At 40.0% G+C, this 55,695-nt stretch carries 69 protein-coding genes, 1 rRNA gene and 2 other annotated features (1 of these 72 only partly in view); all 70 genes read left to right on the forward strand.

Features of this window, described 5'->3' with window-relative positions; all coding sequences use genetic code 11:
- Positions 1-91 (forward strand): 5S ribosomal RNA (rrf, locus tag ACI48O_RS20700); the annotation flags it as partial.
- A gap of 245 nt (positions 92-336) precedes the next feature.
- On the forward strand, positions 337-1,089 hold the full coding sequence (locus ACI48O_RS20705; RefSeq protein ID WP_435563730.1) for a glucose 1-dehydrogenase: 753 nt from the start codon (positions 337-339) through the stop codon (positions 1,087-1,089).
- Positions 1,090-1,276: 187 nt separating this feature from the next.
- Positions 1,277-1,738, forward strand: a complete 462-nt coding sequence (locus ACI48O_RS20710) for a CtsR family transcriptional regulator (protein WP_435563731.1) — start codon at positions 1,277-1,279, stop codon at positions 1,736-1,738.
- A 22-nt stretch (positions 1,739-1,760) separates the two neighbouring features.
- Positions 1,761-2,309 (forward strand): UvrB/UvrC motif-containing protein, encoded by a 549-nt coding sequence (locus ACI48O_RS20715; protein WP_435563732.1) that lies wholly within the window; start codon positions 1,761-1,763, stop codon positions 2,307-2,309.
- The gene (locus ACI48O_RS20720) at positions 2,293-3,384 is read left to right on the forward strand and encodes a protein arginine kinase (protein ID WP_435563794.1); all 1,092 of its coding nucleotides are present in this window, start codon (positions 2,293-2,295) and stop codon (positions 3,382-3,384) included. Before ACI48O_RS20715 ends, ACI48O_RS20720 begins: the two co-directional genes overlap by 17 nt.
- Before the next feature lie 11 nt (positions 3,385-3,395).
- Positions 3,396-5,840: an ATP-dependent protease ATP-binding subunit ClpC gene (gene clpC / locus ACI48O_RS20725; RefSeq protein ID WP_435563733.1), complete on the forward strand. Its 2,445-nt coding sequence runs from the start codon at positions 3,396-3,398 to the stop codon at positions 5,838-5,840.
- Between the two features lie 164 nt (positions 5,841-6,004).
- Positions 6,005-7,384, forward strand: coding sequence for a DNA repair protein RadA (radA, locus tag ACI48O_RS20730; RefSeq protein ID WP_435563734.1), 1,380 nt, complete (start codon positions 6,005-6,007; stop codon positions 7,382-7,384).
- 276 nt (positions 7,385-7,660) lie between these two features.
- A complete protein-coding gene (locus ACI48O_RS20735; protein WP_435563735.1) occupies positions 7,661-8,743 on the forward strand; it encodes a PIN/TRAM domain-containing protein in 1,083 nt (360 codons plus the stop codon).
- 17 nt (positions 8,744-8,760) lie between these two features.
- Complete coding sequence (gene ispD / locus ACI48O_RS20740; protein WP_435563736.1) at positions 8,761-9,453, forward strand: 2-C-methyl-D-erythritol 4-phosphate cytidylyltransferase; 693 nt, start codon at positions 8,761-8,763, stop codon at positions 9,451-9,453.
- A 3-nt stretch (positions 9,454-9,456) separates the two neighbouring features.
- Positions 9,457-9,936, forward strand: coding sequence for a 2-C-methyl-D-erythritol 2,4-cyclodiphosphate synthase (ispF, locus tag ACI48O_RS20745; RefSeq protein WP_435563737.1), 480 nt, complete (start codon positions 9,457-9,459; stop codon positions 9,934-9,936).
- 112 nt (positions 9,937-10,048) lie between these two features.
- A complete protein-coding gene (gltX, locus tag ACI48O_RS20750; protein ID WP_435563738.1) occupies positions 10,049-11,509 on the forward strand; it encodes a glutamate--tRNA ligase in 1,461 nt (486 codons plus the stop codon).
- A 56-nt stretch (positions 11,510-11,565) separates the two neighbouring features.
- Positions 11,566-11,827 (forward strand) — a binding site (T-box leader).
- Between the two features lie 116 nt (positions 11,828-11,943).
- Complete coding sequence (cysE, locus tag ACI48O_RS20755) at positions 11,944-12,591, forward strand: serine O-acetyltransferase (RefSeq protein ID WP_435563739.1); 648 nt, start codon at positions 11,944-11,946, stop codon at positions 12,589-12,591.
- Positions 12,592-12,594: 3 nt separating this feature from the next.
- Positions 12,595-13,992, forward strand: a complete 1,398-nt coding sequence (gene cysS / locus ACI48O_RS20760) for a cysteine--tRNA ligase (protein WP_435563740.1) — start codon at positions 12,595-12,597, stop codon at positions 13,990-13,992.
- A gap of 3 nt (positions 13,993-13,995) precedes the next feature.
- Entirely contained in the window at positions 13,996-14,418 is a 423-nt protein-coding gene (locus ACI48O_RS20765) for a Mini-ribonuclease 3 (RefSeq protein ID WP_435563741.1), read from the forward strand.
- Positions 14,418-15,161 (forward strand): 23S rRNA (guanosine(2251)-2'-O)-methyltransferase RlmB, encoded by a 744-nt coding sequence (rlmB, locus tag ACI48O_RS20770; protein WP_435563795.1) that lies wholly within the window; start codon positions 14,418-14,420, stop codon positions 15,159-15,161. The genes ACI48O_RS20765 and rlmB overlap by 1 nt, the downstream gene beginning before the upstream one ends.
- A 2-nt stretch (positions 15,162-15,163) precedes the next feature.
- The gene (locus ACI48O_RS20775; RefSeq protein ID WP_435563742.1) at positions 15,164-15,670 is read left to right on the forward strand and encodes an NYN domain-containing protein; all 507 of its coding nucleotides are present in this window, start codon (positions 15,164-15,166) and stop codon (positions 15,668-15,670) included.
- A 73-nt stretch (positions 15,671-15,743) separates the two neighbouring features.
- A complete protein-coding gene (sigH, locus tag ACI48O_RS20780; protein ID WP_435563743.1) occupies positions 15,744-16,394 on the forward strand; it encodes an RNA polymerase sporulation sigma factor SigH in 651 nt (216 codons plus the stop codon).
- Positions 16,395-16,518: 124 nt separating this feature from the next.
- Entirely contained in the window at positions 16,519-16,665 is a 147-nt protein-coding gene (rpmG, locus tag ACI48O_RS20785) for a 50S ribosomal protein L33 (protein ID WP_435563744.1), read from the forward strand.
- Between the two features lie 42 nt (positions 16,666-16,707).
- Positions 16,708-16,890, forward strand: coding sequence for a preprotein translocase subunit SecE (gene secE / locus ACI48O_RS20790; RefSeq protein WP_435563745.1), 183 nt, complete (start codon positions 16,708-16,710; stop codon positions 16,888-16,890).
- A 142-nt stretch (positions 16,891-17,032) separates the two neighbouring features.
- Positions 17,033-17,566: a transcription termination/antitermination protein NusG gene (gene nusG / locus ACI48O_RS20795; RefSeq protein WP_435563746.1), complete on the forward strand. Its 534-nt coding sequence runs from the start codon at positions 17,033-17,035 to the stop codon at positions 17,564-17,566.
- A gap of 171 nt (positions 17,567-17,737) precedes the next feature.
- A complete protein-coding gene (gene rplK / locus ACI48O_RS20800) occupies positions 17,738-18,163 on the forward strand; it encodes a 50S ribosomal protein L11 (RefSeq protein WP_147535699.1) in 426 nt (141 codons plus the stop codon).
- 111 nt (positions 18,164-18,274) lie between these two features.
- Positions 18,275-18,973, forward strand: coding sequence for a 50S ribosomal protein L1 (gene rplA / locus ACI48O_RS20805; RefSeq protein ID WP_435563747.1), 699 nt, complete (start codon positions 18,275-18,277; stop codon positions 18,971-18,973).
- 50 nt (positions 18,974-19,023) lie between these two features.
- Positions 19,024-19,169 (forward strand) — a sequence feature (ribosomal protein L10 leader region).
- 32 nt (positions 19,170-19,201) lie between these two features.
- Entirely contained in the window at positions 19,202-19,702 is a 501-nt protein-coding gene (gene rplJ / locus ACI48O_RS20810) for a 50S ribosomal protein L10 (protein ID WP_435563748.1), read from the forward strand.
- Between the two features lie 56 nt (positions 19,703-19,758).
- Complete coding sequence (gene rplL / locus ACI48O_RS20815; protein WP_435563749.1) at positions 19,759-20,121, forward strand: 50S ribosomal protein L7/L12; 363 nt, start codon at positions 19,759-19,761, stop codon at positions 20,119-20,121.
- Positions 20,122-20,257: 136 nt separating this feature from the next.
- Positions 20,258-20,860, forward strand: a complete 603-nt coding sequence (locus ACI48O_RS20820; RefSeq protein ID WP_435563750.1) for a class I SAM-dependent methyltransferase — start codon at positions 20,258-20,260, stop codon at positions 20,858-20,860.
- 360 nt (positions 20,861-21,220) lie between these two features.
- Positions 21,221-24,790, forward strand: coding sequence for a DNA-directed RNA polymerase subunit beta (gene rpoB, locus ACI48O_RS20825; RefSeq protein WP_472850892.1), 3,570 nt, complete (start codon positions 21,221-21,223; stop codon positions 24,788-24,790).
- Positions 24,791-24,937: 147 nt separating this feature from the next.
- Positions 24,938-28,537: a DNA-directed RNA polymerase subunit beta' gene (rpoC, locus tag ACI48O_RS20830; protein WP_435563752.1), complete on the forward strand. Its 3,600-nt coding sequence runs from the start codon at positions 24,938-24,940 to the stop codon at positions 28,535-28,537.
- 153 nt (positions 28,538-28,690) lie between these two features.
- Positions 28,691-28,939: a 50S ribosomal protein L7ae-like protein gene (locus tag ACI48O_RS20835; RefSeq protein ID WP_435563753.1), complete on the forward strand. Its 249-nt coding sequence runs from the start codon at positions 28,691-28,693 to the stop codon at positions 28,937-28,939.
- Between the two features lie 102 nt (positions 28,940-29,041).
- The gene (rpsL, locus tag ACI48O_RS20840; protein WP_088084980.1) at positions 29,042-29,464 is read left to right on the forward strand and encodes a 30S ribosomal protein S12; all 423 of its coding nucleotides are present in this window, start codon (positions 29,042-29,044) and stop codon (positions 29,462-29,464) included.
- Positions 29,465-29,503: 39 nt separating this feature from the next.
- Positions 29,504-29,974 carry a 30S ribosomal protein S7 gene (gene rpsG, locus ACI48O_RS20845; protein WP_435563754.1) on the forward strand — a complete coding sequence of 157 codons (471 nt, stop codon included), beginning with the start codon at positions 29,504-29,506 and terminating at the stop codon, positions 29,972-29,974.
- A gap of 48 nt (positions 29,975-30,022) precedes the next feature.
- A complete protein-coding gene (fusA, locus tag ACI48O_RS20850; RefSeq protein ID WP_435563755.1) occupies positions 30,023-32,101 on the forward strand; it encodes an elongation factor G in 2,079 nt (692 codons plus the stop codon).
- Positions 32,102-32,231: 130 nt separating this feature from the next.
- Positions 32,232-33,419, forward strand: coding sequence for an elongation factor Tu (gene tuf, locus ACI48O_RS20855; protein WP_435563756.1), 1,188 nt, complete (start codon positions 32,232-32,234; stop codon positions 33,417-33,419).
- Between the two features lie 393 nt (positions 33,420-33,812).
- Positions 33,813-34,121, forward strand: a complete 309-nt coding sequence (gene rpsJ / locus ACI48O_RS20860; RefSeq protein WP_003348621.1) for a 30S ribosomal protein S10 — start codon at positions 33,813-33,815, stop codon at positions 34,119-34,121.
- A gap of 37 nt (positions 34,122-34,158) precedes the next feature.
- On the forward strand, positions 34,159-34,785 hold the full coding sequence (rplC, locus tag ACI48O_RS20865; protein WP_435563757.1) for a 50S ribosomal protein L3: 627 nt from the start codon (positions 34,159-34,161) through the stop codon (positions 34,783-34,785).
- A gap of 27 nt (positions 34,786-34,812) precedes the next feature.
- Positions 34,813-35,436, forward strand: a complete 624-nt coding sequence (gene rplD, locus ACI48O_RS20870; protein ID WP_435563758.1) for a 50S ribosomal protein L4 — start codon at positions 34,813-34,815, stop codon at positions 35,434-35,436.
- Positions 35,436-35,720 (forward strand): 50S ribosomal protein L23, encoded by a 285-nt coding sequence (gene rplW, locus ACI48O_RS20875; RefSeq protein WP_435563759.1) that lies wholly within the window; start codon positions 35,436-35,438, stop codon positions 35,718-35,720. Before rplD ends, rplW begins: the two co-directional genes overlap by 1 nt.
- Positions 35,721-35,753: 33 nt before the next feature.
- Entirely contained in the window at positions 35,754-36,584 is an 831-nt protein-coding gene (gene rplB / locus ACI48O_RS20880; protein WP_435563760.1) for a 50S ribosomal protein L2, read from the forward strand.
- Positions 36,585-36,644: 60 nt separating this feature from the next.
- Positions 36,645-36,923, forward strand: coding sequence for a 30S ribosomal protein S19 (gene rpsS, locus ACI48O_RS20885; protein WP_435563761.1), 279 nt, complete (start codon positions 36,645-36,647; stop codon positions 36,921-36,923).
- An 18-nt stretch (positions 36,924-36,941) separates the two neighbouring features.
- Entirely contained in the window at positions 36,942-37,283 is a 342-nt protein-coding gene (rplV, locus tag ACI48O_RS20890; RefSeq protein ID WP_435563762.1) for a 50S ribosomal protein L22, read from the forward strand.
- Between the two features lie 3 nt (positions 37,284-37,286).
- Positions 37,287-37,943 carry a 30S ribosomal protein S3 gene (gene rpsC, locus ACI48O_RS20895; protein WP_435563763.1) on the forward strand — a complete coding sequence of 219 codons (657 nt, stop codon included), beginning with the start codon at positions 37,287-37,289 and terminating at the stop codon, positions 37,941-37,943.
- Between the two features lies 1 nt (position 37,944).
- Positions 37,945-38,379 carry a 50S ribosomal protein L16 gene (gene rplP, locus ACI48O_RS20900; protein WP_147535681.1) on the forward strand — a complete coding sequence of 145 codons (435 nt, stop codon included), beginning with the start codon at positions 37,945-37,947 and terminating at the stop codon, positions 38,377-38,379.
- A complete protein-coding gene (rpmC, locus tag ACI48O_RS20905; RefSeq protein ID WP_335872170.1) occupies positions 38,369-38,572 on the forward strand; it encodes a 50S ribosomal protein L29 in 204 nt (67 codons plus the stop codon). Before rplP ends, rpmC begins: the two co-directional genes overlap by 11 nt.
- A 20-nt stretch (positions 38,573-38,592) precedes the next feature.
- Positions 38,593-38,856, forward strand: coding sequence for a 30S ribosomal protein S17 (gene rpsQ, locus ACI48O_RS20910; protein ID WP_163241640.1), 264 nt, complete (start codon positions 38,593-38,595; stop codon positions 38,854-38,856).
- A 40-nt stretch (positions 38,857-38,896) separates the two neighbouring features.
- Positions 38,897-39,265, forward strand: coding sequence for a 50S ribosomal protein L14 (gene rplN, locus ACI48O_RS20915; RefSeq protein ID WP_435563764.1), 369 nt, complete (start codon positions 38,897-38,899; stop codon positions 39,263-39,265).
- A 35-nt stretch (positions 39,266-39,300) separates the two neighbouring features.
- A complete protein-coding gene (gene rplX, locus ACI48O_RS20920; RefSeq protein ID WP_435563765.1) occupies positions 39,301-39,612 on the forward strand; it encodes a 50S ribosomal protein L24 in 312 nt (103 codons plus the stop codon).
- Positions 39,613-39,638: 26 nt separating this feature from the next.
- Entirely contained in the window at positions 39,639-40,178 is a 540-nt protein-coding gene (rplE, locus tag ACI48O_RS20925; protein WP_435563766.1) for a 50S ribosomal protein L5, read from the forward strand.
- A gap of 24 nt (positions 40,179-40,202) precedes the next feature.
- Entirely contained in the window at positions 40,203-40,388 is a 186-nt protein-coding gene (gene rpsN / locus ACI48O_RS20930; protein WP_009336593.1) for a 30S ribosomal protein S14, read from the forward strand.
- Positions 40,389-40,418: 30 nt separating this feature from the next.
- Positions 40,419-40,817 carry a 30S ribosomal protein S8 gene (gene rpsH, locus ACI48O_RS20935; RefSeq protein ID WP_435563767.1) on the forward strand — a complete coding sequence of 133 codons (399 nt, stop codon included), beginning with the start codon at positions 40,419-40,421 and terminating at the stop codon, positions 40,815-40,817.
- Between the two features lie 31 nt (positions 40,818-40,848).
- Positions 40,849-41,385 (forward strand): 50S ribosomal protein L6, encoded by a 537-nt coding sequence (rplF, locus tag ACI48O_RS20940; protein WP_435563768.1) that lies wholly within the window; start codon positions 40,849-40,851, stop codon positions 41,383-41,385.
- Positions 41,386-41,419: 34 nt separating this feature from the next.
- Positions 41,420-41,782 (forward strand): 50S ribosomal protein L18, encoded by a 363-nt coding sequence (gene rplR / locus ACI48O_RS20945; protein WP_435563769.1) that lies wholly within the window; start codon positions 41,420-41,422, stop codon positions 41,780-41,782.
- A 24-nt stretch (positions 41,783-41,806) separates the two neighbouring features.
- Positions 41,807-42,307: a 30S ribosomal protein S5 gene (gene rpsE, locus ACI48O_RS20950; protein WP_435563770.1), complete on the forward strand. Its 501-nt coding sequence runs from the start codon at positions 41,807-41,809 to the stop codon at positions 42,305-42,307.
- A 14-nt stretch (positions 42,308-42,321) separates the two neighbouring features.
- A complete protein-coding gene (gene rpmD, locus ACI48O_RS20955) occupies positions 42,322-42,504 on the forward strand; it encodes a 50S ribosomal protein L30 (RefSeq protein WP_435563771.1) in 183 nt (60 codons plus the stop codon).
- Positions 42,505-42,537: 33 nt separating this feature from the next.
- Entirely contained in the window at positions 42,538-42,978 is a 441-nt protein-coding gene (rplO, locus tag ACI48O_RS20960; RefSeq protein WP_435563772.1) for a 50S ribosomal protein L15, read from the forward strand.
- Positions 42,978-44,267 (forward strand): preprotein translocase subunit SecY, encoded by a 1,290-nt coding sequence (gene secY / locus ACI48O_RS20965; RefSeq protein WP_435563773.1) that lies wholly within the window; start codon positions 42,978-42,980, stop codon positions 44,265-44,267. Before rplO ends, secY begins: the two co-directional genes overlap by 1 nt.
- Before the next feature lie 54 nt (positions 44,268-44,321).
- On the forward strand, positions 44,322-44,972 hold the full coding sequence (locus tag ACI48O_RS20970; RefSeq protein ID WP_435563774.1) for an adenylate kinase: 651 nt from the start codon (positions 44,322-44,324) through the stop codon (positions 44,970-44,972).
- Entirely contained in the window at positions 44,972-45,718 is a 747-nt protein-coding gene (gene map / locus ACI48O_RS20975) for a type I methionyl aminopeptidase (protein WP_435563775.1), read from the forward strand. Before ACI48O_RS20970 ends, map begins: the two co-directional genes overlap by 1 nt.
- Positions 45,719-45,826: 108 nt before the next feature.
- The gene (infA, locus tag ACI48O_RS20980; protein WP_096155951.1) at positions 45,827-46,045 is read left to right on the forward strand and encodes a translation initiation factor IF-1; all 219 of its coding nucleotides are present in this window, start codon (positions 45,827-45,829) and stop codon (positions 46,043-46,045) included.
- 36 nt (positions 46,046-46,081) lie between these two features.
- Complete coding sequence (gene rpmJ, locus ACI48O_RS20985) at positions 46,082-46,195, forward strand: 50S ribosomal protein L36 (RefSeq protein ID WP_000868344.1); 114 nt, start codon at positions 46,082-46,084, stop codon at positions 46,193-46,195.
- 23 nt (positions 46,196-46,218) lie between these two features.
- A complete protein-coding gene (gene rpsM, locus ACI48O_RS20990; protein ID WP_435563776.1) occupies positions 46,219-46,584 on the forward strand; it encodes a 30S ribosomal protein S13 in 366 nt (121 codons plus the stop codon).
- A gap of 24 nt (positions 46,585-46,608) precedes the next feature.
- Entirely contained in the window at positions 46,609-46,998 is a 390-nt protein-coding gene (gene rpsK, locus ACI48O_RS20995; protein WP_435563777.1) for a 30S ribosomal protein S11, read from the forward strand.
- Positions 46,999-47,172: 174 nt separating this feature from the next.
- Entirely contained in the window at positions 47,173-48,117 is a 945-nt protein-coding gene (locus ACI48O_RS21000; RefSeq protein ID WP_147535665.1) for a DNA-directed RNA polymerase subunit alpha, read from the forward strand.
- 80 nt (positions 48,118-48,197) lie between these two features.
- Entirely contained in the window at positions 48,198-48,560 is a 363-nt protein-coding gene (gene rplQ, locus ACI48O_RS21005; protein ID WP_435563778.1) for a 50S ribosomal protein L17, read from the forward strand.
- Positions 48,561-49,013: 453 nt separating this feature from the next.
- A complete protein-coding gene (locus tag ACI48O_RS21010; RefSeq protein ID WP_435563779.1) occupies positions 49,014-49,853 on the forward strand; it encodes an energy-coupling factor ABC transporter ATP-binding protein in 840 nt (279 codons plus the stop codon).
- Positions 49,829-50,698 carry an energy-coupling factor ABC transporter ATP-binding protein gene (locus tag ACI48O_RS21015; RefSeq protein WP_435563780.1) on the forward strand — a complete coding sequence of 290 codons (870 nt, stop codon included), beginning with the start codon at positions 49,829-49,831 and terminating at the stop codon, positions 50,696-50,698. The genes ACI48O_RS21010 and ACI48O_RS21015 overlap by 25 nt, the downstream gene beginning before the upstream one ends.
- Positions 50,695-51,492 (forward strand): energy-coupling factor transporter transmembrane component T family protein, encoded by a 798-nt coding sequence (locus tag ACI48O_RS21020; RefSeq protein WP_435563781.1) that lies wholly within the window; start codon positions 50,695-50,697, stop codon positions 51,490-51,492. The genes ACI48O_RS21015 and ACI48O_RS21020 overlap by 4 nt, the downstream gene beginning before the upstream one ends.
- A gap of 12 nt (positions 51,493-51,504) precedes the next feature.
- On the forward strand, positions 51,505-52,242 hold the full coding sequence (truA, locus tag ACI48O_RS21025; RefSeq protein ID WP_435563782.1) for a tRNA pseudouridine(38-40) synthase TruA: 738 nt from the start codon (positions 51,505-51,507) through the stop codon (positions 52,240-52,242).
- A gap of 188 nt (positions 52,243-52,430) precedes the next feature.
- Positions 52,431-52,868, forward strand: a complete 438-nt coding sequence (rplM, locus tag ACI48O_RS21030) for a 50S ribosomal protein L13 (protein WP_435563783.1) — start codon at positions 52,431-52,433, stop codon at positions 52,866-52,868.
- A 21-nt stretch (positions 52,869-52,889) separates the two neighbouring features.
- The gene (gene rpsI / locus ACI48O_RS21035; protein ID WP_435563784.1) at positions 52,890-53,282 is read left to right on the forward strand and encodes a 30S ribosomal protein S9; all 393 of its coding nucleotides are present in this window, start codon (positions 52,890-52,892) and stop codon (positions 53,280-53,282) included.
- A gap of 213 nt (positions 53,283-53,495) precedes the next feature.
- Positions 53,496-54,953, forward strand: coding sequence for a hypothetical protein (locus tag ACI48O_RS21040; RefSeq protein ID WP_435563785.1), 1,458 nt, complete (start codon positions 53,496-53,498; stop codon positions 54,951-54,953).
- Between the two features lie 30 nt (positions 54,954-54,983).
- Positions 54,984-55,695 carry the 5' portion of a glycosyltransferase gene (locus tag ACI48O_RS21045; RefSeq protein WP_435563786.1) on the forward strand. The gene runs 368 nt beyond the window's last position, so only the first 712 of its 1,080 coding nucleotides appear in the window; its start codon is at positions 54,984-54,986; its stop codon lies off the right edge, out of view.

A 55,695-nucleotide genomic window follows, 5' to 3' on the forward strand; every position in this document is an offset into this window, starting at 1 on the left:
ACCCGTTCCCATACCGAACACGGAAGTTAAGCTTCTCAGCGCCGATGGTAGTTGGGGGCTCTCCCCCTGTGAGAGTAGGACGTTGCCGGGCAAACAAAAAAACAGCTGATAAGGCTGTTTTTTTGTTTTTCTCCATCTTAAACGTAACACTTCTATCAACTCCTTCTGTTCATTTCACTAACTATCTTTTAGGAAAGCATTCCAAAAATATAACAAAATCCTCGAATCAACATTTTTTAAGTAGTATATTCTAGATGTAACAGAAAAGAGTTTCCTACCTCCACCAACGAAAATCAAACTCCAATTTAAAAATTAATAATGAAAGGGGTAATCCTGATGAGTTTCACTAATAAAGTGGTGATTGTAACAGGTGCTGCCAATGGTATTGGTCGAGGAATTGCTTCCCTTTATGCTGTTGAAGGTGCAAAAGTAGTTCTAGCAGATATGGATGAAATAAGAGGGAGAGAACTAGAACATCAAATTAAAAAACTTGGTGGCGATAGTCTTTTTATACAAACAGATGTAAGAAAAGAAGAAGATCTCATTCATTTAATAGAAAAAGCGAAAAGCACTTATGGGGAAATACATATTTTAATTAATAATGCCGGTAAAGGAGGAGCGTTTAAAAATACTTACGAACTAACAATAAATGAATGGGATGATATCATCAATACGAACTTAAGAAGTGTTTTCATTGCTTCGAGGGAGGCGGCAAAGTATATTCGAAAGAACAAACTTGGTGGTGCTATTATCAATATCGCTTCCACACGTGCATTTATGTCGGAACCTAACTCGGAAGCTTATGCTGCCTCTAAGGGTGGAATTGTCGCTATTACCCATGCATTAGCCGCATCATTTAGTAATGATAAGATCACCGTAAATTCGATTTCTCCGGGGTGGATTGAAAAAGGAGATTATTCATTATTACGAGATGTAGATCATCAGCAGCATTTATCAAAACGAGTTGGAAGGCCGGATGATATTGCACGGGCTTGTCTCTTTTTATCAAGTGAGGAAAATAATTTTGTAACAGGAACAAATCTGGTAGTTGATGGCGGGATGACGAGAAAAATGATTTATGTTGAATAATATGTAAGGGCTCAGCTTATTGTTTCGTGAACGGTAATAAAAAACTAAGACATTCCTCTTAGCCTTTGTTTGAGAAAAGGTAAAATGGTAAGAATAGATTAGTGGTTCAATTAATTGCACAAACATAGGTGAATCATGTATAATCAAAGTCAAATATAGTCAAAGTCAGAAGATTGGGGGAGGTTTGATGAGGAATATCTCCGACATAATTGAAGATTATTTAAAGACGGTATTGGAGTTGAGTGAAGAAGAAATTGTTGAGATTAAAAGAAACGAAATTGCCGACAAATTTCAATGTGTTCCTTCCCAAATTAATTATGTAATCAATACTCGTTTTACAGTAGAAAGAGGTTATCTTGTTGAAAGTAAACGGGGTGGCGGCGGATATATTCGAATCATTAAGGTTCAAACGAATGATCATGTCCATTTAATTGATCATTTGATATCTCTGATAAAGTCTAATATTTCTCAAAGCAGTGCAGAAGATTTAATCTATCGATTAGTAGAAGAGGATATTATTACTAATCGTGAAGCAAAAATTATGTTAAGCGTAATTGATCGTTCCGTGTTGTATATTGATCTTCCTTATCGGGATGAATTACGAGCAAGAATGGTAAAGGCAATGTTAACAACTTTAAAATATAAATAAAGTGAGCTGGAGAGGTGAAAAAATGATTTGCCCAGAATGTAATCAAAGACCAGCGACGCTCCACTTTACTAAAATCATAAACGGCGAAAAAACCGAATTTCACTTATGTGAAAAATGTGCTCATGAAAAGGGTGAGATGTTTTTACTGAATGGAGCACCTGGCTTTTCAATAAATAATTTAATTGCAGGCCTATTAAACATAGAGCCGAAGTTTACTCCATCTCCCCAAGATGCATTTAAACCTCAAGAAATTGTTCAGTGTAAGCAATGTTCAATGACCTTTCCACAATTCGTCAAAATAGGGAGATTTGGGTGTGCAAATTGCTACGAAGCATTTCAAGAACAGCTTATCCCTCTATTAAAAAAGGTTCATAGTGGTAATACAGATCACCGCGGGAAAATCCCAAAAAGAATTGGTGGAGGCATTCAAATTCGTAAAACAGTTGCAGACTTAAAGGAAAAGATAAAACAGTTAATAGCAGATGAGGAATTTGAGAAAGCCGCCCAAGTTAGAGATGAAATACGCTCATTAGAAAGCAAAATGATTGAAAGTCATGAGGGAGGGGAGTAGCTTGGGATTAGAAAGATTTATGAATCAAGCTGTCAGCTCATGGATGAGTGCTGAAGGTCCAGATTCTGATATAGTTATGAGTTCACGAATCCGGCTAGCACGAAATTTTAATGAGTTTACTTTTCCTATTCTTTTTTCCAATGATGAAGCGAATTCAGTCATCTCTACTATTGAAGAAATAACTGTACAAAGTCCATTAACAGAGCTTGGCCAATATGAATTATTAAAAATGGATCAATTACAGCCTCTACAGAAACAAGTTTTAGTTGAAAAGCATTTAATCAGTCCTCAATTAGCTAATGATGCTTCCCATGGAGCATGTTTACTATCGGAAAATGAAGAGATTAGCATCATGATTAATGAAGAAGATCATATTAGAATCCAATGTCTATTTCCAGGACTGCAGCTTACAGAGGCACTTTCAATAGCAAATGTTGTAGATGATTGGATTGAAGCAAATGTTACCTACGCTTTTGATGAGCAATATGGCTATTTAACCAGTTGTCCTACTAATGTCGGAACTGGCTTAAGGGCTTCGGTTATGATGCATTTACCAGGTCTCATCTTAACGCAACAGATAAATAGAATTATTCCGGCAATCAATCAATTAGGATTAGTCGTAAGAGGAATTTATGGTGAAGGTAGCGAAGCATTAGGTAATATCTTTCAAATTTCTAATCAAATTACTCTTGGAAAATCTGAGGAAGAAATTGTCGAGGATTTAAAAAGCGTAGTAAAACAATTGATTTCCCAGGAAAGAAATGCCCGGGACGCATTAGTAAAAACTTTAAACATAGAATTAGAAGATAGGGTATTTCGTTCGCTTGGTGTTTTGGAGAATAGCAGGATTTTAGAATCAAAGGAAGCCGCACGCTGCTTGTCCGATGTTAGGCTAGGAATCGATATGGGTTTTATAAAAAATATCCCTAATACAATATTAAATGAATTAATGATTTTAACTCAACCAGGTTTCTTACAGCAGTATGCCGGAGGCCCCTTAAGACCTAATGAAAGAGATATTCGGCGGGCTGCTTTAATAAGAGAAAGATTAAAATTAGATACAATGAAGAGTTAGGAGGAAGAGACATGATGTTTGGACGCTTTACAGAAAGAGCACAGAAGGTGTTGGCCCTAGCGCAAGAGGAAGCTATACGATTAAGTCATAATAATATTGGAACTGAACATATATTATTGGGACTTGTGAGAGAAGGAGAAGGGATTGCTGCTAAAGCGCTGTATGCACTCGGGCTTGGGGCAGAAAAGATTCAAAAGGAAGTAGAAAACCTTATCGGTCGTGGTCAAGAGGCATCCCAAACGATTCACTATACTCCGCGGGCTAAAAAAGTAATAGAGTTGTCTATGGATGAAGCCCGTAAATTGGGACATTCCTATGTTGGAACAGAGCATATTTTACTTGGTTTAATTCGCGAGGGGGAAGGCGTTGCCGCCCGTGTATTAAATAACCTTGGTGTAAGTCTCAATAAAGCTCGTCAACAAGTACTGCAATTATTGGGCAGCAATGAAGCAGGAGGAGGACAAGGTGGTGCTGCAGCAAATGCAAATACACCTACCTTAGATAGTCTTGCTCGCGACTTAACTGCGATTGCCCGTGAAGGCAGCCTTGATCCTGTCATTGGTCGTAGCAAGGAAATTCAACGGGTTATCGAAGTTCTAAGTAGACGAACTAAGAATAATCCAGTATTAATCGGAGAACCTGGCGTTGGTAAAACCGCCATTGCTGAAGGACTGGCTCAACAAATTGTTCACAATGAGGTGCCAGAGATTCTTCGTGATAAACGAGTAATGACACTTGATATGGGAACTGTTGTTGCCGGAACTAAGTACAGAGGTGAATTTGAAGATCGCCTTAAAAAGGTTATGGACGAGATTCGCCAAGCTGGAAATATTATTCTCTTTATTGATGAGCTGCATACACTTATCGGTGCCGGTGGAGCAGAAGGTGCGATTGATGCATCAAATATCTTAAAACCATCCTTGGCTCGAGGAGAATTGCAGTGTATTGGAGCAACTACTTTAGATGAATATCGAAAATATATCGAAAAAGATGCTGCGCTCGAACGTCGCTTCCAGCCAATTCGAGTTGATGAACCTACTGCTGAAGAGTCAATTCAAATTTTAAAAGGATTAAGAGATCGATATGAGGCACACCATCGTGTTTCGATTTCAGATGAGGCGATTGAGGCTGCGGTTACCCTATCAGACCGATATATTTCCGATCGGTTCTTACCGGATAAAGCAATAGACTTAATCGATGAGGCTGGTTCAAAGGTACGTCTTCGTTCTTATACAACCCCACCTAATTTAAAAGAATTAGAGGTTAAGTTAGAAGAGGTTCGTAAGGAGAAGGATGCAGCTGTTCAAAGCCAGGAGTTTGAAAAAGCAGCATCGTTACGAGACTCGGAGCAACGCCTTCGTGAACAATTAGAGGAAACAAAGAAAACATGGAAAGAAAAGCAAGGTCAAGAAAATAGCGAAGTAACGGTTGAGGATATTGCCACAGTAGTTGCAAACTGGACTGGTATTCCGGTATCAAAACTTGCGCAAACTGAGACAGAAAAATTATTACGTCTCGAAGAAATTCTTCATTCTCGTGTAATTGGGCAAGAGGAAGCAGTAATTGCTGTTTCGAAAGCTGTCAGACGTGCCAGAGCGGGATTAAAGGATCCAAAACGTCCAATTGGCTCTTTCATCTTCCTTGGTCCAACAGGTGTTGGTAAAACAGAGCTTGCGCGCGCACTAGCTGAGGCGATGTTTGGTGATGAGGATGCAATGATTCGCATTGATATGTCAGAATACATGGAAAAGCACTCAACATCAAGATTAGTAGGATCACCTCCTGGGTATGTAGGCTATGAGGAAGGTGGACAATTGACAGAAAAGGTTCGTAGAAAACCATATTCTGTTATCTTATTAGATGAAATTGAAAAGGCTCATCCTGATGTATTTAATATTTTATTACAAGTACTTGAAGATGGCCGTCTAACAGATTCTAAGGGAAGAACCGTAGATTTCCGTAATACAATCTTGATTATGACATCGAACGTGGGTGCACAAGCGTTAAAACGTAATAAATACGTAGGCTTTAACATCCAAGATGGTGCTCAAGACTACAAGGATATGAAAGGGAAAGTTATGGAGGAATTGAAAAAAGCATTCCGTCCGGAATTCCTGAACAGAATCGATGAAATTATCGTATTCCATGCCCTTGAGAGAGCACAATTAAAACAAATTGTAACGTTGATGTCTGAACAATTAGTGAAACGACTAAAAGAGCAGCATATCGAATTAGAATTAACTGAAGCTGCAAAAGATAGAATTTCGGATGAAGGCTATGATCCTGAATACGGTGCTCGTCCGTTGCGTAGAGCAATTCAAAAGCATATTGAGGATAGATTGTCTGAAGAATTGTTAAAAGGCACGGTTCTTACCGGTCAACAGATTGTTATTGATGTTGAAAACGGGGAGCTTATTGTTAGAACTGCCCAACATACCGGAATACCAAAACCTTAATGTTAACAACAAAGAGGGTACACGGGAAAAATCGTGACCCTCTTTTTTTCAACATCGAAAGTGTGTTCCTGTTACCTTTATTCTTCCGTGGGATTTCATTTAGGTGCCATTTTGCCATTTCCGTTATAATAAGATTAGTATGATTTTCAAGAGAGGACGATACCATGGCAAAAAGAAAAACGAAGTTTATGTGCCAAGAATGTGGGTATGAATCCCCGAAATGGATGGGAAAATGTCCAGGATGTGGCGCATGGAATAAAATGGTTGAGGAAACTGAAGTAGTAGGTGCAGGAAAAAGAGGTGCTTTTGCTCACTCCCAGGGTTTAGCTGGAAATTCAAAGCCCACTCCGATTACTTCAATTGAAACGGGAAATGAAGTTAGGATACATACGAATTTAAATGAATTAAATAGAGTTTTGGGTGGAGGTATTGTTCAAGGATCTTTAGTTCTAATTGGTGGCGATCCTGGGATAGGGAAATCCACCTTACTGTTACAGGTTTCCTCTCAGCTGGCAAGCCAGGGTCATTCCGTATTGTATATTTCCGGAGAAGAATCATTGCGGCAAACAAAGCTGCGTGCAGAGCGACTAGGAATCTCTTCAGAGAATTTACTCGTTTACTCGGAAACCAACTTAGATGAAATAAACCGAACAATTGATAACATAACGCCAAGCTTTGTTATCATAGACTCAATTCAAACGGTTTTTCATCCCGATGTAACGTCGGCACCAGGAAGTGTATCACAAGTTCGGGAATGTACCGCTGAATTAATGAGAATCGGAAAAACAAAAGGAATCGCTGTTTTTATCGTCGGGCATGTAACAAAAGAGGGTTCCATTGCCGGACCAAGGCTACTTGAACATATGGTTGATACGGTCCTTTATTTTGAAGGTGAACGACACCATACTTACCGCATATTACGTGCAGTAAAGAACCGCTTTGGTTCAACGAATGAAATGGGTATTTTTGAAATGAAGGAAATGGGTTTAGAAGAGGTAGAAAATCCATCAGAAATCTTTTTAGAAGAACGTTCGCAAGGAGCAGCGGGTTCAACCGTTGTGGCTTCGATGGAGGGAACGCGTCCCGTTCTGGTTGAAATTCAGGCGCTCATTTCTCCAACAAGCTTTGGCAATCCAAGAAGAATGGCGACAGGGATCGATCACAATCGCGTCTCATTGCTAATGGCTGTTTTGGAAAAAAGAGTTGGGATGCTTTTACAAAACCAAGATGCTTACTTAAAGGTTGCTGGCGGTGTTAAACTGGATGAACCAGCGATAGATTTAGCGATCGCAGTTAGTATTGCATCGAGTTTTCGTGACCAACCGACAAGGGCAACCGATTGTATTATTGGGGAAGTTGGCTTAACGGGAGAAGTAAGAAGAGTATCGAGAATTGATCAACGGGTACAAGAAGCAGCAAAATTGGGATTTGAACGAGTTATTTTACCTGAAAATAATTTGGGAGGGTGGAAAGGGCCAAAAGGAATTGAATTAATTGGTGTTTCCACTGTTCAACAAGCTCTTTATGCCACGTTCGGCAGATAGGGTAAATCATTTTTGAATCTAGACTACTTCCTGATATCATATAAGAAGAGCATAGGTTTTTGTGGTAATTTCTTACAGATGTTTGACGCCCTTTTTTTACCATGATAACCTTAAAAGAGATTCCTGATTTAATTTCCAAAATAACGAAACCTTTTAACTTGTCTTTACGTATTTATATCAGTTTGTTTCATTATCTTTACATTGATATAAAAAACTAAGGAAACTAGGTTTCAATTTTTCCATTTTGTTTATAATGAATAGATAGGAGGTGAAGGAATGTTAAAACGCATTATTCAAGCTTGTTTTCTAATTATCGGGGGGACATTAGGAATATTTTTAATCCCTGATTTATTGAAATTAGTAAATTTTGACAACATTCCTCTAATCAATAATCCATATGTATCCGCTATTTCAGGTGCACTTATTTTTTATCTTATTACTTTTTGGGCAGTAGATTATTTTACTGAATTTATGAAATGGGTAGAGGAATCTCTTGTCAAGGCTCCGATAACGGATATTATTTTTGGAAGTGTAGGATTAGTTTTTGGGTTAATTGTTGCATTTTTAATTGGGTTTGCCTTAAATGCTATTCAAGTTCCGATTATTAATACAGTTGCACCGATATTATTAACCCTATTGTTTGGATACTTAGGTTTTCAGGTCGGGTTCAAAAAGCGGGATGAACTATCCAATTTATTCTCCAATCGTAAGAAGAAGTCTGGGGAAGAGGATTCTGAAAAGACGGTCCACAAGGCCCTTAAAATACTGGATACAAGTGTGATTATTGATGGAAGAATTGCAGATATTTGTCAAACCGGATTTCTAGAGGGGACAATCGTAATTCCCCAATTTGTTCTAGAGGAATTACAACATATTGCAGATTCATCTGATGTGTTGAAACGAAACCGTGGTCGTCGAGGTCTTGATATCCTAAATCGAATTCAGAAGGAATTGGCTATTAAAGTCGAGATTTATGAAGGAGATTTTGAAGAAATTCAAGAAGTCGACAGCAAATTGGTGAAACTGGCCAAGTTAACCAATGGTGTTGTCGTTACGAATGATTTTAATTTAAATAAAGTTTGTGAGCTTCAAAATGTATCGGTCCTTAATATTAATGATTTGGCTAATGCTGTAAAACCTGTTGTGTTACCGGGAGAAGAAATGAATGTCCAAGTCATAAAAGATGGCAAAGAGCATAATCAAGGTGTTGCTTATCTTGATGATGGCACAATGATCGTTGTTGAGGACGGCAGAGATTATATTGGGAAGCGAATCGACGTTCTTGTAACAAGTGTATTACAAACATCAGCAGGGCGGATGATTTTTGCAAAACCAAAATTACTAGAAAAAGCATTATAAATTAGAGGAGATACATTATGGGTTATCAGGTTGTTATCCCGGCAGCAGGCCTCGGAAAAAGAATGGGAGCGGGGAAAAATAAATTGCTCCTACCTTTAAATGGGATCCCTGTTCTGATTCATACCTTATTGGTTTTTGAAGATGATGAGGAATGTGAAGGCATTGTATTAGCCATTCAACCGAACGATGAGCAGGAGTTTAAGAAATTAATTAAAAAATATAAAATAAAGAAAGTTCTCTCCTTAACGATAGGTGGAAAGGAACGGCAAGATAGTGTTTACAATGCTCTTCAAACAGTAAGTACTGATGGAATCGTCCTTGTTCATGATGGAGCGAGACCGTTTATCCAACAAGAGACAATCCATCAAGTTGTGGCGGCTGCCGAACAGGATGGGGCAGCTGTAGTGGCAGTACCTGTTAAAGATACAATGAAGAAGGTACAGGATAATAAGATTATCGAAACCATTGAACGTTCCAGCTTGTGGGCTGTCCAAACCCCACAAGCTTTTCGTATTTCCATCTTACTGGAGGCTCATCATCTTGCGCAAAAGGATGGCTTTCTAGGAACGGATGAAGCTAGTTTAGTTGAAAGAATTCCTTATAATATTTATATTGTGGAAAGTAGTTATGACAATATTAAATTAACTACACCAGAAGATTTATATTTTGCTGAAGCGATCATACGAAAACGCGAGATAAAGGAGAAATAATTTATGTTTCGAATTGGACAAGGTTTTGATGTTCATCAATTTGCTGAAGGTCGGCCTTTGATTATTGGAGGAATTACGATTCCATATGAAAAAGGACTCCTAGGGCATTCTGACGCAGATGTGTTATTACATACGATAGCGGACGCTTGTCTTGGGGCGATTGGAGCTGGTGATATTGGTAAACATTTTCCTGATACGGATCCTGCCTTCAAAGATGCTGATTCAGCAAAACTATTAGAGCATGTTTATGGAATCGTAAAGCAATCAGGTTATCAATTGGTAAACGCTGATTGTACCATTATCGCCCAAAAGCCGAAAATGGCCCCACATATCGATGCGATGAAACAAAGAATCGCAGAAATTTTACAATCAGAACCTAATCAAATTAATGTTAAAGCAACAACCACTGAAAAACTTGGTTTTACTGGTCGGGAAGAAGGTATTGCTGCCCAAGCCGTCGTTTTATTGCAAAAGATTGGATAACTTAGGGTATGAATCCGCAAACGGTGTTTCTAAATAAAAGAAGTTTCACTTTATAAGACAAACTCATGATGCTAAAATAAGCAGAAATAGGAACGATACAGGAGGAACAACCATGGTAAATGATATACGCGTACGTTATGCGCCCAGTCCAACAGGACACTTACATATTGGGAATGCCCGTACAGCTTTGTTTAATTACTTATTTGCCCGAAATTTAGGAGGCAAATTCATCATTCGGATTGAAGATACTGATCAAAAGAGAAATATTGAAGGCGGAGAACAAAGCCAATTAAAATATTTGAAATGGCTCGGAATGGACTGGGATGAAAGTATTGATGTCGGTGGTGAATATGGGCCATATCGCCAGTCAGAGCGTATTGAAATTTACAACGAGTATGTTAAGGAGCTCCTTGATAAAGGGTTAGCATACAAATGCTATTGTACGGAAGCAGAACTTGAGGCAGAAAGAGAAGAGCAGACTGAAAAAGGTGAAACACCTGCTTATTCCGGGAAGTGCCGTCATTTAACTGAAGAGGACCGGCTAAAATTAGAAGCAGAAGGCAGAAAGCCAAGCGTTCGTTTTCTTGTCCCACAAGATAAAACATATACCTTCGATGATATGGTAAAAGGCAGCGTTTCTTTTGAATCAGAGGGAATGGGCGATTACGTTATCGTAAAAAAGGATGGAATGCCAACTTATAATTTTGCAGTAGCAGTAGATGATCATTTAATGAAGATATCTCATGTTCTTCGTGGAGATGATCATATTTCTAATACTCCAAAACAGTTAATGATTTATGAAGCATTAGGATGGGAGCCGCCAAGTTTCGGTCATATGACCTTAATTGTGAATGAAAGCCGTAAGAAATTGAGTAAGCGTGATGAAACGATTATTCAATTTATTGAGCAATATGAACAATTAGGGTATATCCCTGAAGCCTTATTTAACTTTATTGCCTTACTTGGTTGGTCACCGGCAGGAGAAGAAGAGATATTCTCAAAAGACGAGTTAATTTCAATCTTTGATGCGAAGCGACTATCAAAATCTCCTGCATTGTTTGATAAACAAAAGTTAACTTGGATGAACAATCAGTACATGAAAAAGGTTGATCTTGATGTAGCAGTGGAGTTGGCTTTACCGCATCTTATTAAAGCAGGGCTTGTGAACCCTGAAATGAGTGAGCAGGAGAGCGAGTGGGTTCGAAATCTTATCGGTCTTTATCAAGATCAAATGAGCTATGGAGCAGAAATCGTTGAGCTTTCATCATTGTTCTTTAAGGAAGAAGTGATGTTTGATGAGGAAGCGAAGACGGTTATCTCAGAGGAACAGGTCCCAGAGGTACTTCAGGCGTTTTTGAATGAGATTGATCAATTGCCAGAATTTACTGCACCTGAAATTAATGCGTCGATCAAAGCGGTGCAAAAGGGAACGGGCCATAAAGGCAAAAAATTGTTTATGCCTATTCGTGTTGCTGCTACAGGCCAAACACATGGTCCAGATTTACCTAAGGCAATCGCTTTAATTGGTAAAGAGAAAATTGTGAAAAGATTTAATAATATTCTTGGGAAATAGTCTTTTTTGTTAGTTACATTGTGTCAAAAATATAATATAGTATAGATAATATATGTTTGAAAGTGTTGAAGAGGACGAGTAAAAAGGCAATGTTTTTCAGAGAGAACCACCATCGGCTGAAAGTGGTTTAAACCGCTTGTTTTTTGAAATGCCCCTCTGAGCCCCGATTCGAAAGGAATATTATGCTAGTAGAATTGGGCGGACCCCTCCGTTATCAGGTTAAGTTGAGACTTAAATATTTTTGCAAACGTTAAGTGGAGTTTGTGGGAATTTATCGGGTCTAAACAGAGTGGAACCGCGCTTTAAGGCGTCTCTGTCATTTGACAGAGACGCCTTTTTTATTTATTCAGAATTGTTATCGCAGAAAGGCGAAAGCCAGCTTCCGTTTTTTCGAACAAGGGTGCAGTTTATTTTAACCAAAGGGAGAGAATCTAATGTTTAAAGCGTTAAAAGAGGATATTGAAGTCATTTTTGAACAAGATCCAGCGGCTAGAAGTTATTTAGAAGTCGTTTTAACTTACTCTGGACTGCACGCTATCTGGGCACATCGCCTTGCACACGGCTTTTATAAGCGTAAACTTTATTTTATTGCCCGAGTGATTTCGCAGGTTAGCCGATTTTTCACTGGCATTGAAATTCATCCGGGTGCTACAATCGGCAGAAGATTTTTTATTGACCACGGAATGGGAATTGTCATTGGCGAAACATGTGAAATTGGGGATAATGTAACTGTATATCAAGGGGTCACGTTAGGTGGTACCGGGAAAGAAAAGGGGAAGCGTCATCCGACCGTAAAGGATAACGCATTAATTGCCACTGGGGCAAAGGTTCTTGGCTCGATTACAATAGGAGAAAACGCAAAAATAGGAGCAGGGGCGGTTGTCCTTAATGACGTTCCCGATAATTCTACTGTTGTTGGCATGAAAGCAAGAGTAGTAATCAGGGATGGCGTGAAAATTCAGAAGGATCTTAAACACGGAGATTTACCGGATCCAATTGCGGATCGCTTTAAAGAATTAGGCGAGGAAATTGAGCGAATGAAGAGGATAGTTGACGAGTTGCAAAAGGAAAGGAGTCATTAACATATGACCATTCAAATATATAACACGATGTCTAGGAAAAAAGAAGAATTCGTTCCCCTAGAACCAGGGAAAGTCAAAATGTATGTTTGCGGTCCTACAGTTTATAACTATATTCATATCGGTAATGCACGCCCGGCAATTGTTTTTGATACGGTGCGAAGATACTTGGAATTTAGAGGCTATGACGTAAGCTATATTTCTAACTTTACGGATGTAGATGACAAGTTAATCAAAGCTGCAAAACAATTAGGAGAAGATGTACCAACGATTGCTAATCGGTTTATTGAGGCTTACTTTGAAGATGTGTCTGCACTAGGCTGCAAAAGAGCGGATGTTCATCCTCGCGTAACCGAAAGCATGGATCTTATTATTGAATTTATTGCAACTTTAATTGAAAAAGACTTTGCATATGAATCATCAGGGGATGTTTATTTCCGAACAAGAAAGTTTGATGGTTACGGTAAATTATCACATCAATCCATCGATGAGCTTAAGTTGGGAGCTAGAATCGAAATAGGGGAAAAGAAACAAGATGCTCTGGACTTTGCTCTTTGGAAAGCAGCAAAAGAAGGAGAGATCGCTTGGGAAAGTCCATGGGGATTAGGTCGTCCTGGCTGGCATATTGAGTGCTCTGCGATGGCAAAAAAATACTTGGGTGATACGATTGATATACATGCTGGTGGTCAGGATTTAGCGTTCCCTCACCATGAAAATGAAATTGCCCAATCTGAAGCGTTGACTGGTCAACCATTTGCTCGCTATTGGATGCATAACGGCTATATCAATATAGATAATGAAAAAATGTCAAAATCACTTGGTAATTTTGTACTTGTTCACGACATTATTAAAATGCATGATCCTGAAGTAGTACGGTTCTTCATGCTATCTGTCCATTATCGCAACCCAATTAACTACAGTGATGAGCTTTTGGAAAATACCAAATCCGCTTTAGAGAGATTGAAAACTTCCTATCAAAATTTAAAGCATCGCAAGGCGGCAAGCACGAATTTAACAGATCAAAATCAAGAATGGCTTAATAAGATTAATGCACTTCATGCTGATTTCATCCGTGAAATGGATGACGATATTAATACAGCAAACGGTATCTCCATTCTATTCGAACTATCAAAACAAGCAAATTACTATTTGTTGGAAAAAAATACAGCTACTGAAGTCATCGATGCTTTTATGAACGAGTTCGAACAATTATTTGCTGTATTAGGGCTTTCCCTGGAAAATCAGGAATTGCTTGATGAAGAAATTGAAGCATTAATTGAGCAGCGGATCCAGGCGAGAAAGGATCGGAATTTCCAATTATCTGATCAAATTCGCGATCAATTAAAAGAAATGAATATTATTTTAGAAGACACCCCTCAAGGGACAAGATGGAAAAGAGGCTAACCAATGCTTCACTATGAAAGTCTAATTGATGAAAAACAACTAAATAGTTTAGCCCTTGCCTATATGGGAGATGCTGTCTTTGAAACATATATCCGTTATCATCTCATTCAAACAGGGAAGGTAAGACCCAATCAGTTGCATCGAGAAGCAACGAACTACGTTTCAGCAAAGGCTCAGGCAGCCATCGTGCATCAATTTATTGATGAGGGCTGCCTGAGTGAAGAAGAATTCGCGGTACTAAAAAGGGGACGAAATGCTAAATCGGGCAGTGTCCCTAAAAATACAGATGTTCAAACATACCGATATTCAACAGCGTTTGAAGCCTTAATTGGCTATTTGCACTTAGCTAAAGAAGAAACCAGGCTCGAGGAACTAATTCAGAAAGCAATTCATCTAGTTGAAATTAAGAAAGGAGGCCATTCATGATGAATTCAGATTACATTATTGGCAAAAATCCTGTCATTGAAGCGTTAAAGGCCGAGCGAGATATAAATAAGATTTTTATTGCCGAAGGCTCTCAAGGTGGTCAAATGCAACAGGTGACAAAACTGGCAAAAGAATCAAATGTGTTGGTCCAATTTGTCCCAAAGAAAAAGATTGATCAAATGGTGGAAGGGAATCATCAAGGAGTTGTGGCTGCAGTAGCAGCTTATCAATATGCAGAACTAGATGATTTGTTTGCGGCTGCAGCAAAAAGTAATGAACCTCCTTTCTTTTTATTGCTTGATGAAATTGAGGACCCGCATAATTTGGGGTCGATTATGAGAACAGCAGATGCAGTTGGCGCCCATGGAATCATCATTCCAAAACGGAGAGCAGTAGGATTAACTTCTACGGTAGCTAAAGCCTCTACTGGTGCAATTGAATATATTCCTGTTGTACGAGTAACAAATATGGCTCGGACAATTGATGAATTAAAAGAAAGAGGCATTTGGATCGCCGGTACAGATGCAAAGGGGAGTGAAGATTACCGATCCTTTGATGGAACCATGCCCCTTGGTTTAGTAATTGGTAGTGAAGGGAAAGGAATGGGTCGGCTTGTACGAGATAAGTGTGACTTCCTGATCAATTTACCGATGGCAGGGCATGTGACATCGTTAAATGCATCTGTTGCAGCAGCACTTCTTATGTACGAGGTTTACCGTAAAAGACACCCTCTAGGTGACTAGCTATGGACATCTTGATTGTAGATGGTTACAACATTATCGGTGCATGGCCCGAACTAATTTCCTTGAAAAATAAAGATTTAAGCGCAGCTCGGGATTCTTTAGTAGAAAAAATGGCTGAATACCAAGCGTATACTGGTTACCGAGTTATTGTTGTGTTTGATGCCCACTATGTTCAAGGAATTGAAAAAAAATACAACAACTATAAGGTGGAAGTCATTTTTACGAAAGAAAATGAATCAGCTGATGAGAGAATCGAGAAGATGGCCATTAGCTTAAGCAATCGTCAAACTCAAGTCCATGTTGCCACCTCTGATTTCACAGAGCAATGGGTTATTTTTGGGCAAGGTGCTTTAAGAAAATCTGCCAGAGAATTGTTAAATGAAATGAAGTTAATCGAACAAAAAATCGAGAAAAATGTTAAAAAAATTCAAGCAAAAAAACCTGTAACAAAAATTCCGCTTAGTGACGAAATAGCTGAAATTTTCGAAAAATGGCGCCGTGAACGTTGAGGAATGGTTGACTGTCAAAAAAAACCTGCTGTATAATATTTCTATCTATGCATGTGTGGTCGGGGGGATTTGCATGAGTACGGACTTCAGGACAAGGATCAACGAACGATATTTACAGCTTGAAGATGAGGAATTGGTGGACTTAGTGCATAAAGGAGAAAGTGATGCACTGGACTACCTAATTCATAAATATCGAAATTTTGTAAGAGCAAAAGCAAGATCCTATTTTCTGATCGGTGCAGATAAAGAGGATATTGTCCAAGAAGGTATGATTGGCTTATATAAAGCTATTCGCGATTACCGTGAAGACAAGTTGACTTCTTTTAAAGCATTCGCAGAGCTTTGCATTACCAGACAAATTATTACTGCGATTAAAACCGCCACCAGACAAAAGCATATTCCGTTAAATTCTTACGTTTCTTTGGACAAGCCTATATATGATGAGGAGTCCGATCGAACGCTAATGGATGTTCTTTCGGGAGCGAAAGTGATGGACCCGGAGGAATTAATCATTAATCAAGAGGAATTTGACAATATTGAAGTCAAGATGAAAGAGCTATTAAGTGATCTTGAACGAAAAGTTCTTGCTCTATATTTAGACGGTCAATCCTATCAGGAAATATCTGAAGAACTAAATCGCCATGTTAAATCCATTGATAATGCACTACAGCGCGTTAAACGGAAGCTGGAACGGTATTTAGAGGTCCGTGAGTTCTCGATTTAACAGAATGTATAAAATATAATGGGAACATTTATGAGAAATTTTTGTCACTTATTGACACCAATACCTTACCATGGTACATTTTTAAAGACATAAAAGGGCAATGATTGCTTAGAAGGTGTTTTTTATGCAAAAAAAAGTGATTTTGGCTTGTGTAAGCTGTGGTTCACGAAATTACACAACGGTTAGTAAAAAAGAAACACAAGCAAGACTTGAACTAAAGAAATATTGCAACACTTGTGGGATCCATACGATTCATCGGGAAACTAAATGATAACAATCTTATAATAGATCATCGTCAGTTGGAGGTTACTACATGCAGCGCATAACTCAGTTCTTCCGTGAAGTAGTTCGTGAAACAAAAAAGGTAAGTTGGCCAAAACGTAAAGAATTAACTCGTTATACGATAACGGTTTTATCAACCGTTACATTTTTTGCCCTGTTTTTTGCGGCCCTTGATTACGGTATTTCTGAATTGATTCGTTTAATTCTTGAATAACGCTCAGCATTCCATGGTATAATGGAAAATAATGCAGAAACATGTTAAAAGCCCGGTTAACGGGTTTTTTCATTGTGAAAAAATAGGTCGTGTTTTAGTGAAATTTATTGATGGGGAGGGACGGACGAATTAGTCCTCTTGAATGGAAAAGAACTGGTATGTTGTTCATACTTACTCTGGATACGAGAATAAAGTAAAGGCGAATCTGGAGAAACGTGTCGAGTCTATGGGAATGGCAGACAAGATTTTTCGTGTGATTGTGCCTGAAGAAGAAGAAACAGATATCAAAAATGGCAAGAAAAAAGTGGTAAAACGAAAGGTGTTTCCAGGCTATGTTCTGGTAGAAATAGTGATGACGGATGATTCTTGGTATGTTGTCCGCAATACACCTGGAGTAACAGGATTTGTAGGTTCAGCTGGATCCGGATCAAAACCGACACCGCTGCTTCCTGAAGAAGTTGCTGTTATCTTGAAGCGTATGGGTGTAGAAGAGAAACGAATTGATATCAACTTTGAGTTAGGGGAAACAGTACGGGTTAAGGAAGGTCCTTTTGCTAACTTTACTGGTTCTATCGAAGAGATAGAAAAAGATAAATCCAAACTTAAAGTTTTGGTCAATATGTTCGGTCGGGATACCCCGGTAGAGCTTGATTTTACTCAAATTGAAAAATTATAGATTGAAAGAACTTGAAATTGTCACGGAATAGTGATAAAATTTCATAGGTCAATATGTCTCGGAATCGGGATAGACAATTGTCAAGTTCTTTATGTTTATATAAAGACTTTTCTATGAGTGGGAGGGATATTTCCCTATTACCACATCACGGACTTTAAGGAGGTGTGTCTCGTGGCTAAAAAAGTAATTAAAGTTGTCAAATTACAAATTCCTGCAGGTAAAGCAAACCCAGCGCCACCAGTTGGTCCTGCATTAGGTCAAGCCGGTGTTAATATCATGGGATTCTGTAAGGAGTTCAACGCTCGTACGGCTGATCAAGCTGGTTTAATCATCCCAGTTGAAATTACGGTATTTGAAGACCGTTCTTTTACATTTATTACGAAAACTCCTCCTGCTGCAGTTCTTTTAAAAGTAGCAGCTGGAATTCAGTCTGGTTCTGGCCAGCCTAACCGTAATAAAGTAGCGACAGTTAAACGTGCAACAGTACGCGAGATTGCTGAACAGAAAATGCCTGACCTTAACGCAGCTAGTGTTGAAGCAGCTATGCGTATGGTTGAAGGTACTGCTCGCAGCATGGGAATCGTTATCGAAGACTAATCGATGTTTACTGTTAGTGTGTATGGGGGGTTGCGCAGTTGAAAAATTTCACTCGCAACCTTTTTCGTGGGAGGTTTTTCCGCTAAAACCACATTCAAGGAGGAAATAATAATGGCTAAAAAAGGTAAGAAGTATTTAGAAGCTGCTAAGCTTGTAGATAGTTCTAAAGCATACCCAATTGCTGAAGCAATTGAGCTTGCAAAAAAGACAAGCACTGTAAAGTTTGATGCAACTCTTGAAGTAGCTTTCCGTTTAGGGGTTGACCCTAAGAAAGCAGACCAACAAATCCGTGGTGCAGTAGTGCTTCCAAACGGAACAGGTAAAGTTCAACGCGTCCTTGTTTTCGCAAAAGGTGAAAAGGCGAAGGAAGCGGAAGCTGCTGGTGCAGATTATGTAGGTGATTCTGAATACATCAACAAAATCCAACAAGGTTGGTTTGATTTTGATGTAATCGTTGCAACTCCAGACATGATGGGTGAAGTTGGTAAACTTGGTCGTACATTAGGACCTAAAGGTTTAATGCCAAACCCTAAAACTGGTACTGTTACATTTGATGTGACTAAAGCAATCAATGAAATTAAGGCTGGTAAAGTTGAATACCGTGTTGATAAAGCTGGAAACATCCACGTTCCAATCGGTAAACAATCTTTCGAAGACCAAAAGTTAATTGAAAACTTTAACACTGTATTTGAAACAATGTTAAAAGTTAAGCCTGCAGCTGCTAAAGGAACTTACATGAAGAACGTTACTGTTACTTCAACAATGGGGCCTGGCGTGAAAGTTGATCCATCATCTGTTGCAGTAAAATAATGGAATTGACAAACGAACTCGCATTTACTATAATGTGATTTGTTGTTAAATTAAATAAAACATTTGTACCGCAGACAGTAGGTGCCGCTTAAGGCTTAATTTCCTACCGAGGTCATACGATAGATTTACTGTTAAAAACTGCTATTGTATACAATCCTCCATGTCTGTTCGGTGTGGAGGATTTTTATTGTCCGGTATGAATGTAGTAAAACTACAGGAGGTGTAAGGATGAGCAGCGCTATTGAAACAAAGAAACAAATCGTAGATGAAATTGCTGATAAGTTAAAAGCAAGCGTGTCAACAGTTGTAGTTGACTACCGTGGCTTGAATGTTGCAGAAGTTACTGAACTTCGTAAGCAACTTCGTGAAGCAGGTGTCGAGTTCAAAGTTTACAAAAACTCAATGACTCGTCGTGCCGCTGATGCTGTTGAGCTTTCTGGATTAAATTCAGCTCTTACTGGTCCTAACGCAATTGCGTTTAGTACAGAAGATGTAGTTGCTCCTGCTAAAGTTCTTAATGACTTCGCGAAAAAACACGAAGCTCTTGAAATTAAAGCAGGTGTAATTGAAGGAACTGTTGCGACTGCTGATGATATTAAAGCTCTTGCAGAACTACCATCTCGCGAAGGCTTACTATCTATGCTACTCAGCGTTCTTCAAGCACCAATTCGCAATCTTGCTCTTGCTGCAAAAGCTGTTGCAGATCAAAAAGAAGAACAAGGCGCGTAAGTTAGAAATATCGTTTTACTACTAAATAAAACAAAACTCTAAGGAGGAAAATAATCATGACTAAAGAACAAATCATTGAAGCAGTTAAAAATATGACTGTTTTAGAATTAAACGACTTAGTAAAAGCAATTGAAGAAGAATTCGGCGTAACTGCTGCTGCTCCTGTAGCAATGGTAGCTGGTGCTGGTGCTGCTGCTGTTGAAGAGCAAACTGAATTTGATGTGGTACTTGCTTCTGCAGGCGACCAAAAAATCAAAGTTATCAAAGTTGTACGTGAAATCACAGGTCTTGGACTTAAAGAAGCAAAAGAACTTGTTGATAACACTCCAAAGCCAGTTAAAGAAGGCGTTTCTAAAGAAGAAGCTGAAGACATCAAAGCTAAACTTGAAGAAGTTGGCGCTAACGTTGAAGTTAAGTAATTCAACTTTTGAAAAGCTCGCTGCATAAGCGAGCTTTTTGCTTTTTATATTTTTTTAACATATAATACGTTTCGAAAAAGGAATTTTTAAACCTCTAAGCCTTCTGTTATTAACTCTCTCCAATGGAGGTGATTAGTTGACTAATCATTATTATTCCCGCACACAACATGTTCAAAGTGATCCGAAATTTTGGGATTTCAGTTTGAGGCAGCAAACTTTTCGCTTTAAAACCGATAACGGAGTTTTTTCAAAGAAAGAAGTTGATTTCGGTTCGCGTTTATTAATTGAATCGTTCAAGCCGACCGCTGAAAACGGGAAGATCCTCGACGTAGGTTGCGGCTATGGGCCGATAGGAATTTCGATTGCCAAGAGTTTGCCGGATGCAACGATACATATGGTTGATGTAAATGAAAGAGCGCTTGCTCTTGCTAAGGAAAATGCGAGTCTCAATCATGTTGGAAACGTTATGATCTATCCTAGTGATCGGTTGTCAGGGGTTGAAGAAACGGGTTTTTCGGATATCTTAACAAACCCGCCAATTCGTGCTGGGAAACATATCGTTCATGATATTTTTGAGCAAAGCTTTCATCATCTTCAACCAGGTGGTTCGCTTTGGGTGGTAATACAAAAAAAGCAAGGAGCTCCTTCTGCTTTAACTAAATTAGAAGAGCTTTTTGATGAAGTGGAAACAGTGGATAAGCAAAAAGGCTATTTTATTTTTAAAGCAAAAAAACATTGACTCGTCAAGAGGGCTGTGTTAATATTATAAAATGCCAATAGATTAGTTTCCGTAAAGTTGCTAAATTCATCATTTATTGTATAAATTTGGCTATTGACGGATAAGCTAACAAAATAATAGTTCGTCATGTGAAAATGTGGTTTTTGACAGAAAAACCCTTTTTCTTTTTGTCTAATGAGAAATCAGAGTTGGATAAATGTCCAGCTTCAGCGCCTAGGGGCTCGCGGGTCTACAGCCAATCCGTCCAGAAGGTTAAAAAGCAACCTTCCGGCCGGCTTGTCTTATGCTTGTCGCCCCTGAGCAAGGCGCTTCCGCTTTTCTCGATGACAATAGATGCAATTATAACGCTTGATTTGAGGGGTGAATCAGTTGACAGGTCAACTAGTTCAGTATGGACGACACCGCCAACGAAGAAGTTATGCAAGAATCAGTGAAGTTTTAGAGTTACCAAATCTCATTGAAATCCAAACCTCTTCATATCAATGGTTTCTCGATGAGGGTTTGCGAGAAATGTTTCAGGATATTTCTCCAATCGAAGACTTTACTGGTAACCTATCGCTAGAATTCATTGATTACAGCCTAGGTGATCCTAAGTATTCTGTTGAGGAGTCAAAAGAACGAGACGTGACATATTCTGCACCATTACGTGTAAAGGTCCGTCTAGTAAACAAAGAAACAGGTGAAGTAAAAGACCAAGATGTCTTTATGGGTGACTTCCCACTAATGACTGAAACAGGAACATTTGTAATTAACGGAGCTGAACGTGTTATTGTTTCACAGTTAGTGCGTTCTCCGAGTGTGTATTTTAGTGGAAAAGTGGATAAGAACGGGAAGAAAGGGTTTACGGCAACGGTAATCCCTAACCGTGGTGCTTGGCTTGAGTATGAGACTGACGCCAAGGATGTAGTGTATGTAAGGATTGATCGTACGCGGAAACTGCCCGTTACGGTTCTTTTGCGTTCCCTTGGTTTCGGATCTGATTCTGAAATCATTGATTTAGTCGGAGATAATGAATATATCCGAAATACTTTGGAAAAAGACAACACTGAAAGTACTGAAAAAGCACTTTTAGAAATCTATGAGCGTCTTCGTCCAGGTGAACCACCAACTGTGGAAAATGCGAAGAGTTTATTAGTATCTCGTTTCTTTGATCCAAAGCGTTATGATTTAGCGAATGTGGGACGCTATAAGATTAATAAAAAGCTTCATATTAAAAATAGACTTTTCGGTCAGCGTCTTGCCGAAACTTTAGTGGATCCTGAAACAGGAGAAATTATTGCAGAAAAAGGTACGACACTAGATCGCCGTACACTAGATCGAATCCTTCCGAATCTGGAGCAAAATATTGGATTTAAATCTTTCAATCCAGTTGGTGGAGTAGTTGAAGAAGATATCGTCCTTCAATCTATCAAAATCTATGCTCCAAATGAAGATGGAGAAAAGGTGATCAATGTAATTGGTAATTCAAATATTGAAGAAGCCATCAAAAACATTACACCTGCTGATATCATTGCTTCGATCAGCTATTTCTTCAACTTGTTACATGGTGTAGGTAATACCGATGATATCGATCATTTAGGTAACCGTCGCTTGCGTTCTGTTGGAGAATTACTGCAAAATCAGTTCCGAATCGGTTTATCTCGTATGGAGCGTGTTGTTCGTGAAAGAATGTCCATTCAAGACACGGCAACGATTACTCCGCAACAATTAATTAATATTAGACCGGTTATTGCTTCAATCAAGGAGTTCTTCGGAAGCTCTCAGTTATCACAGTTCATGGATCAAACCAATCCATTAGCTGAATTGACACATAAGCGTCGTCTATCTGCTTTAGGACCTGGTGGTTTAACTCGGGAACGTGCGGGCTTCGAAGTTCGTGACGTTCACTACTCTCACTATGGCCGGATGTGTCCGATTGAGACTCCAGAGGGACCGAACATTGGATTAATTAACTCGCTTTCTACATTTGCAAAAGTAAATCGTTTTGGGTTTATCGAAACTCCGTATCGTCGCGTTGATCCTGATACTGGAAAAGTAACCAATCGAATCGATTACTTAACTGCAGATGAGGAAGATAATTATGTTGTTGCCCAAGCGAACGCTCGCCTTGGTGAAGATGGATCTTTCTTAGATGAAGATATTGTGGCGCGTTTCCGTGGTGAAAATACGGTTGTTAACCGCGATCGTATCGATTACATGGATGTATCGCCTAAACAGGTTGTTTCTGCTGCAACAGCATGTATTCCGTTCTTGGAAAATGACGACTCTAACCGTGCTTTGATGGGTGCGAACATGCAACGTCAAGCTGTTCCACTTATGCAGCCTGAAGCTCCAAGAGTAGGAACTGGTATGGAGTATGTTTCCGCGAAAGACTCGGGAGCTGCTGTTATTTGTAAGCATCCTGGTATCGTTGAACATGTTGAGGCTCGTGAAGTATGGGTTCGTCGCATTTCAGAGGTAGATGGTCAAGAAACGAAAGGCAATCTTGACAAGTATCGGATGTTGAAATTCATTCGTTCTAACCAAGGAACATGCTACAATCAACGCCCAATTGTCAGTGTTGGAGATCGTGTTGTGAAAGGTGAAATCCTTGCCGACGGTCCTTCTATGGAAAAAGGTGAATTAGCATTAGGACGTAATGTTCTTGTTGCCTTCATGACATGGGATGGATACAACTATGAAGATGCGATTATTATGAGTGAACGTCTTGTAAAAGACGATGTTTATACATCGATTCATATTGAAGAATATGAATCAGAGTCTCGTGATACAAAATTAGGGCCTGAAGAGATTACCCGTGATATTCCTAACGTTGGTGAAGATGCACTTCGCAACTTGGATGAGCGTGGAATTATCCGGATCGGAGCTGAAGTAAAAGACGGAGATCTTCTCGTCGGTAAAGTTACTCCTAAGGGGGTTACTGAGCTAACTGCTGAAGAACGTTTATTACATGCTATTTTTGGTGAAAAAGCCCGTGAAGTTAGGGATACATCACTTCGTGTACCACACGGTGGTGGCGGAATTGTTCTGGATGTGAAGGTGTTTAATCGTGAAGACGGTGACGAACTTCCACCAGGTGTAAACCAACTTGTTCGCGTTTATATTGTCCAAAAACGGAAAATTTCCGAAGGGGATAAAATGGCGGGACGCCATGGTAACAAAGGGGTTATTTCGCGTATTCTTCCTGAGGAAGATATGCCGTATCTCCCAGATGGTACACCAGTTGATATCATGTTGAACCCATTAGGGGTACCATCACGGATGAATATCGGACAGGTGTTAGAATTACATCTAGGTATGGCTGCCAGAAGTCTTGGAATTCACGTTGCTTCTCCAGTATTCGATGGAGCGCGTGAGGAAGACGTATGGGCAACCATCGAAGAAGCGGGTATGGCTCGTGATGCTAAAACGGTGCTTTATGATGGCCGTTCCGGGGAAGCTTTTGATAATCGTGTTTCCGTCGGGGTTATGTATATGATTAAACTTGCCCACATGGTAGATGATAAGCTACATGCGCGTTCAACAGGACCATACTCACTCGTTACTCAGCAGCCACTGGGTGGTAAAGCCCAATTTGGTGGACAGCGTTTTGGTGAGATGGAAGTATGGGCACTTGAAGCTTACGGTGCAGCTTATACATTACAAGAAATTTTAACTGTAAAATCCGATGACGTGGTTGGTCGTGTTAAGACATATGAGGCCATTGTAAAAGGTGAAAATGTACCTGAACCTGGTGTGCCAGAGTCGTTTAAGGTATTAATTAAAGAACTTCAAAGCTTGGGAATGGATGTTAAGATTCTTTCAGGTGACGAACAGGAAATTGAAATGCGTGACCTAGAAGATGAGGAAGAAATTCAACAAGCAGAGACTTTAACGATTGCACCTGAATTGGATAGTGTTGAAACAGAGCCTGTTGGAACGAAAGAATAAATAGATTAACAGCTCAGTGAAGACGTTCATCTTCGCTGAGCTCCACTTTTTAAAAAATGCCGATACAAGAATCGGTCATGATTTTGTGCCATCCGATAACAATCGCAATAAGGGTAAAACCTGAAGATCGAAAGGGAGGTAGGCCCCTTGCTAGATGTAAATAATTTTGAGTATATGAAAATTGGTCTCGCTTCACCGGATAAAATCCGTTCGTGGTCATTTGGTGAGGTAAAGAAACCAGAAACGATTAACTATCGTACACTAAAACCGGAAAAAGACGGTTTGTTTTGTGAACGAATTTTTGGTCCGCAAAAAGACTGGGAATGTCATTGCGGTAAGTACAAGCGTGTCCGCTATAAAGGTGTTGTTTGTGATCGTTGTGGCGTTGAGGTTACACGTGCAAAGGTTCGCCGTGAGCGTATGGGGCACATCGAATTAGCAGCACCAGTATCTCATATTTGGTACTTTAAAGGGATTCCAAGTCGTATGGGGCTTGTTCTTGACATGTCACCACGTGCGCTTGAAGAGGTTATTTACTTTGCGTCTTACGTTGTTACTGAATCTGGAGATACAGCGCTCGAAAAGAAACAGCTTCTTTCAGAAAAAGAATATCGTACATACCGTGAAAAATACGGTAATAAATTCCAAGCGTCTATGGGTGCTGAAGCGATTAAAAAGCTGTTAGTCGATATTGATTTAGAAAAAGAAGTGGATGTTTTAAAAGAAGAATTAAAGACCGCTCAAGGGCAACGCCGGACGCGCGCTATTAAACGTTTAGAAGTACTTGAAGCATTCCGTGGTTCTGGAAATGAGCCTTCATGGATGATTCTTGATGTTCTTCCGGTTATTCCGCCAGAATTACGTCCAATGGTTCAATTGGATGGAGGCCGGTTTGCTACTTCTGACCTAAATGACCTATATCGTCGTGTTATCAACCGTAATAATCGATTAAAGCGGTTATTAGATCTTGGTGCACCAAGCATTATCGTTCAAAACGAAAAACGGATGCTTCAAGAAGCGGTTGACGCATTGATTGACAATGGTCGTCGCGGCCGTCCTGTTACAGGTCCGGGAAATCGCCCATTAAAATCACTTTCCCATATGTTAAAAGGGAAGCAAGGACGTTTCCGTCAAAACTTGTTAGGTAAGCGTGTTGACTATTCAGGTCGTTCCGTTATTGTCGTAGGACCAAACTTGAAAATGTATCAATGCGGGCTACCAAAGGAAATGGCACTTGAGTTATTTAAACCATTTGTTATGAAGGAACTAGTCGAAAAAGGACTTGCTCATAATATCAAATCTGCAAAACGTAAAATTGAGCGTGTGCAGCCAGAGGTTTGGGATGTGCTTGAAGAGGTTATCAGAGAGCATCCGGTATTACTTAACCGTGCCCCGACTCTTCACCGTTTAGGGATTCAAGCTTTTGAACCTACATTGGTTGAAGGTCGCGCGATTCGTCTTCATCCGCTTGTTTGTACTGCTTATAATGCAGACTTCGACGGAGACCAAATGGCTGTACACGTACCGTTATCTTCTGAGGCGCAAGCTGAAGCACGTTTGTTAATGCTTGCTGCTCAAAATATCTTGAATCCGAAGGATGGTAAACCGGTTGTTACACCTTCCCAGGACATGGTATTAGGTAACTATTATTTAACGATGGAACGTGAAGGTGCAGTTGGTGAAGGTATGGTCTTTAAGGACCGTAACGAAGCATTAATTGCATACCAAAACGGGTATGTTCACTTGCATACAAGAGTTGCTGTTCATGCTGGTTCGTTAGGAAATGTAACGTTTACGGAAGAACAAAACTCAAAGTTATTAATTTCAACTGTTGGTAAACTAATCTTCAATGAGATTTTGCCAGAGTCTTTCCCATATATTAATGAACCAACGAAGTTCAATCTAGAAGAGAAAACACCAGAAAGATACTTCGTTGAACCAGGAACTGATGTAAAAGCGGTTATTAAAGAGATGCCATTAGTGGATCCATTTAAGAAGAAAATTCTTGGAAACATCATTGCGGAAGTGTTTAAACGTTTTAAAATCACTGAAACGTCAAAAATGCTAGACCGTATGAAGGACCTTGGATTTAGACATTCAACTAAAGCAGGTATTACAGTTGGGGTAGCAGATATTGTCGTCTTGGGTGAAAAGCAAGAAATTATTCACGAGGCACAAGCTAAGGTTGATAACGTAATGAAGCAGTTCAGACGTGGTTTGATTACTGAAGATGAACGTTATGACCGTGTCATTTCCATCTGGAGCGCCGCGAAGGATAATATTCAAGCTAAACTGATGAAATCATTGGAAAAGACAAATCCAATTTTCATGATGAGTGATTCAGGAGCTCGTGGTAACGCATCTAACTTTACACAGTTAGCGGGTATGCGCGGACTAATGGCCAACCCGGCTGGACGGATTATCGAATTACCAATCAAATCTAGTTTCCGTGAAGGATTAACAGTATTAGAGTACTTTATTTCAACACACGGAGCACGGAAAGGGTTGGCGGATACAGCCCTTAAAACAGCTGACTCAGGTTACTTAACTCGTCGTCTTGTTGATGTAGCACAGGATGTTATTGTACGTGAAGATGATTGTGGTACAGACAGAGGACTGTTAATTAGAGCCTTAAAAGATGGCACAGAAGTCATTGAAGCTTTAGATGAACGTTTAATCGGCCGTTATGCAAGAAAAGCGATTAGACACCCTGAAACAAATAATGTAATTGTTCCTGAAAATGGATTAATTACTGAAGATCTCTCGGTTGAGGTTGTTGAAGCAGGCGTTGAAGAGGTTTGGATCCGTTCTGCCTTTACATGTAACACCCGCCACGGTGTATGTAAGAAATGTTATGGTCGTAACCTGGCAACTGGTCAAGAAGTTGAGGTTGGTGAAGCCGTTGGTATTATCGCCGCTCAATCAATTGGTGAGCCTGGAACGCAGTTAACGATGCGTACATTCCATACCGGTGGGGTTGCCGGAGACGATATTACTCAAGGTTTACCGCGTATTCAAGAGTTATTTGAAGCGCGTAATCCAAAAGGTCAATCCGTCATTTCTGAAATCGAAGGGGTCGTTGTTGGCATTAACGAAGGTCGTGACCGTCAACATGAAATCGTTGTACAAGGCGATGTTGAAAGCCGTACGTACACAGCTCCATATACAGCTCGCTTAAAAGTGGCGATTAATACCAAAGTCGGACGTGGTCAAGAGTTAACAGAAGGGTCAATCGATCCGAAGGAACTATTGCGCGTTACCGATATGACCTCTGTTCAAGAATACTTGCTACGTGAGGTTCAAAAGGTATACCGGATGCAAGGGGTTGAAATTGGCGACAAACATATCGAAGTAATGGTACGTCAAATGCTTCGAAAAGTTCGTGTCATCGATTCTGGAGAAACTGACGTATTACCTGGAGCTCTCCTTGATATACATCAGTTCACAGACGCTAATGAAAAGGCTTTGTTAGCAGGCAAATTACCTGCAACAGGACGCCCAGTCTTGCTAGGTATTACAAAAGCATCACTTGAAACAGATTCATTCCTATCAGCAGCATCGTTCCAAGAAACTACAAGAGTTCTTACAGATGCAGCGATTAAAGGTAAACGTGATGAATTGCTCGGTTTAAAAGAGAACGTTATTATCGGTAAGCTAGTTCCGGCTGGAACCGGTATGCAACGTTACCGTCGAGCAGAGCCAGTTCTTCAAGAAGAGTCTGAAGTTGATCCGGTAACAGTTGAGTAATAATTTTTTATAAAGAATGCGGTACTTTGGTGTTTAAACCGTAAGTACCGCATTTTATAATAAAAAAATTTTAAAGATGTTGACAATAAATTGTGTAGGTGTTAATATATCAAAGGTGCTCCTATTTACCTGATACTTTGGAGGATATGAACGATGTCTTATGAAAAAGTATTGCAGGCTGATCATATCATTATAGGAACAAAACAAGCAGTTAAGGCTCTAAAATCTGGTACAGTCACCGAACTGGTTGTAGCAACTGATGCTGACCTTAGGGTAGTATCAAAGGTTGTACAGACAGCAAAGGAACTAGACGTACAGATTACTTATGTGGATTCCATGAAAAAGCTTGGAAAAGCATGTAAGATAGATGTTGGAGCTGCCGCTGTGGCCATTACTCGTTAAAAACTGTTTTTGTAGAATATATCTGCAAAAACTTTGTTTTTGCAAAAAAATGAACCACCTGGATGTGTGGGCTTACAAGAAGAAATGAAGGGAGGAAAAAACATGCCTACTATTAATCAATTAGTGCGTAAACCTCGTCAATCAAAAGAGGAAAAGTCAAAATCACCAGCACTTAATAAAGGTTACAACAGTTTCAAAAAGTCACAAACTAACGTTTCTTCACCGCAAAAACGTGGTGTATGTACACGTGTTGGTACAATGACTCCAAAGAAACCGAACTCTGCATTACGTAAATATGCTCGTGTTCGCTTAACAAATGGTATCGAGGTAACTGCTTACATTCCTGGTATCGGACACAACCTACAAGAGCACAGTGTTGTGCTTATCCGTGGCGGACGTGTAAAAGACTTACCGGGGGTACGTTACCACATCGTTCGTGGAGCGTTAGATACAGCTGGTGTTAACAACCGTATGCAAGGTCGTTCTAAGTACGGAACTAAGAGACCAAAAGCTCCAAAAAAATAATCTTATTAAATAAAAGCTTCGTTGAAAGGAGGAAAAAACATGCCACGTAAAGGTCCTGTAGCAAAAAGAGACGTATTACCAGATCCGATTTATAATTCAAAGCTTGTTACTCGTTTGATCAACAAAATGATGATCGACGGTAAAAGAGGTAAGTCTCAAGAAATTCTTTACTCAGCATTTGATATTATTCGTGAACGTACTGGCAAAGAGCCGATGGAAGTGTTTGATCAAGCACTTAAAAACATCATGCCAGTATTAGAAGTAAGAGCACGTCGTGTAGGTGGTGCTAACTACCAAGTTCCAGTGGAGGTACGTCCTGATCGTCGTACTACTCTTGGTCTTCGTTGGTTAGTAAACTATTCACGTCTTCGCGGTGAAAAGACAATGGAACAGCGTTTAGCTAACGAAATTCTAGATGCAGCAAATGCAACTGGAGCTTCTGTTAAAAAACGTGAAGATACACACAAAATGGCGGAAGCAAACAAAGCGTTTGCACACTACCGCTGGTAAAATAAACTTTAAATACAATACACTCATACAAGGAAGGAGAAAGACCAAATGGCTAGAGAGTTCTCCTTGGAAAAAACTCGTAATATTGGAATCATGGCTCATATCGATGCCGGTAAAACAACGACTACTGAGCGCGTCCTTTATTATACTGGGCGTATTCACAAGATTGGTGAAACTCATGAAGGTGCATCACAGATGGACTGGATGGAGCAAGAACAAGAACGTGGTATCACAATCACTTCTGCTGCAACAACTGCACAATGGAAAAACCATCGTGTAAACATTATCGACACGCCAGGACACGTAGACTTCACTGTAGAGGTTGAACGTTCCCTTCGTGTACTAGATGGAGCTGTTGCTGTTCTTGATGCCCAATCTGGAGTTGAGCCACAAACAGAAACTGTTTGGCGCCAAGCAACTACTTATGGAGTTCCCCGTGTAGTATTCGTAAATAAAATGGATAAGATCGGTGCGGACTTCCTTTATTCTGTAAAAACTCTACATGATCGTCTTCAAGCGAATGCTCATCCAATCCAATTACCAATCGGTGCGGAAGATCAATTCGAAGCGATTATCGACTTAGTAGAAATGAAAGCTCATTTCTACAGTAACGACCTAGGTACTGATATCGAGGTTCGTGAAATTCCTGAAGAATTTCAAGCTCAAGCTGAAGAATACCGTGAAAAATTGGTTGAAGCAGTAGCTGAACTTGATGAAGAATTAATGGAAAAATACCTTGGCGGTGAAGAAATCAGCGTTGAAGAATTAAAAGCTGGTATCCGTAAAGGTACAACAAATGTTGAGTTCTACCCAGTTATCTGTGGTTCAGCATTTAAAAACAAAGGTGTTCAATTAATGCTTGATGCTGTTATTGACTATCTTCCATCTCCGTTAGATGTTCCTTCTATTAAAGGTCATCTTCCTGATACAGAAGAAGAAGTAGAGCGTCATTCTAGCGATGAAGAGCCTTTCTCTGCACTTGCATTTAAAGTTATGACAGACCCTTATGTAGGGAAGTTAACATTCTTCCGTGTGTACTCTGGTACATTAAGCTCTGGATCTTACGTTCAGAACTCTACAAAAGGTAAGCGTGAGCGTATCGGTCGTATCCTGCAAATGCATGCTAACAGCCGTCAAGAGATTTCTGAAGTGTATGCAGGGGATATCGCTGCTGCAGTAGGTTTAAAGGATACAACAACTGGTGATACTTTATGTGATGATAAAGCTCCAGTTATCCTAGAGTCTATGCAGTTCCCTGAGCCAGTTATCGAGTTGTCAGTTGAACCTAAATCTAAAGCTGACCAAGATAAAATGACTACTGCATTACAAAAACTTCAAGAAGAGGATCCAACATTCCGTGCACACACAAACCAGGAAACTGGACAAGTTATCATCGCTGGTATGGGTGAACTTCACCTTGATATCATCGTTGATCGTATGCGCCGTGAATTCAAAGTAGAAGCAAACGTAGGTGCACCTCAGGTTGCCTACCGTGAGACTTTCCGTGCATCTGCACAAGTTGAAGGAAAGTTTGCCCGTCAGTCTGGTGGACGCGGTCAATACGGTCACGTATGGATCGAATTCTCTCCAAACGAAGAGGGTAAAGGCTTCGAATTTGAAAATGGTATCGTCGGTGGGGTTGTTCCTCGTGAATATATCCCAGCTGTTCAAGCAGGACTTGAAGATGCCCTTGATAGAGGGGTACTTGCTGGTTATCCATTAGTTGACATTAAAGCAAGACTATTTGATGGTTCTTACCATGATGTTGACTCAAGTGAAATGGCGTTTAAAATTGCTGCATCGATGGCACTTAAAAACGCTGCTTCAAAATGTAGCCCAGTAATCCTAGAGCCTGTTATGAGAGTTGAAGTTGTAATTCCTGAAGATTATCTTGGAGATATCATGGGCCAAATCACTGCTCGTCGTGGACGTGTAGAGGGTATGGAAGCTCGTGGAAACGCACAAGTAGTTCGTGCGATGGTACCACTTTCTGAAATGTTTGGATACGCTACAACTTTACGTTCAAGCACGCAAGGACGCGGTGTATTCTCAATGCACTTCGATCATTACGAAGAAGTACCAAAATCAATCTCTGAAGAGATCATCAAAAAAAATAAAGGTGAGTAATTGATTTTACCACTTTAATCAAGTATAAATACTATTGTAAGCTTTGGATTTTATGAAGATAGATATTATCTATCTTCATAAACCCATATATACTTAACTATTTCTTTTAAAATCAAAGGAGGAATTCCTAATGGCAAAAGCTAAATTCGACCGTTCAAAGCCACACGTTAACATTGGTACAATCGGACACGTTGACCATGGTAAAACTACTTTAACAGCTGCAATCACTTCTGTACTAGCAAAGCAAGGTAAAGCTGAAGCACGCGCATACGATCAAATCGATGGTGCTCCAGAAGAAAGAGAACGTGGTATCACAATCTCTACAGCACACGTTGAATATGAAACTGATGCTCGTCACTATGCACACGTTGACTGCCCAGGACACGCTGACTATGTTAAAAACATGATCACTGGTGCTGCTCAAATGGACGGCGGTATCCTAGTAGTATCTGCTGCTGACGGCCCAATGCCACAAACTCGTGAACACATTCTTCTTTCTCGTCAAGTAGGTGTATCATACCTTGTTGTATTCATGAACAAGTGTGACATGGTAGACGACGAAGAATTATTAGAATTAGTAGAAATGGAAATCCGTGATCTTCTTTCTGAATACGATTTCCCAGGCGATGATATCCCAGTTATCAAAGGTTCTGCTCTTAAAGCTCTTGAAGGCGAGCCAGAATGGGAAGAAAAAATCATCGAACTTATGAACGCTGTTGATGAGTATGTTCCAACACCAGCTCGTGACACTGAAAAGCCATTCATGATGCCAGTTGAGGATGTATTCTCAATCACTGGTCGTGGAACTGTTGCTACTGGACGTGTTGAGCGTGGAGTAGTTAAAGTTGGTGACGTAGTTCAAATCGTAGGTTTCACTGAAGAACCAAAATCTACTACTGTAACTGGTGTAGAAATGTTCCGTAAGCTTCTTGACTATGCAGAAGCTGGAGACAACATCGGAGCTCTTCTTCGTGGGGTTGCTCGTGAAGAAATCGAACGTGGCCAAGTATTAGCAAAGCCAGGTTCAATCACTCCACACACTAAGTTTACTGCTCAAGTTTACGTATTATCAAAAGAAGAAGGTGGACGTCATACTCCATTCTTCACAAACTATCGTCCACAATTCTATTTCCGTACTTCTGATATTACTGGTATTTGTAATCTTCCAGAAGGCGTAGAAATGGTTATGCCTGGCGACAACATCGAAATGACTGTTGAACTTATTGCTCCAGTAGCGGTAGAAGAAGGAACTAAGTTCTCTATCCGTGAAGGTGGCCGTACAGTAGGTTCAGGTTCAGTTGTTAAAGTTATCGAATAGTAATTAGATATAATAGAAGCAGATGGATGACGATCCATCTGCTTTTTTTATTTGGCGGTGTTAAAGCTCAATGTTGATTGAAGCGGAAACCAACAGTCAAGATTAACACAGCCATTTATTGAAACACAAAATCTAATGAAATTACTTCCATATATATATCCTGCTTGCATTTACTATTAGCTGTCGTTATAATAATAAAAGTGTGCGAAATATAAAGAAGCAAAAGAATTATCTTGCGTTCTCTTTGTGTTTTCTGTATAATAGACAATGTTGGTCTTTGACTGCGATGATGCGGAAGGTTGCTGACACACCCGGCCGCTTTGCCATGGCGAGTGTGTGGGAAATTTTCGCGGAGAATGTCTATGCTAAAATAGGCGAAAAGGAGGGAAAATAATGGCAAAACAAAAAATTCGTATTCGTTTAAAGGCTTATGATCACAGAATTCTTGATCAATCAGCAGAAAAGATTGTTGAAACAGCTAAACGTTCTGGTGCTGCTGTATCTGGTCCGATTCCGCTTCCAACAGAAAAATCTGTTTACACAATCCTACGTGCGGTGCACAAGTACAAAGATTCTCGTGAACAATTCGAGATGCGTACTCATAAGCGTTTAATCGATATCATTAACCCAACACCACAAACGGTTGACTCATTAATGCGTCTAGATTTACCGTCAGGCGTTGACATCGAAATCAAATTATAATGAATAAATAAAGAAAAAATTAGGAGGTGTGACTATAATGACCAAAGGAATCTTAGGAAGAAAAATCGGTATGACTCAAGTGTTTGCTGAAAACGGCGATCTTATTCCGGTTACTGTTGTTCAAGCGGCAGGTAACGTAGTACTTCAAAAGAAATCTGTTGAAACTGATGGCTATGAATCAATTCAATTAGGTTTTGAAGATAAACGTGAAAAGCTTGCAAACAAACCAGAAAAAGGCCATGTTGCCAAAGCAAATACTGCTCCTAAGCGCTTCGTTCGTGAATTCCGTGGCGTAAACTTAGGTGAGTATGAAGTTGGTCAGGAAGTCAAAGTTGATATTTTCGCAGAAGGCGAAATCGTTGATGTAACAGGTGTTTCTAAAGGGAAAGGTTTCCAAGGTGTTATCAAACGCCACGGACAATCTCGCGGGCCTATGGCTCACGGTTCTCGTTACCATCGTCGTCCAGGTTCAATGGGACCTGTTGCTCCAAACCGTGTATTTAAAGGCAAGAAATTAGCTGGTCGTATGGGCGGAGAGCAAGTAACTGTGCAAAACTTACAAATCGTGAAAGTAGATACTGAGCGTAACTTACTTTTAATCAAAGGTAACGTACCTGGACCTAAAAAGGCATTACTTAAAATTAAAAGTGCGGTAAAAGCATAGTAATTCACGCAGAAAGGAGGAAATACAATGCCGAAAGTAGCGTTATTTAGCCAAAACGGATCACAAGTTGGAGAAATCGAACTTAACGATTCAGTGTTTGGTATTGAGCCAAATAATCATGTATTATTTGAAGCTGTTATCATGCAAAGAGCTTCTTTACGTCAAGGAACTCATAAAACTAAAATTCGTTCTGAAGTAGCAGGCGGTGGCCGTAAGCCATGGCGTCAAAAAGGAACAGGTCGTGCACGTCAAGGATCGATCCGTTCACCACAATGGCGCGGAGGTGGTACAGTATTTGGTCCTGTTCCACGCAGCTACAGCTATAAATTACCGAAGAAGGTACGTCGTTTAGCGATTAAATCTGCACTTTCTTCAAAAGTTTTAGCTGAAAACATTCTTGTATTAGAAAACCTAGCTTTCGAAACTCCAAAAACAAAAGAATTTACAGCAGTTCTTAAAGGACTTTCTGTAACTTCGAAAGCTTTAATTGTTACTGCTGATTTGGATGAAAATGTAGCATTATCTGCTCGTAACATCCCTGGAGTTACTGTTGTAACTGCAAGCGGCATTAATGTTTTGGATGTTTTAAATCATGATAAATTAATCATGACGAAGCAAGCGGTTGAAAAAGTAGAGGAGGTGCTTGCATAATGGATGCACGCGATATCATTAAGCGCCCCGTTATTACTGAAGCTTCAAGTGAAGCAATGGCTGAGAAAAAGTACACTTTTGAAGTGGATGTTAGAGCTAATAAAACTCAAGTAAAAGACGCTATCCAAGAAATTTTTGGTGTCAAAGTTGAGAAAGTTAACATCATGAACTACAAAGGTAAATTCAAGCGCATGGGTAAGTTCGGTGGTTATACAAATAAACGCCGTAAAGCGATTGTTACTTTAACTCAAGAAAGTAAAGAAATCGAATTCTTTGAAGTATAATTATTCTTTTAACTAGAAGAGGAGGGAAAAAGCATGGCGATTAAAAAGTACAAACCTACCTCTAATGGTCGTCGCGGTATGACAGTATCTGATTTCGCAGAAATCACTACTAGCACCCCCGAAAAATCTCTACTTGCTCCATTAAAGAGAAAAGGCGGCCGTAATAACCAAGGTAAGTTAACAGTTCGTCATCAAGGTGGTGGCCATAAGCGTCAATACCGTTTAATCGATTTTAAACGTGACAAAGATGGCATTCCAGGACGCGTTGCTACAATCGAATACGATCCAAACCGTTCTGCAAACATCGCTTTAATTAATTATGTAGATGGAGAAAAGCGTTATATCCTAGCTCCTAAAAACCTAGAAGTAGGTATGGAAGTTATGTCTGGTCCTGAGGCTGACATTAAAGTAGGAAACGCACTTCCTTTAACAAATATTCCAGTAGGTACAGTTATCCACAATATCGAGTTAAAACCTGGTAAAGGCGGACAATTAGTTCGTTCAGCAGGAACAAGCGCACAGGTACTTGGTAAAGAAGGTAAATACGTACTAGTTCGTTTGAACTCTGGTGAAGTTCGTATGATTCTTGCTACTTGCCGCGCATCTATCGGTCAAGTTGGTAACGAACAACACGAATTAATCAACATTGGTAAAGCTGGTCGTTCACGTTGGTTAGGCAAACGCCCAACAGTTCGTGGATCAGTTATGAACCCTAACGATCACCCACACGGTGGTGGTGAAGGACGTTCACCAATCGGACGTAAGTCACCAATGACTCCATGGGGTAAACCAACTCTTGGATTCAAAACTCGTAAGAAGAAAAACAAATCAGATAAATTTATCGTACGTCGTCGTAAAAAATAACGGGATTGAGCTACGGTTCCAGAAACGAACCGTAGAACGATCACGAAGGGAGGTTCAGCTATGGGTCGCAGCTTGAAAAAAGGACCTTTTGTTGATGAGCATTTAATTCAAAAGATCGAAAAGTTAAATGAAACTGAGAGCAAGCAAGTTGTAAAAACTTGGTCTCGTCGTTCTACGATCTTCCCGCAATTCATCGGACACACAATCGCAGTTTATGATGGTCGTAAACATGTTCCTGTTTATGTTACTGAAGACATGGTAGGGCACAAGCTTGGAGAATTCGCTCCAACACGTACTTACAAAGGGCATGCTAGTGATGATAAGAAAACAAGACGTTAATGAGAGGAGGGCATTCTGATGCAAGCTAAAGCTGTTGCAAGAACAGTTCGTATTGCTCCTCGTAAAGCTCGTTTAGTCGTAGATTTAATTCGAGGTAAGCAAGTTGGTGAGGCAGTGGCGATTTTAAAGTTAACTCCTAAAGCTGCTTCTCCGGTCGTAGAGAAAGTATTGAAATCTGCTATGGCAAACGCTGAGCACAACTACGAAATGGATGTTAATAGCCTAGTAGTTGAGCAAGCTTATGTTAACGAAGGACCAACTTTAAAACGTTTCCGTCCACGTGCACAAGGCCGCGCTAGCCAAATTAATAAACGTACAAGCCACATTACAATCGTGCTAACTGAAAAGAAGGAGGGATAATCTGTGGGTCAAAAAGTAAATCCAGTCGGTTTGCGTGTCGGAATCATCCGTGATTGGGAATCCAAATGGTACGCAGGCAAAGACTACGCTGATCTTTTGCACGAAGACCTTAAAGTTCGTGAATATATCACGAAGCGTTTAAAGGATGCTTCAGTTTCTAAAGTTGAAATTGAACGTGCTGCAAATCGCTTAAATATTACAATCCACACTGCTAAGCCTGGTATGGTTATCGGTAAAGGTGGTACTGAAGTCGAAGCACTTCGTAAAGCACTTAACTCACTTACTGGCAAGCGTGTTCACATCAATATTCTTGAAATCAAAAGAGCAGATCTTGATGCAAAATTAGTTGCTGAAAATATTGCTCGTCAATTAGAAAACCGCGTATCATTCCGTCGTGCACAGAAGCAAGCGATTCAACGTGCAATGCGTGCTGGTGCAAAAGGAATTAAAACAATGGTATCCGGTCGTTTAGGCGGTGCTGACATCGCTCGTTCGGAACATTACAGTGAAGGTACAGTTCCACTTCATACTCTTCGTGCCGATATCGACTATGCTACGGCAGAAGCTGATACTACTTACGGTAAGCTTGGTGTAAAAGTATGGATCTATCGTGGAGAAGTCCTTCCTACTAAGAAGAAAACTGAGGAAGGAGGCAAATAATATGTTATTGCCAAAACGCGTTAAGTATCGTCGTGAACATCGCGGAAAAATGCGTGGTAATGCTAAAGGTGGTACCGAAGTAGCTTTTGGTGAATTCGGCCTTCAAGCTACAGAAGCTTCTTGGATCACTAACCGCCAAATCGAAGCTGCCCGTATCGCGATGACTCGTTACATGAAACGTGGCGGTAAAGTTTGGATTAAAATTTTCCCGCACAAGCCATATACTGCCAAGCCTCTTGAAGTACGGATGGGTTCCGGTAAAGGTGCTCCTGAAGGATGGGTAGCAGTTGTAAAGCCAGGCAAAGTTATGTTTGAAATCGCTGGCGTTTCTGAAGAAATCGCACGTGAAGCATTACGCCTTGCATCACACAAACTTCCGGTAAAATGTAAGTTTGTAAAACGAGAAGAAATTGGTGGTGAATCTAATGAAAGCTAATGATATTCGTGACTTAACCACTGCCGAAATAGAACAAAAAGTAAAATCATTAAAAGAAGAGCTTTTCAACCTTCGCTTTCAATTAGCGACTGGACAACTTGAAAACACAGCTCGCATTCGTGAAGTTCGCAAAGCGATTGCTCGCATGAAAACTGTGATTCGTGAAAGAGAAATCGGCGTTAACAATCGATAATTGAGAGGAGGTTCGCCCTGATGAGTGAACGCAATCAACGCAAAGTTTACATTGGACGCGTTGTTTCTGACAAAATGGATAAAACCGTTACAGTACTTGTCGAAACATACAAAAAGCATCCTCTTTATGGTAAACGCGTGAAATACTCTAAAAAGTTCAAAGCACATGATGAGCAAAATGTTGCAAAGGTTGGCGACATCGTTCGTATCATGGAAACTCGTCCACTATCTGCAACAAAGCGCTTCCGTCTTGTTGAAGTAGTAGAAAAAGCAGTTATTATTTAATGGTTCGGATTAAGGTTTATTCCGAAGGGAGGTTACACGCATGATCCAACAGGAAACTCGCTTAAAAGTTGCTGACAACTCTGGTGCTCGTGAAGTACTTACTATTAAAGTTCTTGGCGGTTCTGGCCGTAAGACAGCAAACATTGGTGATATTATTGTTTGTACAGTGAAACAAGCAACACCAGGTGGCGTTGTTAAAAAAGGTGACGTAGTTAAAGCAGTTGTCGTTCGTACAAAGAGCGGTGCTCGTCGTAGTGACGGTTCTTACATTCGTTTTGATGAAAACGCATGTGTAATCATCAAGGATGATAAGAGCCCACGCGGAACACGTATCTTCGGACCGGTTGCTCGTGAATTACGTGACAACAACTTTATGAAAATTGTTTCTTTAGCTCCAGAAGTATTATAATTTAAAACTAATTGGCCTTTAAGGAGGTGCGACAGATGCATGTAAAAAAAGGTGACAAAGTTATGGTCATCTCTGGTAAGGATAAAGGCAAAACGGGCGTAATACTGGCTGCTTATCCAAAGCAAAGCCGTGTCCTTGTTGAAGGTGTTAACATTGTGAAAAAACACTCTAAACCTTCTCAAGTTAACCCGCAAGGCGGAATCATTAGCCAAGAGGCACCTATTCATGTATCAAACGTTATGCCTATCGACCCTAAATCAGGAGTACCAACTCGTGTAGGTAATAAAACGGTTGACGGTAAAAAGGTACGCGTAGCAGTAAAATCAGGTGAAGTTCTAGATAAATAGTCAAAAAAAGAAGGGAGGTACACATAATGAACCGCCTAAAAGAAAAGTTTGTAAACGATATTACTCCTGCTCTAATGAGCAAGTTTAACTATAAATCCGTAATGCAAGTACCAAAACTTGATAAAATCGTTATCAACATGGGTGTTGGTGACGCTGTTCAAAACGCAAAAGCACTTGATAGTGCAGTTGAGGAACTGGGTCAGATCACTGGTCAAAAACCAGTTGTTACTCGTGCTAAGAAATCAATCGCTGGTTTCCGTCTTCGTGAGGGAATGCCAATCGGGGCAAAAGTTACTCTTCGTGGAGAGCGCATGTACGAATTTCTTGATAAATTAGTATCTGTTTCTCTTCCGCGTGTTCGTGACTTCCGCGGTATCTCTAAAAAGGCATTTGATGGCCGTGGGAACTACACATTAGGTGTAAAAGAACAGCTTATCTTCCCTGAAATTGATTACGATAAAGTAAGTAAAGTACGTGGTATGGATATCGTTATCGTTACGACGGCAAACACTGATGAAGAAGCTCGTGAGCTTTTAACTCAGTTCGGAATGCCATTCCAAAAGTAATCTCTAAATGAGGGAGGCGAAAACGTGGCTAAAAAATCAATGATAGCGAAACAAAAGCGCACGCCTAAACACAAAGTACAAGAGTACACACGCTGCGAACGTTGCGGCCGTCCACACTCTGTATATCGTAAATTTAAGCTTTGCCGTATTTGTTTCCGTGAATTAGCATACAAAGGACAAATTCCTGGTGTTAAAAAAGCTAGCTGGTAAAACCCAAAGTCTGGGAAGGAGGTAAATCAAATGGTCATGACAGATCCAATTGCAGATATGCTTACTCGCATTCGTAATGCGAATATGGTTCGTCACGAAAAATTAGAAGTTCCTGCTTCTAATATCAAGAAAGAAATCGCTGAAATTTTAAAGCGTGAAGGTTTCGTTCGTGATGTTGAATATATCGAAGATAACAAACAAGGTATCATCCGCATTTTCTTGAAATACGGCTCTAACAACGAGCGCGTAATTACTGGTCTTAAAAGAATCAGTAAACCTGGACTTCGTGTTTATGCAAAATCAAATGAAGTTCCTCGCGTTTTAAACGGTTTAGGGATCGCGCTTGTATCGACTTCTACTGGTGTTGTAACTGATAAAGAAGCTCGTTCTAAGCAAATCGGCGGAGAAGTTCTAGCTTATATTTGGTAATACAGTTTTTTAATGAATGGAGGTGCACCAAATGTCTCGCGTAGGTAAAAAACCAATCGAAATTCCAGCTGGGGTTACTGTTACCGTTAATAACGGTCATGTGACAGTAAAAGGACCTAAAGGGGAATTATCTCGTACGTTTAATCCTGATATTACAATTAATATTGAAGAGAACGTAATCAACATTACTCGTCCATCTGATGTAAAGGAACACCGCGCATTGCACGGAACAACACGCGCTGTGATTGCTAACATGGTTGAAGGAGTTTCAAAAGGATTCGAAAGAAACCTTGAATTGATCGGGGTTGGATACCGTGCTCAAAAGCAAGGTAAAAAACTAATCCTTAACGTTGGTTACTCACACCCGGTTGAAATCGAGCCTGAAGAAGGTCTTGAAATCGAAGTACCGGCTAATACAAAAATTTCTGTTAAAGGTGCAGATAAAGAACGTGTCGGCGCTTTAGCAGCAAACATTCGCGGAGTTCGCCCGCCAGAGCCATATAAAGGCAAAGGAATTCGTTACGAAGGTGAATTTGTGCGTCGTAAAGAAGGTAAAACTGGTAAGTAATGCTGCTTTTAAGCAAATGAAAGGAGTGACGTAAATGATTACGAAGCTTGATAAAAACGCTACTCGCAAAAAGAGACACGCTCGTGTTCGTGCGAAACTTAGCGGTACAGCGGCTCGTCCTCGTTTAAATGTGTTCCGTTCAAACCAACACATTTATGCTCAATTAATTGATGATGTTAATGGAGTTACTTTAGCGAGTGCTTCTACTTTAGATAAAGACTTCGGTCTAGAATCAACTGGTAACCTTGAAGCAGCACAAAAGGTCGGAGAATTAGTTGCGAAACGTGCTGTTGAAAAAGGTATTACTTCTATTGTATTCGACCGTGGCGGATACCTCTATCATGGACGCGTAAAAGCATTAGCTGATGCTGCACGTGAAAACGGCTTAGAATTTTAATAGACAAAGGAGGGACAAAAACAGATGCGTCGTATTGATCCAAACAAACTTGAACTTGAAGAACGCGTAGTTACGGTTAACCGTGTTGCGAAAGTTGTTAAAGGTGGACGTCGTTTCCGTTTCTCTGCACTTGTTGTTGTTGGAGATAAAAACGGTAATGTCGGTTTCGGAACTGGTAAAGCACAAGAAGTACCAGATGCGATTCGTAAAGCCATTGAAGATGCTAAGAAAAACCTGATTGAAGTACCAATGGTGGGTACTACAATTCCACATCAAGTAATCGGACATTTTGGTGCTGGTGAAATCCTTTTAAAACCTGCTTCTGAAGGTACAGGGGTTATCGCTGGTGGTCCAGTTCGTGCGGTGCTAGAATTAGCTGGTGTGGCTGATATCCTATCTAAATCATTAGGAACAAACACTCCAATTAATATGGTACGTGCAACATTGGACGGTTTAAAACAATTAAAACGTGCTGAGGACGTAGCGAAATTACGCGGAAAATCAGTAGAAGAACTGTTAGGATAAGGGAGGGAAATCAAATGGCGAAAACAATAGAAATTACCCTCACTCGCAGTCTTATTGGTCGTCCACAAGACCAACGCGAAACAGTTAAAGCTCTTGGTTTACGTAAGGTTAACCAAACGGTTGAGCAGCAAGATAATCCCGCTATCCGCGGTATGATCAAAAAGGTTGCTCACCTTATTACTGTAAAAGAACAATAATTTGATTCTTTTTACCTATAAGGAGGTGCCCATATGAAACTTCATGAATTAAAACCTGCAGAAGGTTCTCGTAAAGAGCGCAAACGCTTAGGACGCGGGATTGGTTCTGGCCAAGGGAAAACTGCTGGTAAAGGTCATAAAGGTCAAAACGCTCGTTCCGGTGGTGGAGTTCGTTTAGGATTTGAGGGTGGTCAAACACCTTTATTCCGTCGTTTACCAAAACGCGGCTTTACGAATATCAACCGTAAGGAATATGCAATTGTAAACCTTGATGTTTTAAACCGTTTTGAAGAAGGAACGGAGGTTACTCCAGAACTTTTACTTGAAACGGGTGTAGTTAGCAGTGAAAAAGCAGGAATTAAGATTCTTGCTAACGGAAGTGTAGAGAAAAAGCTTACTGTCAAAGCACATAAATTCTCCTCTGCTGCTAAGGAAGCGATCGAAGCTGCTGGTGGAACTACTGAGGTGATCTAATGTTCCGTTCAATCTCCAATTTTATGCGCGTGGGTGATATTAGAGAAAAAATTGTATTCACCCTTTTAATGCTGATTGTATTTCGTCTTGGGACGTTTATTCCAGTCCCAAACGTAAATGCAGATCTATTAAGAGCACAAGATGAATTAGGCGTTTTTGGTGTCCTGAATATTTTTGGTGGCGGTGCATTGAAGAATTTCTCTATTTTTGCAATGGGGATTATGCCTTACATCACTGCGTCGATTATTATTCAGTTGCTCCAAATGGATGTTGTGCCAAAATTCACTGAATGGTCTAAACAAGGTGAAGTGGGCCGACGTAAGTTAGCTCAATTCACTAGATACTTTACAATTATACTTGGATTTATCCAAGCACTTGGTATGTCTTATGGATTTAACAATTTAGCCTCAGGGCAGTTGATTGAAGATCCAGGCATAACTACTTATTTACTGATTGCTGTAGTACTAACTGCAGGAACATCCTTTTTAATGTGGTTAGGAGAACAAATCACTGCAAAGGGTGTTGGTAATGGTATTTCTATTATCATCTTTGCAGGTATCGTGGCAGGAATCCCAGCAACTGTGAACCAAATTTATGCTCAACAATTTGAAGATGCAGGTGAACAATTATTTATACGGATTATTACTGTATTATTAATTGTGTTAGCTGTTATCGCGGTGGTTGTTGGTGTAATTTTTATTCAACAGGCGCTAAGAAAGATTCCTATTCAGTATGCCAAACGAATGGTTGAGGGACGTCCTTCTGGCGGTGCAACACACATGCCTTTAAAGGTTAATGCTGCCGGGGTTATTCCAGTGATTTTCGCCATTTCGTTTATTATTACTCCACCAACGATTGCGTCATTCTTTGGTCCAAACGATGTAACGTTATGGATCCAAAAGACGTTTGATTATACAAATCCTGTTGGTATGATCATCTATGTTGCTTTAATTATCGCCTTTACTTATTTTTATGCGTTCATTCAAGTTAACCCTGAACAAGTGGCAGAAAACTTGAAGAAGCAAGGTGGATACATCCCAGGCATTCGTCCGGGAAGAAGCACACAGGAATACTTAACAAAAGTACTTTATCGTTTAACACTTGTTGGAGCTCTTTTCCTAGCAGTTATTGCGATTATGCCAGTATTCTTTGTAAAGTTTGCTGATCTACCACAATCTGCACAAATCGGAGGAACAAGCTTACTGATTGTTGTTGGTGTTGCACTTGACACGATGAAACAACTTGAATCACAGCTTGTGAATCGTCACTATAAAGGTTTTATTAAATAAAAGTGGTTTTAGGGCTCTTGTCCCTAAAACCGTCTAGACTGAGGGGGAATAACTTTGAATTTAGTATTAATGGGTCTTCCCGGTGCCGGTAAAGGTACACAAGCCGAGCAAATTGTCGAACAATACGGTATTCCTCATATCTCAACAGGAGATATGTTCCGTGCAGCGATGAAAGAGGGAACAGAACTAGGCTTACAAGCAAAATCTTTCATGGATCAAGGCGCACTTGTTCCCGATGAAGTAACCATTGGAATCGTGCGTGAGCGTCTTAGCAAAGATGATTGTGCGAAAGGATTCCTACTCGATGGGTTCCCTAGAACTGTACCTCAAGCAGAAGCACTCGAAGATATTCTTACTCAACTAGACAAAAAAATCGATTATGTCATCAATATTGATGTCGATCACGGAATCTTAATGGAGCGTTTAACAGGTCGCCGTATCTGTAAAGCATGTGGAGCCACTTATCATTTAGTGTTTAATCCACCAACGACTGAGGGTACTTGTGACCGTTGCGGCGGTGAATTATATCAACGTGCGGATGATAATGCAGAAACTGTTCAAAATCGCTTGGATGTAAACATGCAACAAGCACAGCCTTTATTAGATTTCTATGAAACAAAAGGTTATTTACGCAATATCGACGGTCAGCGTGATATTAAAATCGTATTTGCTGATATCGCTGAATTGCTTGGGGGCTTAAAATAATGATCATTTGTAAAACCCCGCGCGAAATTGAGATTATGCGTGAAGCTGGACGTATTGTCGCTCTTACTCATGAAGAATTGAAGAAGCATATTCTTCCGGGGATTACAACGAAAGAACTGGATGTAATTGCAGAGCAGTTTATTCGCAAACAGGGTGCAATTCCATCTTTTAAAGGGTATAATGGGTTTCGTGGCAGCATCTGTGCTTCTGTCAACGATGAGCTTGTTCACGGAATTCCGGGAGACCGTGTTTTAAACAATGGCGATGTAATTAGCATTGACATTGGTGCAAAATACAACGGTTATCACGGAGATTCAGCTTGGACTTATCCAGTGGGCGAAATTGATGAGAACACGAAACGTCTGTTAGAGGTTACGGAAGAGTCTCTTTATCTAGGCCTTAAGGAAGCTAAGCCAGGTGAACGCCTATCAAACATCTCTCATGCGATTCAAACGTATGTGGAAGCAAACGGCTTTTCCATTGTGCGCGAGTATGTTGGACACGGAGTAGGGCAAGACTTACATGAGGATCCGCAAATTCCTCACTACGGTCCGCCTAACAAAGGCCCGCGTTTAAAGCCTGGCATGGTACTAGCAATTGAACCGATGGTGAATGCTGGAAGTCGATATGTCAAAACGTTGGCTGATGACTGGACAGTTGTTACAGTTGATGGGCGCCGGTGTGCTCACTTTGAGCATACGGTTGCGATCACTGAAACAGGCTACGAGATATTAACCAAAGCTTAAATCTGGGTTCACGTATGCATGCTGATTCGAGTACAAACGGAAATTCGGTCTTGTCTCTAATACAGTTTACGAATGAATACGTATTTAAATAAGAAGGGAGACAGTTTGATGGCGAAAGATGATGTAATTGAAGTAGAAGGTACAGTAGTTGAAACTTTGCCAAATGCCATGTTTAAGGTAGAATTAGAAAATGGTCATTCTGTGTTGGCTCATGTTTCTGGTAAAATTCGCATGCATTTCATTCGAATCTTACCAGGGGATAAAGTGACAGTTGAGCTTTCTCCATATGATCTAACTCGCGGAAGAATCACGTATCGCTTTAAATAGTCCATTGCACTCCGTACTATCAAGGAGGTTAGAATAATGAAAGTTAGACCATCTGTTAAACCAATCTGTGAAAAGTGTAAAGTTATTCGCAGACGTGGTAAAGTCATGGTTATCTGCGAAAACCCAAAACACAAACAAAAACAAGGTTAATATTGAAGGAGGTGCGCTAAATTATGGCACGTATTGCTGGTGTAGATATTCCGCGCGAAAAGCGTGTAGTAATCTCATTAACTTACATTTACGGAATTGGAAAACCAACTGCTGAAAAGGTTCTTGCTGAAGCAGGCGTTTCTGAAGAGACACGTGTTCGTGATCTTACAGAAGAAGAATTAAACAAAATCCGTGATGTTATTGATAAATTAAAGGTTGAAGGTGACCTTCGTCGTGAAATTTCCCTTAACATCAAGCGTTTAATGGAAATCGGATCATATCGTGGTCTTCGTCACCGTCGTGGTTTACCTGTTCGCGGACAAAATACGAAGAACAATGCTCGTACTCGTAAAGGTCCTCGTAAGACCGTTGCTAACAAGAAAAAATAATCAGTAAAGGAGGTACTCATTTAAATGGCTCGTAAAACAAATACACGCAAACGCCGTGTCAAAAAGAATATTGAATCTGGTATTGCTCATATTCGTTCTACTTTCAATAACACGATTGTAACGATTACTGACCCACACGGGAATGCAATTTCTTGGTCAAGTGCAGGTGCGCTTGGATTTAAAGGTTCTCGTAAATCTACTCCATTCGCAGCACAAATGGCTGCTGAAACAGCTGCGAAGGTGTCAATGGAACATGGCATGAAATCACTTGAAGTAACTGTTAAAGGACCTGGTGCAGGACGCGAAGCAGCAATTCGTGCTCTTCAAGCTGCTGGTCTTGAAGTTACTGCTATCAAAGACGTAACTCCAGTTCCGCATAACGGATGCCGTCCACCAAAACGTCGCCGCGTATAATTTTTCTGTATAGAATTTGTATCATGGGTCTATAATGGGATATGATACTAATTTTATGTGTTCATACAGAATCAATTATCCAGTTGTTGTGCACAAACGGGATCGTATGCAGGGGGAATTTCGGTTAAATATAATTTTGCCGGGGTTTCGACGTTTTGAAGGAGGGTATATTTGATGATCGAAATAGAAAAACCAAAAATCGAAACGGTTGAGATCAATGATGATGCCAAATACGGGAAGTTCGTCGTAGAACCACTTGAGCGTGGATATGGTACAACTTTGGGTAACTCCTTACGTCGTATCCTTTTATCCTCACTCCCAGGTGCAGCTGTCACATCGATTCAAATCGATGGGGTACTTCATGAATTCTCCACAATCGAAGGTGTTGTGGAAGATGTATCATCCATTATTCTTAATATAAAAAAACTAGCTCTTAAAATCTATTCAGATGAAGAAAAGACGCTAGAAATTGATGTTAAGGGTGAAGGTGTCGTAACGGCTGCGGATGTTACTCACGACAGTGATGTTGAGATCTTAAATCCAGATCTTCACATAGCGACTCTTGGTACAAATGGTCATTTTCGTATGCGTCTAACTGCTAGACGTGGTCGCGGTTATACTCCCGCTGATCAAAATAAAAGAGAAGACCAACCAATTGGTGTTATTCCAATTGACTCTATCTATACTCCAGTAGCACGTGTTTCCTACCAAGTAGAAAATACTCGTGTTGGTCAAATGACAAACTATGATAAGTTAACATTTGATGTTTGGACTGATGGTAGTACTGGACCTAAAGAGGCGATTGCCCTAGGTGCCAAAATTTTAACTGAGCATTTGAATATCTTCGTTGGATTAACTGATGAAGCCCAAAATGCTGAAATTATGGTTGAAAAAGAAGAGGATCAAAAAGAAAAGGTTCTTGAAATGACAATTGAAGAACTAGATCTTTCTGTTCGTTCGTATAATTGCTTAAAACGTGCCGGAATCAATACCGTTCAAGAATTAGCAAATAAAACGGAAGAAGATATGATGAAGGTTCGTAATTTAGGAAGAAAATCTCTTGAAGAAGTAAAAGCAAAACTAGAGGAACTAGGTTTAGGCTTACGTAAGGATGACTAACTAGTAACCTGCAATAAATAGATAGTTTGTTGTTGCCTTTTTTTAAGAGAAAATGACTTCAACAAAGGAGGGAAACTTTCATGGGATACAGAAAGTTAGGACGTACAAGTGCACAGCGTAAAGCTATGCTAAGAGACTTAACTACAGACTTAATCATCAACGAGCGTATCGAAACAACTGAAACTCGTGCGAAGGAAATTCGTTCAACAGTTGAAAAAATGATTACGCTTGGAAAGCGCGGAGATTTACATGCTCGTCGTCAAGCTGCAGCATACATTCGTAATGAAGTGGCTAACGCTGAAACGAACCAAGATGCGCTTCAAAAGCTTTTCGCTGATATCGCTCCTCGTTATGAAGAGCGCCAAGGTGGCTACACTCGTATTATGAAACTTGGACCACGTCGTGGAGACGGAGCACCAATGGTCATCATCGAGCTAGTTTAATATCCTTTTTACAACAACAAGGGCGAGGACAGTTTAAATACAAACTTGTTCTTTGCCCTTTTTCATTAATTGAGGCGAATGCTATGACATTCCATATAGCATTCCACTTATGAACCAAGCCCATACTGAGCGTTATGATAAGCATGATATTTGTTTTGTCTAGCTTTGGCGGCTAGGGGCTCGAGGTCATAAGCCAATCTGTCCAAAAGGTCAAAAAGCGACCTTTCGGCCAGCTCGTCTTATGCTTGTCGCCCCAGTGCGAGCCGCCTCCGCTTTTCGATACATGTCTTGTTTAGCTCAAGCACCTCCTCCTGATTTCCGTTTAGGGAATGCAAATACGAAAAAGAACAACGTGTATTTTCGTATAGGATGAGGTGCAGGCTTTTTTTATTTTCAATAACTTTTTTAAAATAGAGAATAGCAGAGATGAGGCCTAGTTAGGAGAGGACAAACATGAGTAAACCGCTTGTAGTTTTGGAGAATATCTGTTTTCGATATGATTCTGAAGGAGACTTCGCTGTAAATAATGTTTCCTTTAAGGTATTTGAAGGGGAGTGGCTGGCCATTGTTGGTCACAATGGGTCGGGGAAATCCACCTTAGCAAAAATCTTAAATGGATTACAATTTCCGCAAGCAGGTAAGGTAACCGTTTGTGACTATGAGTTAAAAGAAGAAACGGTCTGGGATGTCAGAAAGAAAATTGGCATGGTTTTTCAAAATCCTGATAATCAATTTGTTGGTACGACAGTAGAAGATGATGTGGCTTTTGGTTTAGAAAATTTAGGGATACCAAGGGAAACGATGCTAAAGAGGATTCCTGATTCATTGGATAAAGTTAAAATGGCTTCATTTCTTGATCAAGAGCCGCACCATCTTTCAGGTGGGCAAAAGCAAAGGGTTGCAATCGCAAGTGTATTAGCTCTTGAACCCGCTATTATAATTTTAGATGAAGCGACATCCATGTTAGATCCTCGAGGCAGAGAAGAAGTTTTAAATATTGTAAGAGAGCTAAAGAACAATCGGAAAATTACTGTTATTTCAATTACCCACGATCTAGAAGAGGCTGCGAAAGCAGATCGAATCATTGTGATGAACAAGGGTGAATTATATAAGGAAGGATCGCCTGAGGAGATCTTTGAATTAGATGAAGAATTGGTAAGCTTAGGATTAGATATTCCATTTCCGGTTAAATTGAGTAAAGCTCTCCGCAATAAAGGATTGACACTTACAAAAAACTTTCTATCAGAAGAAGAGTTGGTGAAAGAATTATGGACATCTCATTACAACAAGTAGAGCATCGCTACCAGCAAGGAACACCTTTTGAAAGACTCGCCATTCAAAATGTATCAATGAATATTCCATCAGGTTCTTATATTGCGATTATCGGGCATACTGGTTCTGGGAAATCAACAGTTCTTCAACACCTTAATGCTCTACTGCGACCCTCAAAAGGGAAAGTAGTTATAGGCAATCGAACGATAGAAGCAAATAAAAAGGAAAAAAACTTAAAATCGATTCGGCAAAAGGTTGGGATCGTCTTTCAATTTCCTGAACATCAATTATTTGAAGAAACGGTTGAAAAAGATATTTGCTTTGGTCCAATCAATTTTGGAGTGCCTGAGTCTGAAGCAAAGGCAAGAGCATTAACGGCCATTCGCCAAGTAGGTTTAACAGAAGAGATTTTACAAAAATCTCCGTTTGATTTATCTGGTGGTCAAATGCGCAGAGTTGCAATTGCAGGTGTGTTGGCAATGGAGCCTGACGTTATTGTATTGGATGAGCCGACGGCAGGGTTAGACCCACGCGGGCGTAAGGAAATTATGGAGATGTTTTATCAGCTTCATCAAGAACGCAAGCTGTCGACCATTTTGGTTACGCATAGTATGGAGGATGCAGCTCGCTATGCCGATCAAATCTTTATTATGCATAAGGGACAAGTATTTAAACAGGGGACGGCTGAAGAGATTTTTTCCGAACCAGAAGGTTTAATTGAACTAGGTTTGGATGTTCCTGAGGTAATTCGGTTTCAGCAGAGATTTGAACAAACCTTTCAAACGAAGTTGGACAGGCCTTGTTTAACCATTGAACAATTAATAGAAGCCATTACCTTGTTTAATGGAAGGGGGAATTCAAAATGATGGAAAAAATGATTTTTGGCCGCTATGTACCGGCACAATCACTCGTTCATCAGATGGATCCTCGATCAAAGCTTGTATTAGTGTTTTTATATGTATGTATCGTTTTTATTGCCAATAATCCAATTACTTATGGAATCTTAACGGTCTATACGATTGGTATGGTGGCCCTTTCGAAAATCTCCTTTCGCTTTTTATATGGAGGGCTAAAGCCTGTATTATGGCTTATTTTATTCACACTACTGCTTCACCTCTTTTTAACGAAAGGCGGTGAGCTTCTTTACGAGCTAGGGCCAGTCAAAATTTATGAAAATGGCATAAGACAAGGTATTTTTATTTCGATGAGGTTTTTTCTGTTGATTTTAATGACCTCATTATTGACGCTTACGACCACTCCGATTGAAATAACGGATGGGATCGAGACTCTTTTAGGACCATTAAAAAAAATCAAGTTTCCCGTACACGAGCTTGCCTTGATGATGTCTATTTCTTTACGGTTTATTCCAACCCTTATGCAAGAAACAGATAAAATCATGAAAGCGCAAATTGCGAGGGGGGTTGAATTTACGAGCGGTCCTATTAAAGAAAGAGTACGAGCCATTGTCCCGCTTCTGATTCCGCTGTTTATTAGTTCGTTTAAACGGGCAGATGAGCTTGCTGTAGCCATGGAGGCTAGAGGATACAGGGGAGGCGAAGGAAGAACGAAATACCGCCTGTTAAAATGGGATAAGGTTGATACTTCGATGTTATTGGTACTTGGTATTATTACCGCTATTTTATATCTATTTAGAACGTAATGGGGTATTACGATGCAACGCTATAAATGTAAAGTTGCCTACGTTGGAACATTATTTTCTGGTTATCAAGTTCAGCCAGATAAAAGAACGGTTCAAAGTGAAATAGAGAAGGCCCTAGAGAAACTTCATAAAGGAATTTCAATGCGGGTGTTTGCCTCTGGAAGGACCGATGCTGGCGTGCATGCGAAGGGCCAGGTTATACATTTCGACTCACCATTAGCCATCCCGGAAGACAAGTGGACGATTGCCTTAAACACATTGCTGCCGGATGATATATCTGTAATAAGGGTGGAGAAAGTTTCCAATGACTTTCATGCAAGATTTAGTGTGGTCAAAAAAGAGTATCGCTATTATCTTTATTTAGGGGCTATTCGCGATCCATTTCAACAACATTTTGCGTATCAATTCAAATATCGATTAAATTTTTCTGATATAGAGCTTGCAATCGGTTCTTTAATGGGAACTCATGATTTCACCAGTTTTTGCTCTGCAAAGACAGAGGTGGAGGATCGAGTACGAACGATACACGAAATCGAGCTTTTCGAAGAAAATGGACTACTGGTGTTTCGTTTTGTTGGCAATGGGTTTTTATATAATATGGTGAGGATATTGGTTGGAACGCTGTTAGAGGTGGGTACAGGGGAGAGATCCCCACAGTCTATTTCTGACCTTTTAGCCAAGAAAGACCGAACCTTGGCGGGGAAAACCGCCCCGGCACATGGGCTTTATTTATGGGAAGTGCTTTATTGATATAGATTTAAGTGGGAAGATTTTATTATTTTTTATGTAAGGCAACTAATCCTGGTGTTGACAATTTGCCCACAACGAGATATTATATCATATGGTATGTATTTTAACCCCACAATGAGCCCCGGAAGAGCAATTTGTGTAAAAATATATATGGACAATCTGAAATAGATTATTTAGGAGGGAAATTCATGCGTACAACGTTTATGGCTAATTCAAACAATATTGAACGTAAATGGTACGTGATTGATGCAGAAGGACAGACTTTAGGTCGCCTTGCAAGTGAAGTTGCATCAATTTTACGTGGTAAAAATAAACCAACTTATACACCACATGTTGACACTGGTGATCATGTAATCATCGTGAATGCATCTAAGATCGAGTTAACTGGTAAAAAGCTAACTGATAAAATTTACTACCGTCACACAAACCACCCAGGTGGATTAAAGCAAAGAACAGCTCTTGAAATGCGTACAAACTACCCTGAGAAAATGATCGAGCTTGCTATCAAAGGCATGCTTCCAAAGAACTCTCTAGGTCGTCAAATGTTCAAGAAATTACACGTTTATGCTGGCGCTGAGCATCAGCAACAAGCACAAAAACCAGAAGTTTACACACTTCGCGGATAATTTTTAGAGGAGGTTATTAACTTGGCACAAGTTCAATATATCGGTACTGGTCGTCGTAAAAGCTCCGTTGCACGTGTACGTTTAGTTCCAGGTAACGGAACCATCACGATCAACGATCGTCAAATCACAGATTACATTCCATTTGAAGCATTACGTGAAGTTGTTAAGCAACCATTAAATGCAACTGAAACATTAGGAAGCTACGATGTTCTTGTTAATGTTAAAGGTGGAGGTTACACTGGTCAAGCTGGCGCAATCCGCCACGGTATCGCTCGTGCGTTACTTCAAGCTGATCCAGAATTCCGTCCAACATTAAAGCGCGCTGGTTTATTAACTCGTGATGCACGTATGAAAGAGCGTAAGAAATACGGTCTTAAAGGTGCTCGTCGTGCGCCTCAGTTCTCAAAGCGTTAATATTTTCTCGTTCAAGACTCTCAACCTATACCGGTTGGGGGTCTTTTTTATTTTCCTCCCAAGACATCGAGAGGGTAAATTCTCAAAAAGGGTTTATCGATAATCATCATCTTATTGTTTAAACATAAACTTAATTTATATGAGTTCTACGGTTGGTATATTTATCACAATAAATCCTGTCAAACAGCACAAGAAACAGTGAGGTGGATCCTATTGAGTTTAGAAAAGAAGATCTGTTTTGCGGTCTTGGTCCATGAAAACAAGGAACTAGTCAGGGAGTTGCTTAATAACATACGATTCTTTTGTCCAAATAGTTCAATTGTGTTATTTAATGGTGGTGATGATCTTGAGCTCTGTGAGGGATTAGGATATCCTATTTGTCCAAGAAGCAGAGAATTAAAGTACGGTTTTCTGAGTATTTACCATCTTGAAGTAATGAAATGGTTAGAGGACATTGACTTTCCATACCAATACTTAATTAATTTGGACTCAGATAGTTTATTTGGGAGAAAAGGCTTTGAAGAATTTATTATCGATTCTATGGAAGATACAGACTATATGGCGGCTAAATTAAGGAAGGCTCACAAAAAGTGGTATCCAGCTAAAACTTTCAATGAAGAGAAAGAAAAGTGGGAGCCGCTATTTAATGTTGAGTCATTTTATGGAGTATTTAATGTCGGGCAGGTGTTTAGCAGAAATTATATTCAAACGCTGCTAAATTCACCGCAGTTGCCATTGTTAACAAAGAATATAGCTGAGACTAAGACCCACGCCTTGGAAGAAATTGTGTATGTAAATATGGCGAGACAACTAGGATTGAAATACAAATCATATCCAAATGAAGCAGGTAGCCTTATTAGATATCGCCCATTTTTTTCGTATGATGAGGTAATCCATCATTTAAACGAAGGAGAACCAAGATATCTTTTCCACCCTGTAAGAAGAAATAAGCATGATGGGGCGAGAATTCTCTTAAATCACTTGCTGCTTCAAGAAATACAACAAAGCGGTCACGATAGTGGGAATTCAGGATATATACCGAATATTGATCAGGTTAAAGGTGTGCCCTCTCTATTGTCCGATAATGGTTTACACTCCGGCCCCAATGAATGGCTAGCTCCTTTAAAATCAGGTCGGGTGGCAAATTGGAGAAAACTAGCCGACAATTTACCTTGGTTCGGGCCATATGTCTTCGGTGAAGATAATGCTGAAGCTGTGACAATGATTAAAAGCAAATCAGGTTACCTAGAAGCTGTCATTAGACATGATCAAAAACTGGCCCATTATTGGCGAGATGAACAAGGTGAAATTTGTTGGCGCATGAGTACAATGTTTGGTTCAAATACGACGGGGATTCCAATTCTAGTTGAAAACAAAGAGGGCGATTTTGAAGTTGTTGCACCACTTATTAACGGTGGGTTAGGGTATTGGTACCGTGACAACAAACGGCGTTCCAATGAATGGGAGGGCCCAGTTTTAATTGATAACAAGAACATTATAAGACCGTTATCAATCTTACGAAACGAGAATGAACAGTTGGTTATTGTGGCGTATCTTAGCGGAAAATTAGTGTCATATGTAAGGGAAGATGGAATTTGGATCGGACCCTTAGTTTCATTCTTTGAAGGCAATATTCAGGGATGGAGCGGATTAAGCGGATTAAGCGGATAACGAAAGCCTTTGTAGAGTGGAGGAGATCCTATGCGAATATATTTTTATAATCATTATTTATATGGACGCGGTGGAATGGAAACGGTTGTCCCAATGGTTTGTAAAGATTTAATGAAAAGAGGTCATGATGTAAAAATTATTCTGATGAAGAAATCAGAGTATACTGATTGGACACTTGGAATTCCAGTCATTTATCTTGAAGCCGAGGTAGAATCCAAACAATGGCGCTTTGTCGATGCGAATGAAACATACGGCCGGATCATGATGTTGCAAGAGGGGTTGCGAAGGCTTCCTGCTCCTGATGTTATCGTCCCAATGGATATTGAAAATATCATTCCAGCCCGAATAGCCTCAGAGGTTTATATCGATCGCCCTAAAATCATTAGTTGGATTCACTTGTCTCTTAAAGTATTGAAAAATCAAAAGAACCTTATTTTTGCTGATGCCCATCTTTCGATCAACAAAGAAAATATGCTTGAACTTCGAAAATTAGACGAATACGGACCTACTTATCTTGTTTATAATCCTGTTTCGATGCAGACGGATTTCATCTCTAGACCAACGATTCCTCATTTTATTTTCCTTGGTCGATTGGGTCACCAAAAAAGATTAGATCGTGTTCTTCACGCTCTTGCTAATGTTTCAGGAGATTGGACATTACAAGTTATCGGTGATGGAGATAAGGGACCTAGTTATAAAAAATTGGCTAAAGAACTTGGTATAGATGATCGTATTACTTGGG

The organism is Neobacillus terrisolis, assembly GCF_051233475.1.
GTDB lineage: Bacteria > Bacillota > Bacilli > Bacillales > Cytobacillaceae > Bacillus_BU.

What these genes read in the sequence shown, in the direction of transcription:
- ACI48O_RS20715 (WP_435563732.1), top strand. Translation starts at nt 1,761, where the DNA reads ATGATTTGCCCAGAATGTAATCAAAGACCAGCGACGCTCCACTTTACT.
- ispD (WP_435563736.1), top strand. Translation starts at nt 8,761, where the DNA reads ATGGGTTATCAGGTTGTTATCCCGGCAGCAGGCCTCGGAAAAAGAATG.
- rpsL (WP_088084980.1), top strand. Translation starts at nt 29,042, where the DNA reads ATGCCTACTATTAATCAATTAGTGCGTAAACCTCGTCAATCAAAAGAG.
- rlmB (WP_435563795.1), top strand. Translation starts at nt 14,418, where the DNA reads ATGAATTCAGATTACATTATTGGCAAAAATCCTGTCATTGAAGCGTTA.
- sigH (WP_435563743.1), top strand. Translation starts at nt 15,744, where the DNA reads ATGAGTACGGACTTCAGGACAAGGATCAACGAACGATATTTACAGCTT.
- rplF (WP_435563768.1), top strand. Translation starts at nt 40,849, where the DNA reads ATGTCTCGCGTAGGTAAAAAACCAATCGAAATTCCAGCTGGGGTTACT.
- ACI48O_RS20765 (WP_435563741.1), top strand. Translation starts at nt 13,996, where the DNA reads ATGCTTCACTATGAAAGTCTAATTGATGAAAAACAACTAAATAGTTTA.
- secE (WP_435563745.1), top strand. Translation starts at nt 16,708, where the DNA reads ATGCAGCGCATAACTCAGTTCTTCCGTGAAGTAGTTCGTGAAACAAAA.
- rplV (WP_435563762.1), top strand. Translation starts at nt 36,942, where the DNA reads ATGCAAGCTAAAGCTGTTGCAAGAACAGTTCGTATTGCTCCTCGTAAA.
- rplW (WP_435563759.1), top strand. Translation starts at nt 35,436, where the DNA reads ATGGATGCACGCGATATCATTAAGCGCCCCGTTATTACTGAAGCTTCA.
- map (WP_435563775.1), top strand. Translation starts at nt 44,972, where the DNA reads ATGATCATTTGTAAAACCCCGCGCGAAATTGAGATTATGCGTGAAGCT.
- rpsH (WP_435563767.1), top strand. Translation starts at nt 40,419, where the DNA reads ATGGTCATGACAGATCCAATTGCAGATATGCTTACTCGCATTCGTAAT.
- rplB (WP_435563760.1), top strand. Translation starts at nt 35,754, where the DNA reads ATGGCGATTAAAAAGTACAAACCTACCTCTAATGGTCGTCGCGGTATG.
- rplL (WP_435563749.1), top strand. Translation starts at nt 19,759, where the DNA reads ATGACTAAAGAACAAATCATTGAAGCAGTTAAAAATATGACTGTTTTA.
- rplR (WP_435563769.1), top strand. Translation starts at nt 41,420, where the DNA reads ATGATTACGAAGCTTGATAAAAACGCTACTCGCAAAAAGAGACACGCT.
- rpsE (WP_435563770.1), top strand. Translation starts at nt 41,807, where the DNA reads ATGCGTCGTATTGATCCAAACAAACTTGAACTTGAAGAACGCGTAGTT.
- rplJ (WP_435563748.1), top strand. Translation starts at nt 19,202, where the DNA reads ATGAGCAGCGCTATTGAAACAAAGAAACAAATCGTAGATGAAATTGCT.
- ACI48O_RS20835 (WP_435563753.1), top strand. Translation starts at nt 28,691, where the DNA reads ATGTCTTATGAAAAAGTATTGCAGGCTGATCATATCATTATAGGAACA.
- rpsQ (WP_163241640.1), top strand. Translation starts at nt 38,593, where the DNA reads ATGAGTGAACGCAATCAACGCAAAGTTTACATTGGACGCGTTGTTTCT.
- tuf (WP_435563756.1), top strand. Translation starts at nt 32,232, where the DNA reads ATGGCAAAAGCTAAATTCGACCGTTCAAAGCCACACGTTAACATTGGT.
- rpsJ (WP_003348621.1), top strand. Translation starts at nt 33,813, where the DNA reads ATGGCAAAACAAAAAATTCGTATTCGTTTAAAGGCTTATGATCACAGA.
- rplO (WP_435563772.1), top strand. Translation starts at nt 42,538, where the DNA reads ATGAAACTTCATGAATTAAAACCTGCAGAAGGTTCTCGTAAAGAGCGC.
- secY (WP_435563773.1), top strand. Translation starts at nt 42,978, where the DNA reads ATGTTCCGTTCAATCTCCAATTTTATGCGCGTGGGTGATATTAGAGAA.
- ACI48O_RS21010 (WP_435563779.1), top strand. Translation starts at nt 49,014, where the DNA reads ATGAGTAAACCGCTTGTAGTTTTGGAGAATATCTGTTTTCGATATGAT.
- rpsG (WP_435563754.1), top strand. Translation starts at nt 29,504, where the DNA reads ATGCCACGTAAAGGTCCTGTAGCAAAAAGAGACGTATTACCAGATCCG.
- gltX (WP_435563738.1), top strand. Translation starts at nt 10,049, where the DNA reads ATGGTAAATGATATACGCGTACGTTATGCGCCCAGTCCAACAGGACAC.
- ACI48O_RS20775 (WP_435563742.1), top strand. Translation starts at nt 15,164, where the DNA reads ATGGACATCTTGATTGTAGATGGTTACAACATTATCGGTGCATGGCCC.
- rpmC (WP_335872170.1), top strand. Translation starts at nt 38,369, where the DNA reads ATGAAAGCTAATGATATTCGTGACTTAACCACTGCCGAAATAGAACAA.
- ACI48O_RS21020 (WP_435563781.1), top strand. Translation starts at nt 50,695, where the DNA reads ATGATGGAAAAAATGATTTTTGGCCGCTATGTACCGGCACAATCACTC.
- ACI48O_RS20710 (WP_435563731.1), top strand. Translation starts at nt 1,277, where the DNA reads ATGAGGAATATCTCCGACATAATTGAAGATTATTTAAAGACGGTATTG.
- rplM (WP_435563783.1), top strand. Translation starts at nt 52,431, where the DNA reads ATGCGTACAACGTTTATGGCTAATTCAAACAATATTGAACGTAAATGG.
- rpsS (WP_435563761.1), top strand. Translation starts at nt 36,645, where the DNA reads ATGGGTCGCAGCTTGAAAAAAGGACCTTTTGTTGATGAGCATTTAATT.
- rpsM (WP_435563776.1), top strand. Translation starts at nt 46,219, where the DNA reads ATGGCACGTATTGCTGGTGTAGATATTCCGCGCGAAAAGCGTGTAGTA.
- rpsK (WP_435563777.1), top strand. Translation starts at nt 46,609, where the DNA reads ATGGCTCGTAAAACAAATACACGCAAACGCCGTGTCAAAAAGAATATT.
- rpmG (WP_435563744.1), top strand. Translation starts at nt 16,519, where the DNA reads ATGCAAAAAAAAGTGATTTTGGCTTGTGTAAGCTGTGGTTCACGAAAT.
- rpmD (WP_435563771.1), top strand. Translation starts at nt 42,322, where the DNA reads ATGGCGAAAACAATAGAAATTACCCTCACTCGCAGTCTTATTGGTCGT.
- rplA (WP_435563747.1), top strand. Translation starts at nt 18,275, where the DNA reads ATGGCTAAAAAAGGTAAGAAGTATTTAGAAGCTGCTAAGCTTGTAGAT.
- ACI48O_RS21015 (WP_435563780.1), top strand. Translation starts at nt 49,829, where the DNA reads ATGGACATCTCATTACAACAAGTAGAGCATCGCTACCAGCAAGGAACA.
- fusA (WP_435563755.1), top strand. Translation starts at nt 30,023, where the DNA reads ATGGCTAGAGAGTTCTCCTTGGAAAAAACTCGTAATATTGGAATCATG.
- nusG (WP_435563746.1), top strand. Translation starts at nt 17,033, where the DNA reads ATGGAAAAGAACTGGTATGTTGTTCATACTTACTCTGGATACGAGAAT.
- rplC (WP_435563757.1), top strand. Translation starts at nt 34,159, where the DNA reads ATGACCAAAGGAATCTTAGGAAGAAAAATCGGTATGACTCAAGTGTTT.
- ACI48O_RS20735 (WP_435563735.1), top strand. Translation starts at nt 7,661, where the DNA reads ATGTTAAAACGCATTATTCAAGCTTGTTTTCTAATTATCGGGGGGACA.
- radA (WP_435563734.1), top strand. Translation starts at nt 6,005, where the DNA reads ATGGCAAAAAGAAAAACGAAGTTTATGTGCCAAGAATGTGGGTATGAA.
- cysS (WP_435563740.1), top strand. Translation starts at nt 12,595, where the DNA reads ATGACCATTCAAATATATAACACGATGTCTAGGAAAAAAGAAGAATTC.
- ACI48O_RS20720 (WP_435563794.1), top strand. Translation starts at nt 2,293, where the DNA reads ATGAGGGAGGGGAGTAGCTTGGGATTAGAAAGATTTATGAATCAAGCT.
- cysE (WP_435563739.1), top strand. Translation starts at nt 11,944, where the DNA reads ATGTTTAAAGCGTTAAAAGAGGATATTGAAGTCATTTTTGAACAAGAT.
- rplQ (WP_435563778.1), top strand. Translation starts at nt 48,198, where the DNA reads ATGGGATACAGAAAGTTAGGACGTACAAGTGCACAGCGTAAAGCTATG.
- truA (WP_435563782.1), top strand. Translation starts at nt 51,505, where the DNA reads ATGCAACGCTATAAATGTAAAGTTGCCTACGTTGGAACATTATTTTCT.
- ACI48O_RS21000 (WP_147535665.1), top strand. Translation starts at nt 47,173, where the DNA reads ATGATCGAAATAGAAAAACCAAAAATCGAAACGGTTGAGATCAATGAT.
- rpmJ (WP_000868344.1), top strand. Translation starts at nt 46,082, where the DNA reads ATGAAAGTTAGACCATCTGTTAAACCAATCTGTGAAAAGTGTAAAGTT.
- ispF (WP_435563737.1), top strand. Translation starts at nt 9,457, where the DNA reads ATGTTTCGAATTGGACAAGGTTTTGATGTTCATCAATTTGCTGAAGGT.
- ACI48O_RS20705 (WP_435563730.1), top strand. Translation starts at nt 337, where the DNA reads ATGAGTTTCACTAATAAAGTGGTGATTGTAACAGGTGCTGCCAATGGT.
- rplN (WP_435563764.1), top strand. Translation starts at nt 38,897, where the DNA reads ATGATCCAACAGGAAACTCGCTTAAAAGTTGCTGACAACTCTGGTGCT.
- rplD (WP_435563758.1), top strand. Translation starts at nt 34,813, where the DNA reads ATGCCGAAAGTAGCGTTATTTAGCCAAAACGGATCACAAGTTGGAGAA.
- infA (WP_096155951.1), top strand. Translation starts at nt 45,827, where the DNA reads ATGGCGAAAGATGATGTAATTGAAGTAGAAGGTACAGTAGTTGAAACT.
- clpC (WP_435563733.1), top strand. Translation starts at nt 3,396, where the DNA reads ATGATGTTTGGACGCTTTACAGAAAGAGCACAGAAGGTGTTGGCCCTA.
- rplP (WP_147535681.1), top strand. Translation starts at nt 37,945, where the DNA reads ATGTTATTGCCAAAACGCGTTAAGTATCGTCGTGAACATCGCGGAAAA.
- rplE (WP_435563766.1), top strand. Translation starts at nt 39,639, where the DNA reads ATGAACCGCCTAAAAGAAAAGTTTGTAAACGATATTACTCCTGCTCTA.
- rplX (WP_435563765.1), top strand. Translation starts at nt 39,301, where the DNA reads ATGCATGTAAAAAAAGGTGACAAAGTTATGGTCATCTCTGGTAAGGAT.